At 45.3% G+C, this 57,671-nt stretch carries 33 protein-coding genes (1 of these 33 running past the window's edge); 7 read left to right on the top strand and 26 right to left on the bottom strand.

Features of this window, described 5'->3' with window-relative positions; translation table 11 throughout:
• The first annotated feature begins 349 nt into the window (after positions 1-349).
• The gene (locus JEQ21_RS00845; RefSeq protein ID WP_196967305.1) at positions 350-757 is read left to right on the top strand and encodes a (deoxy)nucleoside triphosphate pyrophosphohydrolase; all 408 of its coding nucleotides are present in this window, start codon (positions 350-352) and stop codon (positions 755-757) included.
• Between the two features lie 12 nt (positions 758-769).
• Here the strand turns inward: JEQ21_RS00845 and JEQ21_RS00850 are convergent, their stop codons facing one another.
• From JEQ21_RS00850 to JEQ21_RS00910, 13 genes are all read right to left on the bottom strand, one after another.
• The gene (locus JEQ21_RS00850) at positions 770-3,634 is read right to left on the bottom strand and encodes a DUF3427 domain-containing protein (RefSeq protein ID WP_199363575.1); all 2,865 of its coding nucleotides are present in this window, start codon (positions 3,632-3,634) and stop codon (positions 770-772) included.
• 161 nt (positions 3,635-3,795) lie between these two features.
• Positions 3,796-4,503, bottom strand: coding sequence for a hypothetical protein (locus JEQ21_RS00855; RefSeq protein WP_199363576.1), 708 nt, complete (start codon positions 4,501-4,503; stop codon positions 3,796-3,798).
• 1,104 nt (positions 4,504-5,607) lie between these two features.
• The gene (gene jag / locus JEQ21_RS00860; protein ID WP_199363577.1) at positions 5,608-6,723 is read right to left on the bottom strand and encodes an RNA-binding cell elongation regulator Jag/EloR; all 1,116 of its coding nucleotides are present in this window, start codon (positions 6,721-6,723) and stop codon (positions 5,608-5,610) included.
• Between the two features lie 20 nt (positions 6,724-6,743).
• Positions 6,744-7,568, bottom strand: a complete 825-nt coding sequence (locus JEQ21_RS00865) for a YidC/Oxa1 family membrane protein insertase (RefSeq protein ID WP_325176115.1) — start codon at positions 7,566-7,568, stop codon at positions 6,744-6,746.
• On the bottom strand, positions 7,546-7,911 hold the full coding sequence (gene rnpA / locus JEQ21_RS00870; protein ID WP_196092403.1) for a ribonuclease P protein component: 366 nt from the start codon (positions 7,909-7,911) through the stop codon (positions 7,546-7,548). Before rnpA ends, JEQ21_RS00865 begins: the two co-directional genes overlap by 23 nt.
• A gap of 130 nt (positions 7,912-8,041) precedes the next feature.
• Positions 8,042-14,962, bottom strand: a complete 6,921-nt coding sequence (locus JEQ21_RS00875; RefSeq protein WP_199363578.1) for a Rib/alpha-like domain-containing protein — start codon at positions 14,960-14,962, stop codon at positions 8,042-8,044.
• 599 nt (positions 14,963-15,561) lie between these two features.
• Positions 15,562-27,276 carry a mucin-binding protein gene (locus JEQ21_RS00880; protein ID WP_199363579.1) on the bottom strand — a complete coding sequence of 3,905 codons (11,715 nt, stop codon included), beginning with the start codon at positions 27,274-27,276 and terminating at the stop codon, positions 15,562-15,564.
• A gap of 504 nt (positions 27,277-27,780) precedes the next feature.
• Positions 27,781-29,244: a glutamate--tRNA ligase gene (gene gltX / locus JEQ21_RS00885; RefSeq protein ID WP_199363580.1), complete on the bottom strand. Its 1,464-nt coding sequence runs from the start codon at positions 29,242-29,244 to the stop codon at positions 27,781-27,783.
• 44 nt (positions 29,245-29,288) lie between these two features.
• Positions 29,289-29,561, bottom strand: coding sequence for a hypothetical protein (locus JEQ21_RS00890; RefSeq protein ID WP_196091255.1), 273 nt, complete (start codon positions 29,559-29,561; stop codon positions 29,289-29,291).
• A 115-nt stretch (positions 29,562-29,676) separates the two neighbouring features.
• Positions 29,677-30,168 (bottom strand): 2-C-methyl-D-erythritol 2,4-cyclodiphosphate synthase, encoded by a 492-nt coding sequence (gene ispF, locus JEQ21_RS00895; protein WP_199363581.1) that lies wholly within the window; start codon positions 30,166-30,168, stop codon positions 29,677-29,679.
• Positions 30,165-30,821 carry a 2-C-methyl-D-erythritol 4-phosphate cytidylyltransferase gene (gene ispD, locus JEQ21_RS00900; protein ID WP_199363582.1) on the bottom strand — a complete coding sequence of 219 codons (657 nt, stop codon included), beginning with the start codon at positions 30,819-30,821 and terminating at the stop codon, positions 30,165-30,167. Before ispD ends, ispF begins: the two co-directional genes overlap by 4 nt.
• Complete coding sequence (gene radA / locus JEQ21_RS00905; RefSeq protein WP_196091258.1) at positions 30,818-32,179, bottom strand: DNA repair protein RadA; 1,362 nt, start codon at positions 32,177-32,179, stop codon at positions 30,818-30,820. Before radA ends, ispD begins: the two co-directional genes overlap by 4 nt.
• A gap of 8 nt (positions 32,180-32,187) precedes the next feature.
• A complete protein-coding gene (locus tag JEQ21_RS00910) occupies positions 32,188-32,631 on the bottom strand; it encodes a dUTP diphosphatase (protein WP_199363583.1) in 444 nt (147 codons plus the stop codon).
• A 183-nt stretch (positions 32,632-32,814) separates the two neighbouring features.
• Here JEQ21_RS00910 and JEQ21_RS00915 point away from each other — a divergent pair, with 183 nt between their 5' ends.
• Positions 32,815-33,717, top strand: a complete 903-nt coding sequence (locus tag JEQ21_RS00915; RefSeq protein WP_199363584.1) for a permease — start codon at positions 32,815-32,817, stop codon at positions 33,715-33,717.
• The gene (locus tag JEQ21_RS00920) at positions 33,714-34,517 is read left to right on the top strand and encodes a TIGR03943 family putative permease subunit (protein WP_199363585.1); all 804 of its coding nucleotides are present in this window, start codon (positions 33,714-33,716) and stop codon (positions 34,515-34,517) included. The genes JEQ21_RS00915 and JEQ21_RS00920 overlap by 4 nt, the downstream gene beginning before the upstream one ends.
• 247 nt (positions 34,518-34,764) lie before the next feature.
• Here the strand turns inward: JEQ21_RS00920 and JEQ21_RS00925 are convergent, their stop codons facing one another.
• From JEQ21_RS00925 to JEQ21_RS00940, 4 genes are all read right to left on the bottom strand, one after another.
• Positions 34,765-36,858 (bottom strand): peptide cleavage/export ABC transporter, encoded by a 2,094-nt coding sequence (locus tag JEQ21_RS00925; protein WP_199363586.1) that lies wholly within the window; start codon positions 36,856-36,858, stop codon positions 34,765-34,767.
• Positions 36,859-37,211: 353 nt separating this feature from the next.
• On the bottom strand, positions 37,212-37,514 hold the full coding sequence (locus tag JEQ21_RS00930) for a hypothetical protein (protein ID WP_199363587.1): 303 nt from the start codon (positions 37,512-37,514) through the stop codon (positions 37,212-37,214).
• Between the two features lie 630 nt (positions 37,515-38,144).
• Positions 38,145-39,941: an ABC transporter ATP-binding protein gene (locus tag JEQ21_RS00935; protein WP_199363588.1), complete on the bottom strand. Its 1,797-nt coding sequence runs from the start codon at positions 39,939-39,941 to the stop codon at positions 38,145-38,147.
• A gap of 1 nt (position 39,942) precedes the next feature.
• Entirely contained in the window at positions 39,943-41,649 is a 1,707-nt protein-coding gene (locus JEQ21_RS00940; RefSeq protein WP_199363589.1) for an ABC transporter ATP-binding protein, read from the bottom strand.
• A gap of 179 nt (positions 41,650-41,828) precedes the next feature.
• Here JEQ21_RS00940 and JEQ21_RS00945 point away from each other — a divergent pair, with 179 nt between their 5' ends.
• Both JEQ21_RS00945 and galU read left to right on the top strand, forming a co-directional pair.
• Entirely contained in the window at positions 41,829-42,845 is a 1,017-nt protein-coding gene (locus tag JEQ21_RS00945) for an NAD(P)H-dependent glycerol-3-phosphate dehydrogenase (protein WP_199363590.1), read from the top strand.
• 2 nt (positions 42,846-42,847) lie between these two features.
• Positions 42,848-43,756, top strand: a complete 909-nt coding sequence (gene galU / locus JEQ21_RS00950) for a UTP--glucose-1-phosphate uridylyltransferase GalU (RefSeq protein ID WP_196091266.1) — start codon at positions 42,848-42,850, stop codon at positions 43,754-43,756.
• Between the two features lie 233 nt (positions 43,757-43,989).
• Here the strand turns inward: galU and JEQ21_RS00955 are convergent, their stop codons facing one another.
• From JEQ21_RS00955 to JEQ21_RS00995, 9 genes are all read right to left on the bottom strand, one after another.
• Positions 43,990-44,649 (bottom strand): rhomboid family intramembrane serine protease, encoded by a 660-nt coding sequence (locus JEQ21_RS00955; protein WP_199363591.1) that lies wholly within the window; start codon positions 44,647-44,649, stop codon positions 43,990-43,992.
• Positions 44,630-45,178 carry a 5-formyltetrahydrofolate cyclo-ligase gene (locus tag JEQ21_RS00960; RefSeq protein WP_196091267.1) on the bottom strand — a complete coding sequence of 183 codons (549 nt, stop codon included), beginning with the start codon at positions 45,176-45,178 and terminating at the stop codon, positions 44,630-44,632. Before JEQ21_RS00960 ends, JEQ21_RS00955 begins: the two co-directional genes overlap by 20 nt.
• Positions 45,179-45,229: 51 nt before the next feature.
• Positions 45,230-45,934 carry an MIP/aquaporin family protein gene (locus JEQ21_RS00965; RefSeq protein WP_196091268.1) on the bottom strand — a complete coding sequence of 235 codons (705 nt, stop codon included), beginning with the start codon at positions 45,932-45,934 and terminating at the stop codon, positions 45,230-45,232.
• 14 nt (positions 45,935-45,948) lie between these two features.
• Complete coding sequence (gene glpO, locus JEQ21_RS00970; protein WP_199363592.1) at positions 45,949-47,772, bottom strand: type 1 glycerol-3-phosphate oxidase; 1,824 nt, start codon at positions 47,770-47,772, stop codon at positions 45,949-45,951.
• A 333-nt stretch (positions 47,773-48,105) separates the two neighbouring features.
• Entirely contained in the window at positions 48,106-49,617 is a 1,512-nt protein-coding gene (gene glpK, locus JEQ21_RS00975; protein ID WP_196091283.1) for a glycerol kinase GlpK, read from the bottom strand.
• Between the two features lie 107 nt (positions 49,618-49,724).
• Entirely contained in the window at positions 49,725-51,158 is a 1,434-nt protein-coding gene (locus JEQ21_RS00980) for a helix-turn-helix domain-containing protein (RefSeq protein WP_199363593.1), read from the bottom strand.
• A gap of 4 nt (positions 51,159-51,162) precedes the next feature.
• Positions 51,163-52,068: a DMT family transporter gene (locus JEQ21_RS00985; protein ID WP_199363594.1), complete on the bottom strand. Its 906-nt coding sequence runs from the start codon at positions 52,066-52,068 to the stop codon at positions 51,163-51,165.
• 710 nt (positions 52,069-52,778) lie between these two features.
• Positions 52,779-54,128, bottom strand: coding sequence for a glucose-6-phosphate isomerase (locus JEQ21_RS00990; RefSeq protein ID WP_196091272.1), 1,350 nt, complete (start codon positions 54,126-54,128; stop codon positions 52,779-52,781).
• A gap of 76 nt (positions 54,129-54,204) precedes the next feature.
• Positions 54,205-55,080 carry an RluA family pseudouridine synthase gene (locus JEQ21_RS00995; RefSeq protein ID WP_199363595.1) on the bottom strand — a complete coding sequence of 292 codons (876 nt, stop codon included), beginning with the start codon at positions 55,078-55,080 and terminating at the stop codon, positions 54,205-54,207.
• Between the two features lie 102 nt (positions 55,081-55,182).
• Here JEQ21_RS00995 and pbp2a point away from each other — a divergent pair, with 102 nt between their 5' ends.
• Complete coding sequence (gene pbp2a / locus JEQ21_RS01000) at positions 55,183-57,423, top strand: penicillin-binding protein PBP2A (RefSeq protein WP_199363596.1); 2,241 nt, start codon at positions 55,183-55,185, stop codon at positions 57,421-57,423.
• A 107-nt stretch (positions 57,424-57,530) separates the two neighbouring features.
• Positions 57,531-57,671, top strand: the 5' portion of a protein-coding gene (gene rpmG, locus JEQ21_RS01005; RefSeq protein WP_196091275.1) for a 50S ribosomal protein L33. Its footprint extends 12 nt past the window's final position; only the first 141 of its 153 coding nucleotides appear in the window; the start codon lies at positions 57,531-57,533; the stop codon falls past the right edge of the window.

The following is a 57,671-nucleotide window of genomic DNA, read 5'->3' on the forward strand; positions in this document are numbered from 1 at the left end:
TGTAATTTTATTTTCACGCTCAAGGCGTATTCGAGTTATCTCATGACTCTTATTCATCCAGTTTTAGTTACAGGCTCGGCAAAGCCCTAATAAACTTACGGATTTGTATTGCTCATCTTTATTATATACCTGAACTAATTTTCCGTCATGAGTTAGCAGGCGAAGCCTGCTTGGAGTTTTAGTTTGCTTTTAGTACAAGGCAGCGAGTCGCAGGCAGTACTAAAGTACGGCAAGACGAGCTAACACAGTAATAAAAGATAAACTAAAAGAGTATATTCAAAAAATAATCCCCCAATATAACCCGACTTCCATCAGTAAATGTGGTAAGATTTTAGCAGGAGGAGAATGTATGTCAGAGAAAATCATTGATGTAGTTGCTGCCGCCATTGTCAAAGACGGCAAAATATTCTGTGCTCAGCGCCCCGAGGGAAAAAGTCTCGCCGGATACTGGGAATTTCCTGGTGGGAAGATTGAATTAGGAGAAAATCCTGAGCAAGCTCTTATCCGTGAAATCAAAGAAGAATTTGCCTCCGAAATCCAAGTGGTGAGCTTCATTAACGAAGCAAGCTATGATTATGAATTCGGAACAGTTCGCATGAAAACATATCTATCCAGATTGCTATCAGGTAATTTAGATCTATTAGAGCATCAACAATCAGTATGGCTAACGCCTGAGCAACTCTCAACCCTTGATTGGGCTCCTGTTGATATTCCAGCTGCAGAGCTACTTGCAATAAAAGAAGTGGATCACCTTTAGGATCCACTTCTTTTATTTTTCTGTAATATACCGATACAAAGAGGGTTCAACCGAATTTACTAATTCGAAGATCATAGAAACAAGTTTTCCATTTTCCCTTTGAACTTCCTTAGCTGAACCTGGTATGACCCGAACCGGACCCAAATAATAAAATTCTCCTTTTTCCGAATCGTCCTTTTTAACAAACATTTCCAAACGTAAGTCATTTTCATCAGAGTTTAGAATCTTACTTACATCACGTGACTTAAAGCTCCGATTGTTTTTTGAATACCACCTCATTGTACTCTCACTTAGAAATTCATCTTCATATTTTATAGTATCACTTATATCGTCATCTTTATGATAGGTAACAAAGATTGGACACGAATTCGAATAATCATCGATCACATAACCACCAATATTTTGTGGTGTATTGTCTTTTTCAAAATTCAAGAACTTGAGAGCATCCCTGCGTGTATAACGTTGACCAATCGTTAACAGGTCAGGATAGCTAGTGCTCTTCTCAAGCCCAACTTGCAAAACATCTATAAATTCTCGTTTAAAACTCCAATCATTTAAAAATTCGCGAACCTCCGGTGATAAGGAATAATCTGACTCACTCGCCTGAAGAAGTGGGGCAGCACCAAACCTCTTCCGCTCTGACTGTTTAAGAAAGACAAGACTTAAAATTCGTTCCATAGATCCAATGACTGCTGGATCAGTCGAAACACCTTTTAAGGATAATAGTTGTACAAATTCATCTCTAGATATAAAACCTCGTTCAACCAACACTTCAAGTAAGTACAGCTCGTGGGGCCGTTTTCCATCGAGAATCTCAAATGTCAGAAACTCTAAAATACGAGCCTTATCATCTGAAAAATGAAGTGCTTCTGTTGAAAACTTGGAAATAACTTGGTAATAAGCACGAAAACTATTGTTTTCAAAAAAGATCAGCGGATCCACCTGATTATTTTTAAGAAAATCAATCATCCTCGGAATTCTTCCCAATCGATTTTCTAAATCTTTAAAAGACTTCCTTAACATAGCCATTGAAGAAAGATTGGTATTTGTAATTGCTTCAAAAATCTGTTTCTGCGCTATCGCTTCAAAGTTCACGGTTGTCAGCCCTTTAATTGCAGCAGCATCTCTAACTTCGCGGCAATAGTTCTCCTTATTCATTGATTGATCTCCAAATAGGGCAATTGGAATCAAATAATTATTCTTATAGTTACCAATGAAATCAATTATGGTGACAAATTCCTTCTCGGAATGCTTTCGGAGTCCTCGTCCCAACTGTTGAACAAACACAATACTCGATTGAGTATTTCGCAACATAACAACTTGGTTGACACTTGGAATATCAATTCCCTCATTGAAAATATCAACTGTAAATAGATAGAAAAGTCTACCCTCCTCTAGATCTTTAACAGCTTGGTAGCGAGTCGCCTGTGAATCATCACCATCCAAGGACTGTGATGGCCACCCATGTTCTGTAAAAAGTCTAGCTAGCTCTTTCGCCTCGTCTTTACGTGAACAAAATACTAGCCCTTTTACTTGCTCACCCGAGTAACCGTAATAGTTAATTTTCTCAATCAAATGCCTGAGCCTAGCTGACGAAATCAAACGATTGAAATCGGCTGTATCATCTAACAACTCACCATCCACCTGAATATCCGTAACCCCATAATAAATAAAGGGGCATAGTAGATCATTATCTAGCGCTTCTTGAAGTCGAATTTCATAGGCCACTTGATAATCATATAACTCATAAATATTTTGACCATCCGTCCGTTCCAGGGTAGCTGTCATTCCAAGAAAAAAATCAGGATCAAAATGCTCCAAAATTTTCTTATAGGAGCTCGCACCAGCTTTATGAACCTCATCAATCAATATATAATCAAAATAATCCGCCGCAAAACGATTCAAATGCTCATTCCGTGACAATGTTTGAACCGTCGCAAACAAATAAGGAATCTTACTAACATCCAATTCTGGTTTATAAATTACCGCTTGCCCATCTTCAAATCCAATGACTTCCTGAAAACTCTCAATTGCTTTTTCTAAAATTTGCTCTCGGTGTACTAGAAATAAAAAACGATCCGGCTTATAGTTCCTAACATCGAAAGCTGCAAGGTAGGTTTTCCCGGTCCCCGTAGCACTAATCACCAAAGATTTTTTCTCACCCAATAATCGCTTCTGTTCCAAAGCCGTCAACGCAGAAACTTGCATCTTATTGGGTTCCAATCTTGTGACATAGCTTGATTTCGCGGATTCCTCTACCTCAATAAAGATTCTTGTTTTGCGCTTCTGACTATATCGCTCTATTACCTCATTAGTCAGCAAGGTTGATTGATCCCAGATTCTAAAAAATTCAGTTTTACTAGCTAAAATTAAGTCTCCGTATTCCGTAGAGGTTAGTTTAATGTTCCATTCATAATTTTTCTTCAAAGCATTTCCGGTTAAATTGGAGCTTCCAGTTATTAGAACTTGCCTCATTCCTTGATCAATTAAATAGACTTTTGAATGCAGCTGTAGAGTTTCTGGTGCCAGACGAACTTCTACATTTTTTAACTTCAACAATTCCTTCATTGCTAAAGGATCATTAAAGTCTAGATATGGAGAGATTAAAATTTTACCTCGAACACCTCTATCATTCAAATCCGATAACTGACTCTTAATCAAAGCAATCCCAGATTGAGTAACAAAAGCCACTGAAAAATAAAAACTGGTCGCCTTTGTCAGTTCCTCCTGCAAATCAAGCAAAACATAGCGTTTTGTTTCATCCTGATTGATCAAAAGTTTAGGTGCATGGGACTGATTTTGCGCAAATTGATTATGAATAAAACTAAATTTCAGGGATTCTAACAAATCTTTCTCAAACTGAGTGGTACTAGTCATACATTCTACCTTTCATCAATACCTTACATTATTATCCTATGCCTCTATTCTTACGTCAATAGTAAACAGAAAAAGAACCTCAAAATGAGATCCTTCCCTAAAATTATTCATCAAATCTTTCGAATACGGAAAACCGGACGTACGGTTTCGATTATATCCGCCTACCACACATACTCATCTAGCAACCCATAATCATCTACTAAACTGTCCAAAAATTCTTGGAACTCACTGAAATCATAGGACATTCTTTTTTCTTTTAGTTTCCCTTCATCCACCATCTTTCCAACTTCCAGCAAAAATCTCATACAATTGTCTATGTGATTTTTATAGGTTGAAATAATTCCGATCAGTTCCTTAATCTCCATTCGGGATTTTCGATTCCTTTGGCTTTCCTCATAAACTTCATAAATTCCAGATAGGATAGCAATAAATTCTTCATCCATTCGGAAGAAATTATCAAAAAATTTTTCATCTAACCATTGATCCAAGTCCCAAGATAAATCTGCCACCAACTCGTATCCATATAAAATTTCAGAAAATTCATCTGCCAAATGAACATTCAAGCGCAGAAAACGGTTTGCCAAATCCTGCCTATCACCATCCAAATCTAAGCGTGTAAAGGAAACGTCCAATAAATGTCTGTGTACATCATCCATCAAGCGTAATCGAGCACTTTCTTTGAAGTCCTCAGATGGATCCTCTTTGATCGCCTTTTCTAATTGTTCAAGAATATCGATAAGGTCCCAAAGCTGCTCCTTTTTTTCTTCACGTATCTCTTCAGTATCATCGACCTCATAACGAGGAAGATTTTTTAATGTTGTGGCTTCTAATTCTTTCAATTTAATTCTATAAAAGACATTAGCTTTCATGTTCATTAGCTCCTTCCAAAAAAAGGGAAAGGACTTTTCTCCTTTTCCCTTTTTACTTGCATTCTATCTTCAAAGTGCTATTATAGTGTTATAAGAGGTGGTCTAACGACCACCCTGTAGAACCGTTTAAGACGGTGACTCATGTTGACTAAAAAGCATTAGCCATCATCTCGTCAAAGTAAGACGGCTAATGCTTTTTGTGTTTTCTGCTGAATAAGTCGAGATAGAGACGTATCAGATTGATCACAAATGTACCAATCTTCAGTGTCCACTCGATTATCTCTACGAGAGACAAAAAACTTCTCCTTTCTTTTAGGATAGAAATGGTCGCCTGCGTTATTTCGCATAGGCCTCACCTTCCTTCGTAAAATCGAGGAGTCACCGTCTTAACTTTTCTACCCTTCCATCTTAACAAATTCATTTAGAAAAAGGAAAGATTTACCTGTTTCAAAAACAAATATTTTTATATATGTTTTTTTGCTCTAAAACATATTGAACTCTGCATCACCCTTCCAAGAATCCGAGCTCCCTCAAGAAAAAAAGGGAGGTTGGTTTGAGGAGAAAACGTTGCAGCTTACAACATGAAATTAAGGCTTGTAGTAAATGATTTACACCCAATAAAAATTGTTCTGTCCCACTCTCCCTTTTTACTTGCACTCTATCTTCAAAGTGCTATGATAGTGTTATAGTCTTTTAGTTTACTTTTAGTACAAGGCAGCGAGTCGTAGACAGTACTAAAGTACGGCAAGACGAGCTAACACAGTAATAAAAGATAAACTAAAAGACTATATAAGGGGTGGTCATTCGACCACCTAGTAGCGCCGTTAAAGACGGTGACTCAGTTAGTTAATAAAAAAACGTTAACCAATCAACCTGTCAAAGTTTTTCGGTTAACGTTTTTTGTTGTGTTTACCTCGTTTATGGATAGGGACGGCTCCTTTCTTTTAGGGTAAGAAATGTTAGCCTGCGTAATCCGTATCCGCATTGGCACCACACCCTTTCTTAACAGGAAGCATTAGCCATCACTGGTCAAAGTAAGACGGCTAATGCTTTTTGTTTTTCTGATTTTCAAAAAACCTCTCCAAGGACGGAGAGGTTTTCTTGTCAGATTAATTCGGCTTCATCTTCTTCAATATCCACTACGACGTAACGATTTGGTTCGTCGCCTTCTGAGTAGGAGGTAACCCCATCGATTTTAGAGATGATGCGATGAATGATTTTACGTTCACTGTTGGACATAGGATCGGTTTCCATAGCTCTGCCTTCTTCTAGGACCCGGAGGGCTAGTTTCTGAGCATAGCTTTGGAGAACTTCTGCTCTGTGTTCCACATAGTCATTGACGTTGATGGAGATAAAGAGTGTACGTCCGTAAAGGTTATAGAGGTAGTTTTGGGCTAGGAGCTGCAAGGACTTCAGAACCTTACCATGGTACCCAATCACGCGCCCTGGTTCGTTGGTATCAATTTGGAAATAAATGGTCCGACGACTGATGGAGGCAGAAACTGTTGCTTCAACATCCATTTCTCGGAGAACAGATTCTAGATAAGTTTGTGCTTGATCCATCTGTTCTTCTTCTAAGCTATCGCGCTCTCGGCGGACAAAAGTGACCGGTTCAGGCTCTGGTTCGGGGTCAACTGTGACGAAAGTCACTTCACCAACTTCTTCCTCAGCTAGAGACTCTTCGATTGTTTCTGGTTGTCCTACAATTTCCGGCTCCGCTTCCAATTCTGGCTCGGTGTCGACAACTTCAGCCGGTTCAGACGCCACTTCTACACTTTCAACCTGGATAAGAGGCTCAGAGATCTCAGTTGCTTGAGATTCCAACTGGTCATCTACTGCGGCTTTCTCTTCTTCCCCCAAAGTCTCTTTCGGGAGGTCGCGTGGGAAGAGGATGCTCAATTTACCGGTTTCTTCAAGTTTGGAGATAGCTTCTGCCATGTCTTCTGAGGATTGGAAGTTGGCTTCTGGGCCAACCTCTTCCTCAATCTCTTCCGCTTCGGCTAGGAGCGAACTTGGAAGAGGAGTTGTATCCTCGAAATCATAGTCTTCTTTGAAATCCAAGGCTTCCATTTCGACCTGAGCTGGTTTTTTACCGATTCCTAAAAAGCCTGATTTTTCGCGAGCAAGTACTTTGATGCGAACTTTCATACGAGGGAGGCCGAGGTCGTCTAGACCTTGTTGAATGGCTTCCTCAACGGTAGCTCCTGTATAACGTGCCATAAGTAGACTCCTTTATCGCTTTACTTTTTCTTTCTCTTTTTCTTCGCCTTACGTTCGGCCTTGCGTTGCGCAGCGACCTTTTGCTTGGCAACTTCTTCCTCACGTTGCCGTGCCGCTACTATTTTAAATGGATTGTTTAAGAATAGCGTCTGCCCAACCTGATAAGCATTGGAGACGGTCCAATAGAGAGCCACCCCACTTGCTACCGAGAGCGAGAGGAAGAAAATCATCACTGGCATGATGTAAGTCATACTGGTTGTCAATCCATTTTTTTCTTTTAAAGCATAAGTAGATAGCCAAGAGGACCCGAAGGTGAGTGCTGCGGCCAAAAATGGGAGAATCAAGTAAGGGTCGGGTTGGCTAAGATCCAACCACAAGAAGTGGGCTCCTTGCAGGATATCCACTCGTGTGAGGGATTGATAGAAGGCCAGCAAAATCGGCAACTGCACAAAGAGGGGGATGAAGGCTGCAAAAGGACGAACACCATGCTCCGCATAAAGAGCCTGCGTCTTACGGGCTAGTTCTTCCTGACCTTCACGGCCACGTCCGCGATACTCCTCTTGCAGTGCCCGAAGGGCAGGCTGTATCTCTTGCATCTTCTGAGAAGACTTGGTTTGGTATTGGAAAACCGGCAAGAGTACCGTCCGCAAAATCAAGGTCATGAGAATAATCCCTAGACCAACATTGCCTCCAAAAGAAAGCCCATTAATAGCCTCCGCAAATAAATAAACAATCTGTTCCCAAAGACCGGTCGATTGACTGGTAACTTGAGAAGTCCCACAGGCTGTCAAGAGCAACATGGTTACTCCCATCATCAGCACACTAAGAATTTTCTTTTTCTTCACAATCTTCTTCCTTTTGATAGATCTCAGCTAGCTTGAGTACATGAAGCAAATTCTGCTCCATCTCAGCGTAGGATAAATCTTCAACCCCCTTACGGGCAATCAACAGAATATCCACATTTGCTAATTGATCTTGGTGTTTCTGAAGGAGATGGCGCAAATGCCGCTTGATACGATTACGAGTCACTGCATTTCCCAAACGCTTACTTACGGAAAGCCCCACTCGAAAATGTTTCAAGTCACTATCCATCTGGTAAACCACAAACTTCCGATTAGCTTTATTCCGCTTCTGAGCTAACAGAGCCTTAAAGTCTTGATTTCTTTTGATACGATAGCTCTTCTTCACAATCTTCTTCCTTCATCAAAATTAGTATTATTATACCACAATTTCCAATAAATCCAATAGCAGCAAGGGATAGAGAGCAAAAAAGCAGGTAAATCCTATCGGATTTCACCTACTTTTCAACTATTTTGACTTACTCTTCCTCTTTTTTCTTTTGGAAAAGGAAACCAAAACCAACTAGAGAAAGCAACCAAACTAGGAAGCGCATCAATGGATGGCGAACTTCTCCAGTATTTGGAAGCTCTTCTTCCACCGGCATCTGAGCCGCAGACAAATCCGTCTGCTGTCCTGTCACGGACTCCAACTGAGCTCCATGACTTGGCATCACCAGAGGCGTCACTATTGCCTCCTCACGCTCACTAGGTACCCCTGGTTCCTCCGGAACCACCGGTGTGACCGGTTTTTCTGGTCCTACCGGTGCCACTGGTTTCTCTGGATCAACTGGGATTACCGGCTTGTCTGGTTCTACCGGTGTCACTGGTTTCTCTGGATCAACTGGGATTACCGGCTTGTCTGGTTCTACCGGTGTCACTGGTTTCTCTGGATCAACTGGGATTACCGGCTTGTCTGGCTCTACCGGTGTCACTGGTTTCTCTGGATCAACTGGTTTGGCGGTCTCCTTGACAGTTACCGTCACTGGCACCCGATCCTCTGAGCCGTCATTGTAACGAACCGTTACATAACCCGTGAGACTGCCTGACTTAGCATCCGCTGGAACAACTACAGTCACCCAACCATTGGAGCCCACAGTCATACCTGTGCCCTCAATTCTGTAGCTGGCAGAAGTTGGGAGGTTTACACCTGGAATAGTTACCTGGGTGCCTGCTGCCACTTCAACAGCTACATAGCTTGGGTTATAACGGTCTGCTTCTGGAATCACCGGTTTTTCCGGTTCTACAGGGGTTACCGGCTTATCTGGATCTACCGGTTTCGCTACAACCTCTACTGTCACAACTACCCGGTCTTCTGAACCATCCTTGTAGCGTACAATCACTTGACCTGTCAAGCTGCCGCTAGCTGCATCCGCTGGAACAACTACAGTCACACGACCTTGGTCATCTACGGTCATGCCTAGACCATCAACACTATAGGTGGCCTGACTTGGAAGACCTTGGCCTTCCAAGACTACTTGATTTCCTGCTTGAACGGTCGCAGTAGCATAACTTGGATTGTAGCGATCGGATTCCGGTATCTCTGGTTTTTCCGGTTCTACTGGTTTGGCGATCACGATTACCCTGACTTCCACCAGGTCTTCTGAGCCATCGGTATAGTGGACAGTCACTTGTCCTTCAAGGGTGCCATCTACAGCATCTGCTGGGACAGAAACCCTTACACGACCTTGAGCATCCACCGTCATACCAGATCCACTAATGCTGTAACGAGCAGAACTTGGCAAGTTATTTCCTTCAATTAGGATTTCTTCCCCGGCCTGTACTTCCATCAAGTCATAACTTGGGTCAAACTTCTCAGCTTCTGAACGTGATAATTCTTTAACACGGACAGTAATTGGAATCAGGTCTTCTGAACCATCAGCATAGCGAATAGTCAATTGACCTGTGATAAGGCTACCTACAGCCGCATCGGATGGGATTGGTACACTAACCAAACCATATGGATCCACGCGCATACCGGAACCAACAATACGGTAACGGGCTTGTTCTGGTAGTCCCTGTCCTTCCAGTTCAACCAAACTTCCTTGCTCACCTTCAAGACTTGGATAGCTTGGATTGTACTTGTCAGCATCCGGTGTTACAACAGGCTTAGCTGTCACATGCACCACAACGGACACACGGTCTTGAGAACCATCCCTATAGGTGATGGTAACTTGTCCAGTCCGATCACCCGCAGGGGTATCAGCTGGAATATCAACCGTTACTTGTCCTTGAGCATCGACACGCATGCCTTCTCCCTCAATTTGATAAGTCGCCTCTCGTGGCAAGCCTTGGGATCCAAGAATCACTTGATTTCCAGCCTCCACAGTAATTGGACTATAATTTGGATTGTAGCGTTCAGCAAGTGGCCGGGCCGTTACTTGGACGGTCACCGCTGTCTGATCTTGGGAACCATCTGAGTAGGTGACAGTGACGACTCCACGAAGGGTCCCGGAACCACTGGTCTCATCAACTTTAATCGTTACTCGACCTTGATCATCCACGGTCATACCGGTTCCAACAATTGTATAGGCGGCCTGTTCTGGAAGATCTTGACCCTCTACCATAACTTGCTGACCAGCTTGGAGGGCACTTTCCGGATAACTTGGATTGTAACGATCCGCTTCACGACTGATTTCTGGTCGAGCTGTTACAGTAATTTGAACAGGAACCTGATCTTGGGAACCGTCTAGGTAGGTCACAGTAACTAGACCAGCCAAGCCCCCAATTGGAGCATCCACAGGTAGGCTTACCGTTACCCGACCTCGATCATCCACCGCCATATAATCCCCATAAACCTGGTAGCTTGCCTCTACCGGGAAGCCTTGGCTACCTAAGGTCATTGTTCCGCCTTGTTGGAGAGTCGCTGTGGTATAGCTTGGTGCGTAAAACTCTGCGAGTGGTCGCGCCGTCACTTGAACAGTGACGCGTACAACATCACTGGATCCATCGCTATAACGAACAGTTACATTACCTGTCAATGTACCAGTAGCACTGTCTTCTGAAACAGCGACAGTGACGCGCCCTTGATTATCCACAGTCATTCCGGTTCCAACAATTGTATAGGTGGCCTGATCTGGGAGACCTTGACCTTCTAGGACAACGTGACTGCCGGCTTGAACGTGCGCGGTCTCATAGCTTGGATTGTAGCGATCAGCTTCCCACTCTACAACTGGTCGGGCTGTTACTTGAACAAAAACTGGAACCAGATCTTCTGAGCCATCGGCATAAGTAATGGTTACCTGACCAGTCCGTGTACCCGTTGGAGCATCGTCTGGTATCGTTACCGTCACACGACCAAAATCATCAATGGTCATCCCTTCACCACTCACGCGATAAGTCGCACGTTCAGGTAGACCTTCCACTCCTAGACGCCCCATAGTTCCGGCTTGAAGACTTATTGGGGTATAAACAGGATTATAAACCTCTGCTAGAGGTCGAGCTATTACTTGGATCGTAAGTGGAACAACGTCTTCAGATCCATCTCCATAACGGACAGTGACACGACCTTGCAGGCTGCCCGTTTGGGCATCTGCCGGAACCACGACAGTTACTCGGCCCTGACTATCCACTGTCATACCGGATCCCGTCACGCTGTAACTTGCTGAAGATGGAAGCCCTTGGCCTTCTAAGACGACTTGGTTACCAGCTTCCACCGTCGCAGGAGTGTAACTTGGGTTGTAGCGTTCAGCTGCTGGTTTAGCTGTCACTTGAACAGTAACCGGAACTAAATCCTCTGAACCATCGCTGTAACGGACAGTCACTTGACCCGTCAAACTACCTGTTGCCGCATCTGCCGGAACCACGACAGTTACTCGGCCCTGACTATCCACTGTCATGCCGGATCCCGTCACGCTATAACTTGCTGAAGATGGAAGTCCTTGGCCTTCTAGGACGACTTGGTTACCGGCTTCCACCGTCGCAGGAGTGTAACTTGGGTTGTAGCGTTCAGCTTCTGGTTTAGCTGTCACTTGAACAGTAACCGGAACTAAATCCTCGGAACCATCGCTATAACGGACAGTGACCTGGCCGTGAACGGGGCCGCTAACTGCGTCAAGCGGAACAGCCACAGTTACTCGACCCTGTGAATCAATGGTCATACCCGACCCCGTCACGCTATAGCTTGCTGAAGATGGTAGACCTTGGCCTTCCAAGACGACTTGGTTACCGGCTTCCACCGTCGCAGGAGTGTAACTTGGGTTGTAGCGTTCAGCTGCTGGTTTAGCTGTCACTTGAACAGTAACCGGAACTAAATCCTCGGAACCATCGCTATAACGGACGGTGACCTGGCCGTGAACGGGGCCGCTAACTGCGTCAAGCGGAACAGCCACAGTTACTCGACCCTGTGAATCAATGGTCATACCCGACCCCGTTACGCTGTAGCTTGCTGAAGATGGTAGTCCTTGGCCTTCCAAGACGACTTGGTTACCAGCTTCCACCGTCGCAGGAGTGTAACTTGGATTGTAGCGTTCAGCTGCTGGTTTAGCTGTCACCTGAACCATTACCGGAACTAAATCCTCGGAGCCATCGCTGTAACGGACAGTGACCTGGCCTGTCAAGCTACCTGTTGCCGCGTCTGCTGGCACAATAACAGTCACACGTCCCTGACTATCCACTGTCATGCCGGATCCCGTCACGCTATAGCTTGCTGAAGATGGAAGTCCTTGGCCTTCTAGGACAACTTGGTTGCCAGCTTCCACCGTCGCAGGAGTATAACTTGGGTTGTAGCGTTCAGCGGCTGGTTTAGCTGTCACTTGAACAGTAACCGGAACTAAATCCTCTGAACCATCGCTGTAACGGACGGTCACTTGACCCGTCAAACTACCTGTTGCCGCATCTGCTGGAACCACGACAGTTACTCGGCCCTGACTATCCACTGTCATACCGGATCCGGTTACGCTATAGCGTGCTGAAGATGGAAGTCCTTGACCTTCTAGGACGACTTGATCGCCCGCTTGAACATGCGCGGTCTCATAGCTTGGATTGTAGCGTTCAGCTGCTGGTTTAGCTGTCACCTGAACCATTACTGGAACTAAATCCTCTGAACCATCGCTGTAACGGACAGTGACCTGGCCGTGAACGGGGCCGCTAACTGCGTCAAGCGGAACAGCCACAGTTACTCGCCCCTGTGAATCAATGGTCATACCCGACCCCGTCACGCTATAGCTTGCTGAAGATGGAAGTCCTTGGCCTTCCAAGACGACTTGGTTACCGGCTTCCACCGTCGCAGGAGTGTAACTTGGGTTGTAGCGTTCAGCTTCTTCATTGGTGGCTGGGATGCGATTGACCGTTAGGACCAGGCGTTCTGTTGAACCATCCGGGTAGCGTACCTGAACGGTATAAGCGGTCCGCCCAGGTTTCTCGGTAGCGGGTGTAGTGACGGTCGCATTCCCTTGACCATCAAATTCAATTTGGGATCTATTATCAGAAATTACACTGAACTGTGTTCCCCTCGGAACTTGACCTGTCTGAGGCACCACTTCTGATTTTCCAATCTGGATATCGAGGACTGGGTAGTGACCTTCATAAAGGTCCGCTTGAGTCATTTGTCCACTTAACTTGTTCTCCACTTGCAAGACTGAACGATCCATGTAAGAGTTGGAATAAGTATTTCGCATGATGCCAGCTGACTGACTAGAACCCACCATGACTCCACGCTCTTTCCAAGTTTCCGCCAAGGCAGAAGCTCCACTTGCGTCCGCAATAGCCGCAATTTGGGCTGCAAATTCAGCTCGACTGAGTGGATTCTTAAGAGTGTATTCGATGGTATAAGCAGCTGGTTCATAATAACCACTCAAGGTGACGCTTGGGGTTTTGACTTCCTCAATAATCGGCCGGAAGATCGGAGCCAGATTCTGACGTCTACGTTCGGCTTCTTCTTGGCTGCTGACGCCTTCCAAACTGATAGCTGGAGTATTTTTTGTGTGGACAAGGCCTGTACCATCCACCACCAAAGGAATCGCTTTACTGATACCGACGCCTCCAGCATTTGAAGCATACAAGCTCACTTGGTTGGTATCGACTAGGCTCATCAATTCCGCCGGTAATTTTTGAACGATGTAAGGAATGGTACCCGCTGGCTCGGTTAGCACACTGCGGCCCTTAACCAGTTCATACCGGGTTATAAATTTGAAGCCTTTTACTTGTCCATCTTCAGTGACAAGGGGAAGAATTTCGGAAACTTCTTGGTTACTTGGTGAGTCAGCTGTCTTCCGTTTTTTTGTATCGGAAAAAATACTATCTACCGTCGTCTCTGCTTGGGCAGCATCACGGTTAGGCATATCGGCCGCAAACCAAGCGCCATTCAAGGTGTCAACGACCAAACGGTTGATGTTGAAGACGCGATCGTAGTTATCTCCACTTACAAAAGCAGATCCGAAAGTCACAGCTTGACTGCCCACGAGCTCCGTCACGGTTTTACCGTCTTTAAGGGTAATCGTTAGCGGAAAATTAGTTGCATCCGATGTATTATTGGGATCATCTGGGAAGCTGACAAAGCGCTTGAGCACCGGGATGGACCAAAGTTGGTTGTCCTGGCTCGAAGTCAATTCCAGACTCACATCGTAAATGGAATCCGTCTTAACCTTAATGCTCTCAATATTGTTGTAAAAATTTGGATTCTCAAACCAAAGCAAGTAGTTCCCGGATTGGCCTTCCTGATTGTATTCTTGCGAGAACCCCACTCCCTTGAACTTGTTCCAGTTCGACTGGCGCAAGATGATCTGATTGCCCTTGTTTTCAAAGCGGTCAAAATAGGTTCCGCCATAAATTTCCACAATGAACTTTGGATCAACCACATTCGGAGTAAATCCGTTCACGCCTAAATCAATAGGGGCTTGTGGTTTAGCAGGAGTTACCTCTGTAGCGGAAAGGCCTGCTTCTGATACCACTTGGTTAGGGTTAGCCTCTACTGCCACAGGTTTTTCAGATGACACTGAATTTGTGCTCTCTGTTTCTGGCTGGTCTGAAGCAGTGGTCCTTGCGACTGTCTCTCCCAAAGAGTTCGGTTCTTCCTGTATTGCACGTGCTTGAACCGGCTCCACTTTCAAGGGTTCCGCGACCGTAGACGATCCTGACTGGACCAAAGTTGCTTGACGGGAATCTTCCGTCTGAGAGGATAGTGTTTCACCTGAAGGGGCAGGGGACGGCAGTTCCGCTCCTCCAAGGGTCGCATCCGCCGGATAAACCACTGGAGATTCTGTTCCTAAAGCCTCGGCCGGCTCATTCTGAGCCTCTACACTCAAACCTTCCTTAACCTCTGGAACATCTGCTGCTGCCTGTTCAGCTGCCTGAACTGGACCTCCGCCAAAAATCACGCTTCCAAGAAAAACGGAGGCTGCTCCGATGGAATATTTTCGAATGGAAAATCGTTGAACAGTTTTTGTAAACGGTTCAGTTTTCATACATAGAACTCCTTCCTTCTTTTAAAATCCCCGAAGTTTTTTCAAAAGAATCTCTCATACATGGAAAATCAATCAGTCATAACTCATTGAACGCAAATTGGAAAACATGTCGTGCCTTGATCCCATTTCTTCGGTTTTTAGGTCGCAATTTTATCCAACTTGTTCTTAGGACATCCTTCAATTTTCACAATGTATCATATTATATTTTAGTTCAAAATCCGCAAAAAGTCCATTGCTTTCTCTACCTTTTTCCTTGGGAAATTTATACTGAACTAATTTCAAAATCAGAATACTCACGGAATTTCAAAAAATGACGAGGATAGCCGATGATGGTAGTTCAACAGGTCTGGGAGACCTGTTGAATATTATCGCTAAAGCGTGCAAGGCACGCAATCAAAGGGGTTCGGCGAGGAGGATTAACACATTCAGTTTTGAAATGGAATGAGCATCAGATTTTGAAATCCAATGAGAATTACAATTCTTGAACCGCAAAAAACCCCTCCAAAAGGAGGGGTAGGGAAACCAAATTTCATTCATACAAGGGTGATCTCCCTCTTACTCATACATGTTGATACTCTTATCTAGTATGTACCTACCGACTATTCTTCGTCTTTGCGACGACGTCCGACAATTCCAAATCCTGCAAGAAGACCTAGAATTCCGAGAGCTGTTGCGCCAGCTGCATCTTCAGTACCAGTTTCAGGAAGTGCTTCCGCTGGTGCTTCAGGTTGAACTGGAGTTACAGGTTCTGGTTTAGGTTCCGGTTTCGGTTCTGGCTTAGGCTCTGGTTTAGGCTCAGGTTTTGGTTCTGGCTTAGGTTCTGGCTTAGGCTCAGGTTTTGGAACCTCAACATAAGGGATTGGAGTTGGTTTAGTTGGATCTTTTGGTACAGGAGGAATATAACCCTTAGTTGGATCGTTTGGATCAACTGGTTTCAATGGTTCTCTTGTATCTGGATCAACTGGTACCAAACCAGGAACGTGTGGAATAGCTGGTTGACTTGGATCCGTTGGTGGAACAAGTTTACCTGGATCTGTTGGATCGTTGGTATATGGTACTTCAGTCCATGGTTTGTCCGGAGTTACACCTGGAGGGAACTCTGGGACATAGTTAGAGATTGGAGCGTAAATAACTTGATCTAGGATATCTGCTGAATCAGCTGTAATTCCTGTGTGTGCTCCCGCCTCAACTTGTGATGGATCTACAAGGATGAAGCCTTTATAAACTGGAGTCTTGTAGCTTTCGAATGAAGTGCCGTCTTGTGCTACCCAATCACCAAGTGTCGTTTCACCAGTTACCAGATTGATGGTTCCCTCACGACGGAAGCGGAGAGTGTCACGATGCATTGGTACTTCAGATGCTGGAATCTCTTTCAAGCTTCCATCTTCTGCACGTACATAGTAACGAACCTCACGGTTAACTTCCTCAGTCAATTTAAGGATGTCTTCCTTATCTGGATCTGGGTAATTTGGTGTATTTGGATCTGTTGGATCAACTGGCTTGTTAGGATTTACAGGTTTTTCAGGTGTTACAGGGATGATCTTCGCTTTGAGGTCTACGTAGTAAACATCAACGCCATCTTGACCATCGAAGTGTGTGCCTGAAACGAAGCCATCTCTCACAAGTTCGTAACCAAGTTTCACATACTTCACAATTGTGTCAGCAGTAGAGTAGTTAATAACTTGTGATGAAGTACCTTCCATAACAGCTGAGCTCTCAAGTTCACGGACAACTGTTGTGCCATCTTGTTTCACTTCGCGGTAGATAATTTGTGCTTTATCGATACGTGCGTAAGGAATTACAGTTGGTTTAGTTGGATCCTCTGGAACAGGAGGGATATAACCCTTAGTTGGGTCATTTGGATCAACTGGCTGCAATGGAATTTGCGGTTCAAATCCTGGTACATAAGGAATGTTTGGTTGAGCTGGATCTGTTGGAGGAACAATCTTACCTGGATCTGTTGGATCGTTGGTGTATGGCACCTCTGTCCATGGTTTCTCTGGTAGATCCGCAGGGAAATCTGGGATATAGTTAGCAAGTTTCACATACACAACTTCATCGTGGATGTCAGCTGATGTAGCGGTGATTCCTGTGTGAGCACCCTTCATTGCATCTGCAGCATTAGCAAGGATATGACCTTTATAAACTGGAGATGCATAATCTTGGAAGGATGTGCCGTCTAGAGCAACCCACTCACCAAGAGTGTTTTCGCCTGTTACAAGGTTAACAGTTCCTTCACGACGGAAGCGGAGAGTGTCTTCCTTAGTTGCAATTTCCATTTCTGGAATCTTCGTAAGGTTTCCATTCGCATCGCGAACATAGTATTTAACGTCACGATTTACTTCCTCAGTCAACTTCACAATATCAGGGTTTTCAATTGGAGGGTAGACTGGTGAATCTGGATCTGTTGGATCTGTTGGTTTGTTTGGCTCTTGTGGTTTTTCAGGTGTTACAGGAATGATCAATTCTTTCAAGTCAACGTAGTAAACTGCGCTATCTTGAGTGAAGCGAGTACCTGATACAAAACCATCTTTCACAAGTGCATAACCAAGGCGTTTGTATTTCGTAATAGTGTCTGCTGTTGAGTAATTGATGAGATCATCGATTGCTCCTTCGAGAACTGCTGATGTCTCAAGCTCACGAACAACAGTTGTTCCATCTTGGCCTACGACACGGTAAACAACTTGTGCAGAAGACATGTTGCGTACATATGGAATCTTCGTATCATCTGTAGGAGTTGTTGGAACTGGAGGGATGTAACCCTTGCTTGGATCTTGTGGATCCACTGGTTTCAATGGTTCATTGGTTCCTGGATCTACTGGTGTCAAACCTGGTACATATGGAATGGCAGGTTGTTGTGGATCAGTAGGAGGAACAATGCTTCCAGGATTCGTTGGATCTGTTACATACGGTACTTCTGTCCAAGGGTTAGTTGGAGTTACGCCTGGAGGAAACTCTGGAACATAGTTACCAACTGGAACGTAGATAACTTGATCATGGATATCTGCTGATGTTGCAGTGATTCCATTATGAGCTCCGGCTTGAAGTTGAGCCGCATTTTCCAAGATGTATCCTGGAACAGATGGGGATGTGTAAGAACCAAATGCTGAACCATCTACAGCCACCCAGTTTTGGAGGGTAGTTGCACCTGTTGCCAAGTTGATGGTACCTTCACGACGGAAGCGAAGTGTATCTGACTTCATGGCTGCCTGTTCAGGCGTCATTTCAGTCAAGCTACCATCTTTACCACGGATGTAGTAACGAACGGTACGAACAACTTCTTCTTCCAATTTGAAGATATCTGTGCTTGGCTCTACGCTAGGATCCGTTGGTTTTTCTGGATCTGGGTAGTTTGGTGTTGTTGGATCAGTTGGATCTGGATTCTTAGGCAATTCTGGTGTCTCTGGATCAACCGGTTTATTTGGTGTAACTGGTTTTTCTGGAGTTACCGGGATAACAATGGCCTTCACATCAACGTAGAAGGTATCAATACCATCTTGACCGTCGAATTTAGTACCTGGAACAAAGCCATCTTTCACAAGAGTGTAGCCTTTGAGGTAAAGCTCTTTCAAAGTAGCTGCTGTTGAGTACTGAATTTCTTGACCTTCTTCACCATTGATAATATCTGACTTAGCCAATTCCGCATTAACAACATTACCCGCTTCATCTACAAGACGGTAAATGATTTGAGCTTTGTCTTCCACAGCATTCTTGATGTATGGAATCTTCGTATCTGTTGTTGGTGTTGTCGGAACCGGAGGGACATAACCCTTGTTTGGATCTTGTGGATCCACTGGTTTCAATGGTTCATTGGTTCCTGGATCAACTGGGATCAAGCCTGGCACATATGGAATTGCCGGTTGACTTGGGTCTGTTGGTGGAACAATGTCTGTTGGTTTATTTGGATCAGTGACATACGGAACTTCAGTCCATGGATTAGTTGGAGTTACGCCTGGAGGGAATTCTGGAACATATTTACCAACTGGTACGTAGATAACTTGATCATGAATATCCTCAGAATCAGCAGAGATACCATTATGGGCACCAGCCTGAAGTTGAGAAGCGTTTTCCAAGATGTAACCAGGGATTGAAGGTGATGTGTAAGCTCCAAATGCTGAACCATCTACAGCTACCCAGTTTTGGAGAGTCGTTGCTCCAGTTGCCAAGTTGATCGTTCCTTGACGACGGAAACGAAGTGTATCTGACTTCATCTCAACAAGATTTGCTGGCAATTCAGTCAATTGTCCGTCTGTACCACGTACATAGTAACGAACGGTACGTACCACTTCTTCCTCAAGTTTGAAGATGTCTGTGCTTGGCTCTACATTAGGATCCTTCGGTTTTTCTGGATCCGGGTAGTTTGGTGTTGTTGGATCTGTTGGATCTGGATTCTTAGGAAGTTCCGGAACTTTGTCTGGATCAACTGGTTTATCAGGTGTTACCGGCGTTTCTGGAGTTACCGGGATCACAATGGCTTTGACATCTACATAGTAAGTGTCTACTCCATCTTGTCCATCATACTTCGTACCAGCTGCAAATCCATCTTTCACAAGAGTATAGCCTTGAAGGTAAAGCTCTTTCAGAGTTGCTGCTGTTGAGTACTTGATTTCCTCTCCTTCTTTACCAACGATAAGTCCTGAATCACGGAGTGATGGGTTGATAATCTCACCAGCTTCGTTCACTTCACGATAGATAATGCGTGCTTGATCTTCTTTCACTTCAGAATCTGGTTTCTTCACATAAGGAATCTCCGTATCTGTAGTTGGAGAAGTTGGAACTGGCGGAACATAACCTTTACCAGGATTCTCAGGATCAACTGGTTTCAACGGCTCATTTGTTTCCGGATCAACTGGTGTCAAACCTGGAACATAAGGAATTGCAGGTTGTTGTGGATCAGTTGGAGGAACAATTGTAGCTGGGTTGGTAGGATCTGTTGTATATGGTACTTCTGACCATGGATCTGTTGGTGTTGAACCTTCTGGGAACTTAGGCACATAGTTACCAACTGGTACGTAGATAACTTGGTCGTGGATATCCTCAGAATCTGCACCGATACCGTTATGAGCTCCAGCTTGGATTTGCGCTGCATTTTCCAAGATGTAGCCTGCTACAGATGGCGATGTGTAAGAACCAAAGGCAGATCCGTCAAGAGCTACCCAGTTTTGTAGGGTGGTTTCACCAGTTGCTAGGTTGATGGTTCCTTCACGACGGAAGCGGAGAGTATCAGACTTCATAGCTGCCTGTTCAGGCGTCATTTCAGTCAATTGACCATCTTTACCACGGATGTAGTAACGAACTGTCCGCAAGACTTCATCTTCCAAACGCAAGATATCTGTTTTATCAGGGGTTGGATAGTTTGGAGTCGTTGGATCCGTTGGATCTGGGTTCTTAGGTAGATCAGGTGTATCTGGATCAACCGGTTTGTTTGGATCAACTGGTTTTTCTGGAGTAACTGGGATAATAATCGCGGTCACATCAACGTAGTAGGTGTCAATATCATCTTGACCGTTGAAGGTCAAACCTTCACGGTATTTCGCCCCTGCAACAGTAGAGTTGGTTGAAAGGGTGTAACCTTTGAGGTACAAGTCTTTCAAGGTCTCCGTTGTAGAGTAAGTAATGCGGGCACCTTCTTTACCGTTAATGATTCCAGATGTTGCAATCTGTTCATTTACGATGGTGGTTCCATCAGCAGATACGACACGGTAGATTACCTGTGCACGATCGTCTTTGGCATCTGGATCAACTGGTTTATCTTGTTCAATATATGGGATTGTGGTTTCCACACCTGGATCAGTTGGTGCAGGTGGGATGTAACCCTTACTTGGATCAGTTGGATCCACTGGTTGCAATGGAGATCCATCCGTTGGGTTTGTTGGAACAAAGCCTTCAACGAAAGGAATCCGTTGAGTTTCATCCGTAGGCGGAACAATCTTGCTTGGATCAGTTGGATCGTTCACGTAAGGAACTTCTGTCCAAGGATTAGTTGGGGTAGAACCATCAGGGAATTTCGGAACATATCGAGAAATTGGTTTGTAGACAACGATATCGAGATAATCTTCATCTGTTGCACCAACATTCGTATGAGCTCCAGCTTCTTTCTGATCAGCATTGACAAGGACATATCCTGTTACGACAGGGGAAGTCTTATTCTCAAAGCTGTTTCCAGGAGTAGCAGTCCAATCGCCAAGGGTTGTTGCACCTGTTACCAAGTTGATGGTTCCCTCACGACGGAAGTTGAGTGTATCCACAACTTCAGCAGCTACCGCATTCCCATCTTGGTCCACGTATCGGATAGTCCGCTTCACTTCCTCTGTCAACTTCAGAGCTTCTTCTTTGTCTGGAGTTGGGTAAACAGGAGGATTTGGATCTTCAGGATCTGGGTAACCAGGTGTCTTAGGATCAACTGGTTTTTCAGGTTCAATAGGATTTTCCGGAGTAATTGGAATGATGATTGGAGTCAAGTCAACAAAGTAGTTTGTCACTGTACCTGGCTCACCACTGAAGGTTGCTCCAGTTGGGTAACCGTTGTTTACAAGTTGGTAACCTTGCGCATGGTATTTAGCCACGATGGTTGACACTTGATCTTGGGTATAAGGAACAGCCTCACCCTGGTTACCAGTCAATTGACCGGAAGCTTCCAATTGTTTAACGACGGTTGCTCCGTCAGCTGTCACCTCACGGTAAACGATTTGAACAGCGATCTTCTCTGGATCTGGGTTCTTCGCATAGTAGACTTTATCAACAATATTCTCGCTTGCATTGGTAATACCAGTGTGAGCTCCGAATTGAGATTGTGATGTATCTACCAAGTGGTAGCCTGGAATTGCTGGAGATGTCCGGTTGGTAAACTCAGCAGTTGCTGGTTGCCAGCCTTCTTCGTTCCAAACAACTTCACCAGTTACAAGGTTGACAACACCTTCACGACGGAAGCTTACTGTATCAGAAACTTCTCCGCTAAGGACAGCTTCTGTACCTTGCTCGAGATATTGGATGGTACGGGTAACATCTTTCAACATCTTGCTTGGATCTTTCGAATCTGGGTCCGTTGGATCTGGATAATTTGGTGAATCCGGATCGTTCGGATCAACTGGGTTATTTGGATCAACTGGTTTTTCAGGTGTAACCGGAGTCAATTTGGCTTTCAAGGTTACATAGTAAGTATCTGTACCCTTGGTTCCGTCGAAGGTTGCCCCACGTGGGAATCCGTCATTGACAAGTTCATAGCCGAGTTTCTTGTACTTGGCGATAGTTTCAGCGGTTGCATAACCTGTTCCATTTGGACCGATGATTTCGCCCTTCTTACCTTTGAACTCATCTGAACGTTCCAATTCACGAATAACAGTGCGTCCATCTTGCTCTACGTATTGGTAGATAATGACAGCAGCATCAATCCGTGCATATGGAATCTCAGTTACTTGAGTTGGATCGGTTGGTGAAGGAGGAATGTAGCCTTTAGTTGGATCATTTGGATCAACTGGTTGAAGTGGAATTGTAGGCTCAAATTCAGGGATGTAAGGAATCACCTGAGTTGGGTCTGTTGGTGGTACCAACTTGGTTGGATCGGTTGGATCTTCCTTATACGGTACCTCACTCCATGGGTTATTTGGTTTATCCTCATCTGGAACATCTGGGAAGGATGGAACGTACTTGGCAATTGGAACATAAACAACGCGATCTGTAATATCTGGATCAGTAGCGTTAATGCCTGTGTGTTCCCCTTCTTCTTTCTGATTAGCATCTTTCAAGATGTAGCCTGGGATAACTGGAGAAGCAACATTGCTAAAGCTGTTTCCATCCTTAGCAACCCATTCATTAAGGGTTGTTTCACCTGTAGCCAAGTTAATAGTACCGGTACGTTCGAAGGTCAAAGTATCAACAACATCAGTCGAAAGTACTTTTCCAGATTCATCAACATATTGAATCGTCCGTTTGACTTCTTCTGTCAAGGTCTGAATAGCTGGATCTGTTGGATCTGGATAATTTGGCGTAGTTGGATCTGTTGGATCTGGATTCTTAGGAAGTTCCGGAACTTTATCTGGATCCACTGGTTGATCAGGAGTTACCGGAGTTGTTGGTGTTACAGGGATAATAATTGCTGTGACATCGACATAGTAAGTATCCACATCATCTTGTCCGTTGAAGGTTAAACCAGCGCGGTAATGACGATCTACATCCACGCTTGAATTGGTTGAAAGTGTATACCCTTTGAGGTAGAGTGCTTTCAAGTCTTCCGTTGTAGAGTACGTAATTGCCTCACCCGCATTACCTGGAATTTCAGCAGATTCTGCAATGTTAGGATTTACAACTGCATTTCCTGCTGCGTTCACAACACGGTAGATGATCTTAGCCTTGTCTGCAAGAGACTTGTAAGGAATCTTAGTTTCCACACCTGGATCTGTTGGTGCAGGTGGAATGTAACCCTTCTTAGGATCTGTTGGATCTACAGGTTGCAATGGTTGTCCATCTGCAGGATTTGTTGGCACAAAGTTTTCCACATAAGGGATAATTTGTGTTTCATCCGTTGGTGGAACAATCTTGCTTGGATCTGTCGGATCATTTACATACGGAACCTCTGTCCATGGGTTCGTTGGTGTAGAACCATCTGGGAATTCAGGAACGTAACGAGAGATTGGTTTATAGACAACATTATCAACGATATCATTATCTGTCGCATTAATTCCATCATGTGCCCCTTCTTCTTTCTGATTAGGGTCTACAAGAATGTAACCTTTAACCACAGGAGAAGGCTTATCAGCAAAACTAGTTCCATTTTCAGGCGTCCAATCACCTAAAGTAGTCTCACCAGTCACCAAGTTAATGGTTCCTTCACGGCGGAACTTAAGCGTATCCTCTACATCAGAAGCAAGAGGATTACCAGACTGATCTACATACTTAATGGTACGTTTGACTTCTTCTGTTAATTTCTTAACTTCTTCATTATCCGGTGTTGGATAATTTGGTGTATTTGGATCCGTTGGATCTACTGGATTATTTGGATCCACTGGATTCTCAGGTGTGATCGGAATAATCCGAGGTTTCAAGTCGACATTAAAGACTTGTTGCCCGTTTTCTCCATCAAACGTTGGTAGAGCTGCGCCATTACGCTCGAATTGCTTAGTTGTTTCGTTATAAGTATAGCCTGTATATCCATCAACCACCAATTCATAACCTTGCTTCTTGTAGGCATTCAATTGCGCAAGAACTTGATCTGCTGTGTAAGGAATTGTCTCACCAGCACTTCCAGCAAGGTTTTCTGACTCAGACAGTACAATCGGGTTAGCAGCATTGGCTACGTTCCGATAAACAACCTTGGCGGTGTCCGTCATTTCAAAGACAACTTTAGTTACCCAGTTTTCTGGAACCCCTGTGTTGGTCATATTTGACCAGAAGGTATCGCTAACCACATCACGACCGCTTGCATCTTTGGTCAGAATCTTCTCTTCAAATCCATCTTTAGTCAAGACCGCATGAACGCTTTCCCCTTGACCACGTTGATTCACAAGAGATTGCAAGTTAGGTACATTAGATTCTGTAATGGTTGCAACATAGCCTGCCAAACTCTTATTGACTGTTGAATAAGGATCTTTCGTTTGACTATCTGTTGTCGTTTTCCAGCCGGAATCGGAAGTAGCTGAGTAAGGAATCTTATTGTACTCCTGAAGGAAAACGTCTCCCCCAGTAATGGTGGTATTTGCAAAACGTTGCTTCAAGACTTCCGTATCCAAACGGAGGTTCATATTCCGTTCCCAATCAGAAGTCTCTGTTACAGAGTTCGCCTCGTTGGCAAAAACTTCAGAAATTGGCACAACAGAACCGTCAGCCTTCTTCACATAATACTCAATCGTGTTTGTGTGTTTCGCAAGCGGATTGATCTTCGTACCGTTTGCAACCCAAACGCTGTGTGAGTTTTGCGTGGTTAAGTCAATATCATAGGAACGATCTTGGCTACTTTCTGGTTCAACAGGTCGTATACCGCCTCTTGAATTCGCCAATGGAATAGATGGACTGGAACCTGTAATGTCAGTTGGTCCACCAAAACCTTGGATATCAACATCCCCTTGTTTGACATCAATCCAGACACCATTTTGCTTCTGTGCATCTGTTTGAAGTGGAGCTTTGTGAGTTCCTTCATTCCGAGCGTAAACGGTATAGGTCTCTGCATTCACAGCTGAATCCAAGACAAATTCCATCTTGGTCCCTGGGACATTTCCATAAATCAGGTTAGGTGTACCAGCTGTCGGAGGATTAAATCCTTGAGGGGTTGAGTTCGGTAGTTTCCCGTTTGGATCTTCAATTTGATTTCCAAGAGGTGTCGTATAGCGCTGCAAGCTGAAGTAAAGCGGCGTATCAACACGGAAAACAACATTTTTAGTTGCTCCAAGAGGAACCGAAATCAACTCAGCATAGTGGTTTCTATTATCATCCCGGATATCTACCACTGTACCCTGCTTCACATTGAAGAGTGGTTGTGTTGCAGAACCCTCACGTGAATCGAGGGAAATCAGGTCATCGTAATCATTTCCGATATTTCGACTTCCGTTTCGGTTTTTCGCTACGACGATAAACTTCGCATAGTCATCAACAGTGATGGTACCAGCATTATTAACACCGATGTAGTTATAACCATCATAGGAACCAGACGGCGCTCCATTTCCATTATAGGGAGCCTTGCCATCGGATGTAAAGCTATTATACGAATGCTTTCCAAAAACAATGTGGGAGTCATCCCCAAGATCCATAGCTACACCACGACCAGTATTGTTGAAAACAACATTCGATTGTTGGCCAGTTGTAAAAGTAGCATTGTGACCTGTAATAATGGAATCACGACCTGTAAAGGTTGCCTTACCTTCTTTACCAATAGAGATGGTTGCAGAAGAGTTGGCTAATTTACTTGTATTTCCAGCACCGTAACCACCATAGCGATCCGCATCCGTCTCATTTCCACCTGGACGTTTAACACCGATCGAAATCGCTTGACCAATGGACGAGTTAATGTTTAAGGTTGAGGCTTCACCCGTCTTCACAGTACCGGTCAATGGCATGTAGATAGCAGCATCATGGTAGCGAGATTTAGCTGAAGTATCGTTTGACTGATTCATGTTGATGGTCAAACTACCCTTATCCTTCACTTCAACAGTTGCGCTGTTTGGAAGACTAATCGCGTCACCTGAAGCGGTACGATTTACTGTAAATGTAGCATCTTCATCAACAACCACTGCACGAACATCGTGGATATTGGCTGGACGGCGATTGTTCCGACCATTTTGATCGGTGTAGTTTGCTCTTTCTCCCTGCCATGCAGTATTCATTTGAACATACTGAGTTCCACCAGCTAAAGAAGTATAGCTGTCTGACAGGCTAGACGTTGTATTTCCCTTGATGACCACAGTCGTTTGTGGACCAGCACCAAAGAGAACACCTTCACTCTTTACATCTTCAAAGGTCACCGTTGATGAACGGTTTTGACTAAGATCAATTGGACCATTTGAGTTGGCAGAATAAACATTCAAGTTACTAAAGAGGATATCTCCGACAGCACTTGAAGTTGGTTTAATAGAGTATGAACGGAAATCAATCGCACTATTGGCACCATCACCATAGATATTTATAGCACGATTCGCAATTGCTAGGGACAAAGTCCGGTCAACAGCTTTTGTCTTCGCATTTGTCGCTTCAGATGAACCATTACCATTGGTGATACCATTCACAGTGTTCGGAGCAAAAATTTGTCCTTGTACCTTGATATCTGTAACGCTAGCGTTGGATAGAGCAGCCACAAATTGGTCCCAATTTGTAACAGTTGTTGCTGTTGTTGGAGCAGTTGCAGCTCGGAAGGCACTGTTCATCATTGCCTGTGGACGAGCTACGTCAGTCTCCTTGCTTCCTGTTGCTGATTCTGCTTTTTTTTCTTCATCAGACTTCGTTTCAGCAGCAGTAGCCGTATTTTCAGCTACTGTAGTTGCCTCTTCTGAAGATGACGAAGAACTTGACGTAGAAGCTTCAGCTGAAGCAGTAGACATTTCGGAACTTGCAGACCTTACTACTGTTGCGTCACTTGTTACTACAGCAGGTTCTGCATTGTAAGTAGACGTGTCTGAAGCAGCTTCCAAAGAGACATCCGAAGATGAACCAGTCGAAGCCGAGCTGTTGCTTTCATCAGACTCAGAGGTGGCCGTTTCCTCTGCTTGTACATTCTGCCCAGTAAAGAGCATTGTTCCAAGCAAGACAGACGCAGCACCAAAAGAATATTTCCGAATGGAAAACCTCTGGACTGATCGATCAAACATGTGTTTCTTCATGTCGTCTTTCATTCTCCTTTTTTATTATTAACCTAGCACACGAAACCAAGATTACGAATACTATAGGCTGTATTATGATAACATTTCATAGCATTATTGTAAAGGAATTCGAGGCGCTATTTTTGTGATTTATATTACAAAAATACCCTATATAACAAGGTTTACCCTTCACAATCTCTTTAACCGGATAATTGGTTATATTAGTTAAAGGGTGTTTAATAAAAAAAAAAAAAAAAACCACCAATATTTTGGTTTAGTTGTTTGGTCTGATTTTTTAGACAAACTGTCCAAAAAAAAGAGACTGGAATCATTCATCCAATCTCTATCAATAACTAGAAAAAAACTAGTGTAGTCTTTTAGTTTACTTTTAGTACAAGGCAGCGAGTCGTAGACAGCTCAAAATCTCTAGGGGAGATTTTGAGCTTGCTGAAACACTTTCGAAGAAAGTTTCAAATAAGTACATAAGTACAGCAAGACGAGCTAACAAAGTAACAAAAGATAAGCTAAAAGGGGATATCACAACCTATTCAAGGCAGCTTCTATATGCTTCGAGGACTTATCTTTCCCCAAAAGGAAAATGGTATTTGGCAAATCTGGGCCATGCATCTCACCAGACACCGCCACACGAATTGGCATAAAGAGATTTTTCCCTTTAACACCTGTTTCTTTTTGAACTTCCTTGATCAACGGAGCAATCTGGTCTACTTGGAAATCTTCCTCAGACAAATCCGCTAGTTTCTGACGGAAGGTTGACAAAACAAGAGGAACAGTCTCACCTGCTAATACCTCAGCTGCTTCCTCCGTAAGCGTTGGGAAGTCACCAAAGAAGAGATCTGTCAGAGGCACAATGTCCTCTGCCGCAGTCAATTGCGGTTGGTAAAGGGAAACCATCTCCGCAGCCTTATCCGTCCAACGACCAGCTTCCTCTAAGAATGGTTTGGTCAAAGCTAAAACAGTTTCCAAGTTAGCCTTCTTGAAGTATTCATTACTCATCCAGTCCAGCTTCTTCTGATCAAAGGCTGCAGGGGACTTGCTGAGACGGGCTTCATCAAACAAGTTCACTAATTCTGCCTGACTAAAGATTTCTTCCTCCCCACCTGGGTTCCAGCCAAGAAGAGCGATAAAGTTAAAGACGGCTTCTGGCAAATACCCTTTTTTGCGATACTCTTCAATAAATTGAAGAGTATTGGTGTCCCGTTTAGAAAGTTTCTTGCCAGTTTCACTGTTGATGATCAAGGTCATGTGGCCAAAACTTGGCGCTTCCCAACCTAGGGCTTCGTAGACCATCAATTGTTTTGGCGTGTTCGCAATGTGGTCATCGCCACGGATAACGTGTGAAATCTCCATCAAGTGGTCATCAACAACCACCGCAAAGTTATAAGTTGGGTAGCCGTCGCGTTTCTGGATAACCCAGTCACCACCAATGTTTCCCCCTTCAAACTCAATCTCACCCTTAACCATGTCTACCCACTTGTAGATATGGTCTTCTTTTACGGCTAAACGAACGGTTGGCTGGATACCAGCTGCTCTCCGCTCAGCAATATAAGTCGCTTTCTCGTCTTCAGTCATCCCTAAGAATTCATTGATATAACGAGGTGTTTCACCAGCTGCTTCTTGGCGTTCTCGTTCTGCGGCCAATTCTTCCTCTGTTACATAAGACTTATATGCCAAACCAGCTTCTAACAATTGATCGATGTAGGTTTGGTAAATTTCCAACCGTTCTGACTGGCGGTAAGGACCAAAGTCACCCGGATTTACCGGACTTTCATCCCAATCCATACCCAACCAGGCTAAGTTTTCCAACTGTGAACGCTCCCCGTCTTCCACATGGCGCTTGCGGTCGGTATCCTCAATTCGGATCACAAAATCACCGCCATGGTGGCGAGCAAATAAGTAGTTAAAGAGCGCTGTCCGCGCATTTCCAATATGCAAAAGTCCTGTTGGACTTGGTGCATAACGCACCCGAATCTTGTTTGTCACAATCCTATCCTCATTTAATCTTTTTTTGAAATTATACCACAAGTCTAGGGATTCAAAAACTGGTCTGGGTCAATCTCCCACTCTCCAAAAATCCCCGGTTCCAAGACCCAATTCCGTCGAGCCTGCAAGTGCTCAACCGGCTCTTGAGCCAAAAGCAGGTTGGTCGCCTTATCTTCTATAGCTAGGAAGCGCAGCTGCCGATTGGCCGCATAGCCTCCTAAATCTGCAGCGATTTCGTAAACATAGACCTGCTCAGGATCCACACTGTCAATAAAATCCAATAATTGATCTTCTATATAGTTGCGATCACTCACCATCCCCTACTCCTCGTAATATAAGTTTAGCGGGTTATTAAAACCCAGTTTGGACAATAATTGTATCATTGCTTGACTATTGCAATGTTTCCCAGAACAATAGAGTTATGGAAAAGACTCATGGTTGTTTCTTACCTTCCTTTACCAAAAGAAGCACTGCCTGAGCAGCCATCCCTTCTTCACGTCCCACAAATCCTAGTTTCTCCGTTGTGGTTGCCTTGAGATTCACAGCTTGCTCCTCCATGTGGAGCAGGTCTGCAATCCTTTTTTTCATAGCTGGCAAATGCGGTGCCATTTTGGGTCGCTCAGCCAAAATGGTCGCATCGATATTGCCAACGCGATAGCCTTCTTTTTTCATTTCTTCATATACGGAAGCCAAAATTTTAGTAGAAGCAATACCTTCCAATTCGGGATTGGTGTCGGGAAAGGCATGACCGATATCTCCACGTCCGAGCGCTCCGATAAGGGCGTCGGTAATGGCATGAAGGAGAACATCCGCATCGGAATGCCCCTTGAGCCCACGCTCAAAGGGCAAGTGAACGCCCCCCACAATCAAGGAACGGCCTTCTACCAGCTCATGCACATCATAGCCTTGGCCAATTCGGATCATTTGAAACTTTCCTTTCTAAGGACTTGCCCTAAAATGAGGTCTTCTGGCGTTGTCATCTTCACATTCCAGTAAGAACCCGGAACCAGCCCCACCTTGACAGAGCTAAAAGTCTCCACGAGACTCGCATCATCCGTCCCCAAATAACCTGCCTGCAGAGCCTTCTTATGCACTTCCGCTAATAAAGCAGCTTCAAAAAATTGCGGCGTCTGAGCCGCCATCAAGCGCTCCCGTGGCACCGTTTGCTGAACACATCCAGCTTGCACTTCTTTAATGGTATCCTTAACAGGCACTGCCAGAATAGAATTAGGCTGACCCTTGAGGTCCTGGAGCTGGTCCGAACTGATGAAAGGGCGGGCTCCGTCATGAACCATAACCCAATCTGCGTCCACATGGGCCAAACCCAACCGCACTGAATCCTGACGTTCCGGTCCGCCCGTAACAAAAAGGACCTGTGGAGATAGATAATCCTCAAAGGCTGGTCTGTCCTCAGGACGGCCAACTAGCAAAATACGCTGGCAATCCGGATCCGCCTGAAAGACCTGCATGCTGTAAACAAAGATGGCTTGCCCGTCTAACTCTAAAAGAATTTTATTCCGGTCAGCCCCCATCCGGCGGCCTGAACCAGCCACCAGTAAAATGACATCATACTTCATCCAAACACCTTCTGCAAGACTTCTGAAATGCGGGTCACACCAATTACTTCAATTCCTTGGGGAAGTTTAACGCCCTGAAGGGAATTCTGAGGAACATAGACTTTTTTAAACCCTAATTTAGCAGCTTCTTGAATCCGCTGTTCCACGCGGTTAACCCGGCGGATTTCTCCTGTCAAGCCAATTTCTCCGATAAAGGCTTCATCTGGCTGTGTCGGTAAATCCTTGTAAGAGGAGGCAATCGCTACCGCAACCGCCAAGTCAATAGCCGGCTCATCTAGCTTAACCCCACCAGCTGACTTGAGATAGGCATCCTGGTTCTGCAAGAGTAAACCGGCCCGTTTCTCTAAAACGGCCATGATGAGACTGGCCCGATTAAAATCAAGACCCGTTGTGGTTCGCTTCGCATTCCCAAACATTGTTGGCGTCACCAAGGCCTGAACCTCCGCCAAAATGGGCCGAGTTCCTTCCATGGTTACCACAATAGAGGAACCAGTAGCCCCGTCCAAGCGTTCTTCTAAGAAAACCTGACTGGGATTTTGCACTTCCACCAAGCCTTCCGACTGCATCTCAAAAATCCCAATTTCATTGGTTGATCCAAAACGGTTTTTAACAGCCCGCAAAATTCGGAAAGTATGTTGGCGCTCCCCTTCAAAATAAAGAACCGTATCCACCATATGTTCCAAGGTTCGGGGACCTGCAAGCGTTCCCTCCTTGGTCATATGTCCAACAATGAAGGTTGCAATTTTATTGGTTTTGGCCAACTGCATCAGCTGATTGGTCACTTCCCGTACTTGACTGACAGAACCTTGGACGCTGGAGATATCTGGCGATAGGATTGTCTGAATCGAATCGATAATCAGATAGTCCGGTTTCAAACGCTCAACCTCTGTCCGAATACTATCCATATTGGTTTCAGCATAGAGATAGAAGTCTGAATCAGGATCCCCCAAACGCTCAGCCCGTAACTTGATTTGTTCAGCAGATTCTTCTCCACTAACGTAGAGAACGGTCCCCAGTTGTGCCAATTGGGTCGAAACTTGCAGGAGCAAGGTGGATTTCCCTATCCCCGGATCTCCCCCGATCAAGACTAGACTACCCGGAACCACCCCGCCACCAAGGACGCGGTTGAATTCTTCTAAGCCTGTCTTTGTCCGGGATACGTCGATGGAGGTCACCTGATTGAGTTTCATCGGTCTAGCCTTTTCACCCGTCAGACTCACGCGCGCATGCTTGACCTCAGCCTGTTCAATTTCTTCCACAAAAGAGGACCAAGCCCCACAATTTGGACAGCGGCCCATGTATTTTGGGGAGTGGTAATCACAGTTTTGACAAATAAAGGTTGATTTTTTCTTAGCCATGGGAACTCCTAACGACCCGTGGAACCAAAGCCGCCTTGGCGTTGGCCACTAGCCTGATCCCCATCCGCCAAGAGGAAGGGCACAAATACAGCTTGAACAATCCGTTCTCCTACTTCCAGAGAAACCAGCTGATCGGTAATATTCTGCATCTGGGCAAAGATGTGCCCCTCATTGGCTTCATTGCCATAGTAATCTCCGTCAATCACCCCGACGGAGTTAATCAAGACCAACCCCTTCTTGCGCGGGTTCGATGAACGATCATAAAGATAGAGCACTTCATTGGCTTGCATATAAGCCTTGACCCCCGTTGGAACCAGCTTGATTTCGCCCGGTTCAAGTACCATAGCCTCCGCAACTTTAAGGTCATAGCCAGCAGCCTGAGCCGTCTCTCGCTTTGGTAACAACTGACGATCACTGTAGTGACTGACTAATTCAAAACCACGTAAACGCATGACTTCCTCCTATTTCTCATTCCTTTTATTATACACTAAAGGAGAGAGTCCTTGGGTTTGAAAACTTACCCCGCATTCACTTGGCTTGACCAGAAGCTGAACGGAAGGCAGCGCCAATCACTCTCACCAAAGCCAGTCAATGCTGCCTTTTGGTATAATGGTTAGCAAGAGAAAGGAGCTCTTATGTTTTCAGACCTACCTGCCAGTTTTCTGCAGATGTCGGCGATTTTTTTATCCATTGTCATCGAAGCCTTACCTTTCGTGCTCCTTGGCAGCATTATTTCGGGCTTCATTGAAGTCTACTTGACACCCGAAAAAGTCGTTCGTTTTCTACCTCAAAACAAATTTTTGAATATCCTGATTGGGTCCTTTGCAGGCCTGATTTTTCCCTCTTGTGAATGTGGAATTGTCCCTATTATTCACCGCTTTCTCAAAAAGAAGGTGCCGACCTATACGGCCCTTCCCTTTTTGGTAACAGCCCCTGTGATAAATCCCATTGTCCTGTTTGCGACCTTTTCCGCCTTTGGGAACTCCTGGCTTTTTGCACTGACCCGCGCTTTAGGTTCGCTCATCTTAGCTCAAGTCCTAGGGATTCTCCTTGGCTTCGTCTGGACAGAGGACATCCTAACCAACCATCAGGAGAACTTGCCCTTGCACGGCCACAAGCACACAGACCAAGGACAGGGACACTTTTTTCAAGCCTGGGTTCATGCCCTTGATGAATTTTTCGATTCTGGCCGCTACTTGATCCTCGGTGCCCTTTTTGCCAGTAGTGTTCAGGTTTACGTACCTACGCGCATCCTGACCAGCATCTCCAGCAGTCCCTTCGTTGCCATACTCATCCTAATGGTGCTAAGTTTCCTTCTCTCCCTTTGCAGCGAAGCCGATGCCTTCATCGGATCCTCACTCTTGGGAACCTTCGGAATGGCACCCGTTATGGCTTTTCTAGTCATCGGTCCCGTCCTTGACATCAAAAACCTGCTCATGATGACCCGCGTTTTCAAAAAAACTTTCATTCGCAATTTCATCCTGGTCACCGTGCTTGTCGTATTCCTCTTTGCAGCTAGTTTGGAGGTGCTCCTATGATTCGTTTTCTCATTTTAGCCGGTTACTTCGAGCTCAGCCTCTACCTGACCTGGAGCGGCAAACTCGACCACTACATCAACCTGCACTATTCCTACTTAGCCTATCTCTCCATGGCCCTGACTTTCCTCTTGGCCCTCATTCAATTACGCCTCCTTTTGAAGGAAGAAAAAGAAAAGGGCTCATCCAGTCAACGATTGGCCTATCTAGTCCTAGCTATCCCTCTTCTAGTAGGCTTTCTCTTCCCCACCGTCAGCCTCGATTCCACGACTGTTTCGGCTAAGGGCTACCAATTTCCCCTAGCAGCAGGGACATCGGCAGAAATCCAGGCAGACGAAGGAACAACAAGTCAGTACCTGAAACCCGACACCAGTTCCTACTTCACCAAAAAAGCCTATGAGAATGAAATGCAGGCTGTAGCCGCCAAGTATCTCAAAGAAGATACCATCCAGGTGACTACACAGAACTATATGGAATTTATGGAAGCTCTCTACGATTATCCTGACCAGTTCCTGGGCAAGGAAGTCCAGATGAGCGGCTTTGTCTACAACGACCCCAAACAAACCCAGCAACAATTCCTCTTCCGTTTCGGGATTATCCACTGTATTGCAGACTCCGGTGTCTACGGACTCCTAACCACCGGCCAAGACCAATCCTACCCTGACAATACCTGGGTCTCCGCCAAGGGTAAAATTGCCATTCATTTCCATAAGGACCTCAACCAAAGCCTACCTACCTTGGAGCTGACAGACTGGACTCGCATTGATGAACCCACAAACCCCTATGTTTACCGAGAATTTTAACTTCGTCACCCTCAATATTAAAGCTTTAGACAAAAGTCTCAACTTTTCTACATCATTTAATAAAATTACTTTGATGCAGTGGTTGATTGGTGTTTTCCTTCGCTTTTATTGAGAGAACATTTCATGTTCTCTCATCCAGAAACTCAAAGAGTCAATTCCTGACTCTTTGACCTCCGAAAACAACCTAATCAACTGTACGGGGGTCGGACAACGAACTCTTCTCAATTGAGAGAGTTCTGTCCAACTCCTATTCGGCTGTGGTTTTAATTTGCCCATTTTCCAAGCGTACAATCCGCTCCAGCCTCTGAGCCAGATCCAAACGGTGTGTGATAACAACCAGTGTTTTATCCAAGTCCAAGAGACGGTCAAATACCCGCTCTTCCGTCTCTGGATCCAAGTGGCTGGTCGCCTCATCCAAAATGAGGAATTCAGCCCCTGTCAAAAGGGTCCGAGCTAGGGCTAAACGCTGAATCTGCCCAGTAGACAAAGCCGTCCCGTCCGTCCCGACTTGCGTATCCAATCCCATAGGCAAGGCTGCCACAAACTCCGCAGCTTCAACTAATCGTAAAACCTCCCACAAGTCAATCTCAGCTGTTCCGATCGCAGCCGCCCAGAGTAGATTCTCCCGTAAATTTCCTTGGAATAAGCCCGCATTTTGAGCCAGATACTGGACTTGCCTCCGCAGGTCACGAGGATTCATACGAGAAAAATCTTGTCCGGCCAGCATGACCTGCCCTTCCAAAGGTTGGTAGAATCCAACCAGCAATTTGGCGAGACTGGTTTTGCCAGAGCCGGATATCCCCAGAATACCTAGTTTCTGCCCACGAGGAATCTCCAAATTCACAGCTTTAAGGAGCGGACTTCCGTAATCATAGGCAAAGCTAACATTCCGCACTGATAAACCACTTTGATCGCCAACCAAAGATTCTTGTCCGCTCCCTTTTCCCTGTGGCACTTGATAGACCTCCTGTAGACGCTGATAGGCCACTTGAGCCTTTTGGACCTGTACTTGAACCTGGAGTAGGTTTTCCAAAGGCCCTGTAAAATAAGCCAAGAGACTGGTGAATGTCAGGAGTTGGCCCAGGCTCAGATGCCCCTTGAGAATCAGGTGAGAGCCCCACCAAAAGATTGCCACCGTTGTCCCTAGTTGCAAGGCGCTTTTGAGGGCAGCCTGAATCTGTTCGGCACAACTGTAGGCGCAGATCTTGTCCCAAAAGTTTTCCAAGTAGTCCTTATTCTGAACCAGGGCTCCCTCTTCAATCCCCAAAGCCTTGAGGGTCTCCATGTCTTTGATATGATCCATCAAACTAGAGGCTAGTTGGGAGCCCGCCTCCAATTGTTCCTGATGATAGCCCTTAAATTTTTTCTGAAAGGCAAAAAATAATAGGGTGTAGAGAGGGACCAAAAGCAAGGCCAGTAGAAAGAGCTGCGGCGATTGCGAAGCAAGGGCAAGGCTTAGACTAACCAAGGTTAGACCATCTAAGAGCAGAGTAAGGCCCAACGAGGCTAAAGCTTCAATGATTTGGTTGGCGTCTGTGAAGCGAGAGAGAATTTCGCCGCTACGGCGCGTGGTGAAAAAGCTCATCGGCAAACTGAAAACATGAGCTAGATAATCCTCCAGCAACTTTAGCGAAAGCTGGCGACTCAAGAGGACCAAGGGATATTGTTTGCAAAATTGCAGAAAGGCTTGAAGGACTGCTGCAAAAAGCAAACACGCACTTAGGCGACTAATCCAGTCCATACGGCCTTGTGGCAAGAAGGTGTCCACAATCCACTGCAAACCATAAGAAGACAAAATAGTGACAAGGGTCAGGCAGAAACTCATGATAACAATGACTGTAAAAAGGCCCCGCTCCTGAAAAAGCAGACGAAAAAGTGACCAGAAGGATGCTTCCTTCCGCTTCTGAGCCCGATAGTCCGGACCTGGCTCGAAGAACAGAGCAACACCTGTCCATTCCTTTAAAAATACAGCATGACTCCGTTCCACCAAGCCCACCTGCGGATCTGGGTCGGCTAGGTAAACACTGGTATCTGTCACCCGATAAACCACATAGTAATGCAAAAACTTCTCGTCCTTCACCACATGAACCAAAGCCGGCTTCTCCGCCACCCCACTTGCAAGATTCTCCAAATCCAATTTTAAAGGCTGACAGATCAATCCCAATTCTTCCCCAGCTTTGACCAGACCATAGGCTGTCGTCCCATTTAAACCCGTTTTGCTTAAGGTCCGCAAATAGGCCAGGGAATAATCTGAACCATAGTAGCTCAAAAGCATGGCCAAACAAGCCACCCCACAATCCTTCCAGTCCACCTGCATCCGATAGTCTTTTTTCGAAAACATAAGATCCCTCCTACTTATTGATTCGGAAGAGAAATGAAAAAGAGGATAGGTAATAAAATCCTAACCTCTTAATTTTAGTCACCGGAAATTGCTCAGCAATAGATGACCTTCAACTTATGAAATGGCCAATCACACTAGCAGGTGTATCTAAAAACCCTTTTGATACGTTCAATTGGATACAGCAACACAAGGATAGCTTAATTTATCTCGAACAGTCTGAAACAAATCTATAATTTTGTCTGGTGTATCTTGGGAAAATGTATAGTGTATTACTCCATGGTTCATTTCACCCGCAACAATTCAAGGACGAATTTGGCGGTGAAAAATCACCGTTTCTCTATTGGGAATAGCCATCACTTCCATGAACAGACCTCCTCTACTTTTTGAAATAACGCTGGATCAACATTTTTAGCTCCTAAGACAGCAACATCAGCCACTAACTCGTTCACGTTACCCATTCGAAATGCATCTTCAGCATTTGGACTAATCTTTAATAAATAATTAAAATCACAATTCATTTGCCCCTTAACATAGGAATAGAGCGAAGTATTGAGGGCAAACATAGCTTCTTCAATAGTATTGTAGCTCTTTTTATAAGCTTTGTAAAATCGTTTTGCGGAATCCCAGTGTCTTTTATGGGTCAATTCATGAACCAATGTATCTCTCACATTTCTAGCCGCAAAGTACCCATCGGCCAAAATATTTGAAAACAATTGATCAGAATTAAGAACATCGCTGACAAACAGTATATCTTTCTTGTAATTATAACCCGCAAAGAATATTTTTCATTTGACAACTATTCCCAATCCTGTATAATAAAGATACAGAGATGACGTTCATAGCAACGCCAAAGCCCTTGATTTGTGTCAGAAATCAAGGGCTTTTTTACGTTCTTAAAAGATTAACGGACGTTTTTTAGGCTGGCCATACTGGTTGTCCTTCCTATTCAGCCATTTGCAGATAAAATAGAGCAGAATGCCAGATATTATATCTGCTACGATAGCAAGTAAGACATCAGAGATGACATCTATGAGCAACACCTCCTTTCCAGCAAAGAATTGCTCAAGGTTAAGCATTGCACTTACAAATAGAACATAAAATGAAAACCATTCCATTTCAAAACCTAGAGCTCTTGAACATTTTTTATGGATAACTCTCCCTATTCCAAACGCTTTCGCTATTCTCAGACTCTTACTGGTTCGATTTTAAAATCACGTAAACTAGAAGTCTTTAAAAAAAGACCTAGGTTTTTACACCTAGATCTGACTTTACATCTATCTTAATCCTTATTCAAAAACGAATTGATTTTTATAGAGTCCCGCATAGAAGCCATCTTGGGCCAACAAGGCTTGATGGTTTCCGCGTTCGATGACTTGGCCATCTTTAAGGACGATGATTTCATCCGCATTCAAAATAGTCTTGAGGCGGTGAGCAATGACAAAGCTGGTTCGACCAGCCACAATAGCTTCCATAGCACTTTGAATCTTAGCCTCCGTCACGGTATCCACGTTGGAGGTCGCTTCATCCAGAATTAAGACTTGTGGGTCTGTCATCAGGGTTCGAGCGATGGAGATTAGCTGCTTCTGTCCAGTTGAGAAGACATTTTGCTCGTCGTCAACCAGGGTATCATAGCCATCCGGCAGGCTCATGATAAAGTCATGGATGTGGGTTGCTTTGGCAGCAGCTTCTACCATTTCTTGAGGAGCATCTGGAACTCCAAACCGGATGTTATCGCGAATGGTTCCACTAAAGAGAACCGATTCCTGAAGAACAATCCCGACATTTTGCCGGAGGCTATCCAGGTCATACTCCCGAATATCGCGGCCATCAAACTGGATGGAACCTGCGTCTACATCGTAGAAACGGTTGATCAAGTTCATGATGGTGGTCTTACCTGAACCAGTCGGTCCAACAACGGCCACCATTTTGCCTTTAGGAGCAGAAATGCTGACGTCTTTCAAAACCTTTTGACCCGGTAGGTAACCGAAATCGATCCCTTGAATAGCCACTCCTTCTTTCAGCTCTGTAAAATGAGGGGCATGGACTGGACGAACTTCTTCGGCTTCGTCGAACATTTCCTGAATCCGTCCAGCCCCTGTGAAGGCCAACTGCAATTCTGCCCAACTCGAAGCCACTTGCATAATCGGTTGGTAATATTGTTGGGAATATTGGACGAAGGTTACGACCAAACCAAGAGCCGCAGCCGTCGTCATGGATGTGTCATTTAAGAGTAGGTTAGATCCGACAAAGATGACAATGGCCGTATTAATCAAACTCATCCCGTTCATAACAGGAAAGAGCATCCCTGCAAAGAGCCGCCCTCTGAAGGTAGCCTCTCGCACCCGATCATTCAAGACCACAAAACCCTCAATCGCCTCCTCTTGCACCCCTTGCACAATAATTGCCTTTTGCCCTGAAATTTTCTCATCCATATAAGCATTCAGCTTACTTACCTCAGCCTGTTGCAAGTTGGTGTACTTGCGCGCCATTCTTACAATAAAAACTAAAAGAAGAAGGGCGATTGGAGTAGAAGCTACGGTTACCCAGGCCAATTGCGTGTTCTGAACAAACATCATCCAGACCAAGCCAATATACAAGGCGATGTTTGAAACCACCTGCGTCAAGCTTTGATTAAAGGAGTTTTGAATATTGTCCAAATCGGAAGTAAAGCGAGACAAGATGTCCCCATCCTTGTGCTGGTCAAAAAAGGCCACCGTCAAACGCTCCAATTTCCCAAAGAGACCTTTTCGCATCCGGTTGGTTGAATGGGCCACAATACGAGTAAAGAGCAAGGTATAAATCAACATGGAAACAGTGGTAAACACATAAGTCAAAAAGAGTTTCCACATAACCGAACCGAAGGCTTCCATGCTTGGTGCAACCATTTTAGCTCCAGTTGCTTCACTAATTGCCTGGGCCTCAAAATACCCTTGTACCCAGTTTCCTAATTCCGCCAAAGCATCCCCAAGAAAGACAGGTGCCTGCACTTGGAGATAGGTGGAGGCAATAATGGCTAAGAAAATCAAGAGAAAGGATAATTTATAGCGTTTAAAGTAAAACCAGAAAAAACGTGCGGTTTTCATGTTAGGCCTCCTTTCCTTTTTGTGTTTCGTAAATTTCACGGTAGACATCATTCGTAGCAACCAGCTCCGCGTGAGTTCCTTCCCCAATCAAGCGCCCTTCATCCAGAACCAGGATTTTGTCCGCCTTGACAACGGAAGAAATTTTCTGGGCAATGATGACAGTAGTTGTCCCTTTTAGGTCCTTATTCAAAGCTTCCTGAACCAGCTTCTCGGATTTTGCATCCAAAGCAGAAGTCGAATCATCCAAAATCAAAACTTTTGGCTTACCGATTACTCCACGCGCAATGCTCATCCGCTGCTTCTGACCACCTGAAAAGTTATTCCCACGCTCTTCTACCTGGCTATCATAATTGGCATCCATGCGATCGATGAACTCCTTAGCCTGAGCAATACTGGCAGCTCGCTCCATGGCAGTAGCGTCCGCGTCAGCATCCCCTTGACGAAGATTGTCAGCAATAGTTCCACTAAAGAGGATGGCTTTCTGCAAGACGATGGAGACCGTCTTACGGACTGTTTCCTGACTCAAATCGCGCAAGTCGCGACCACCAATGGTGATTTTCCCTTCTTGTGGATCAAAAAGGCGCGGAATGAGTTGGGCTAAGGTAGATTTCCCAGCTCCAGTGGCTCCAACAACCCCAATCATCTGACCTGGCTCCACACTGAAGCTAATATCCTTGAGGATTGGATCCGTATCATGCGGGTAAGTGAAGGTCACGTGATCAAAGACCAAACTCCCCTCTAGATCCTCAAACTCAGTTTCCTTAAAGGTCATAGCTGGTTCCGTACCTAGAACTTCCTGAATCCGTCCAAGGGCAATAAAAGCCCGGCTGGCCTGCATTCCCATAAAGCTCACCATGATGATCGAGAACATAATCTGCATCATGTAGGTCATAAAGGAGGCGATATTCCCAATCGCTTCTGGCTCGGTATCAACAATCTGAGACACCATATAGATGGAGAGGAAGGTCGCCATATAAGCAATAAAGGTCACCGCTGGCATCATGATCGAGAAACCGTAGCCGATAAAGAGGTTCAAATTCAAGAGATCATTGGACACCTCTTTAAACTTAGCATACTGAGCCTTTTCCTGAACGAAGGACTTGACCACCCGAACTCCGCGGAGGTTCTCCTTGGCAATGGCATTAATCTTATCCATTAGGGTTTGGAAGAGACCAAACCGTGGTCCCATCTGACTCATGATTACACCCATAACAGTCGCAATACCTAGAACCATCAAAACCAATACCCACCAGAGACTTGGTAGCGTCCGGACAGCCATAATAAATGCTCCGAAAAAGAGAATCGGCAAGCGCAGCAAGACCTGGAAAAGCATCATCATCAAATTCTGAATCTGCGTCACATCATTGGTCATGCGCACAACCAGATTTCCAGCATTGAATTCCTCAATATTGGCATAGGAGAATGTTTGGATTTTACGGAAGGTCGCCTCCCTCAAATCCGCCGATACTCCTTGGGCAATCTTGGCCGCTAAAATGGTATTGATGACCCCCGCTAGCAAACCTGCTCCGGCAATCACCAAGAGCCAAACACCGATGGATGAAATCTTATCCTGGTTATTCTCTAAGACCGCAGCTAAGACATCACTCAAATAACTTGGTTGCATAAGGGAACTAGCCACGATGACAATGACCATGAGTACAGATCCCAATACATACCATTTATAAGGCTTTAGTGCCTGTTTTAGCATGTTTTCCTCCTTCATTCCATAAAAAAGCTCCTGGTCCATAATCATGGACAGGACACTCTCTTCTCATTAATGTATCCTAGAATCTTACCATAAATTCCTAAGCCCTGCAAGCCTCTGATTGTTTTTAAATCCCATTAGATTATGATAAAATGAAAAGGAAAACAACGAAGGAAGGAACTATGGAAAAACAAATCATTACCATCCTAGGACCCGGGTCTTGGGGAACTGCTCTAGCCCAGGTCTTAGATGACAATGGCCATGAGGTCCGATTATGGGGCAACGCCCCTGAACAAGTTGAGGAAATTAATACCCAACACCAAAATACCCGCTATTTCCAAGATATCACGCTATCCCCAAGTATCAGAGCTTATAGCGACTTGGACCAAGCCTTAGCAGATACTCAGGCTGTCCTTTTTGTCGTCCCAACCAAGGTTACACGCCTAGTTGCCCAACAAGTCGCAGCCAGTCTGGACCATTCAGTCACAGTCCTGCACGCCTCCAAAGGATTGGAGCCTGGCAGCCATAAGCGTTTGTCTACAATATTGGAAGAGGAAATCCCTGCCAATCTCCGCTCGGAAATCGTCGTTGTTTCTGGACCGAGTCACGCGGAAGAAGCCGTTGTTCGAGACATCACGCTGATTACGGCTGCTTCAAAAGATTTAGACGCTGCACGCTACGCCCAAGCACTTTTCAGTAATTCCTACTTCCGCCTCTATACCAACACCGATGTTATCGGCGTTGAAACCGCAGGCGCCCTCAAGAACATTATCGCAGTCGGTGCAGGTGTCCTAGCTGGCCTGGGCTACGGTGATAACGCTAAAGCTGCGATCATCACGCGCGGACTAGCCGAAATCACCCGTTTAGGAGTCCAGATGGGGGCAGACCCACTAACCTACAGTGGCTTGTCCGGTGTTGGGGACCTCATCGTTACAGGTACCTCCAAACACTCCCGCAACTGGCGAGCGGGTTATGCTCTTGGACAAGGACAAGATTTGGAATCCATCGAAGCTTCCATGGGCATGGTCATCGAAGGTCTATCCACAACCAAGGTTGCCTATGAGTTAGCTCAAGAACTTGGGGTTTACATGCCTATCACCCAAGGAATTTACAAAGTTATTTATGAAAATCGTCCCATCAAAGAGGCCATCACTGAAATGATGACTAATGAATTTAAAGAAGAAAACGAATGGAGTTAAACATGAATAAAAAAGTCAGAAAAGCCGTTATCCCTGCAGCTGGACTCGGTACTCGCTTCTTACCAGCGACCAAGGCCCTTGCCAAAGAAATGTTGCCCATTGTTGATAAACCAACCATCCAATTTATCGTTGAAGAAGCCCTTCAATCCGGTATTGAAGAAATCTTGGTTGTCACCGGTAAGGCCAAACGCTCCATTGAAGACCACTTCGATTCAAACTTTGAATTGGAATATAACCTAAAAGAAAAAGGAAAAGATGAGCTCCTCAAGCTTGTCGACGAGACAACTGGTATCCGCCTACACTTCATCCGTCAAAGCCATCCGCGTGGACTCGGAGATGCGGTTTTGCAAGCCAAGGCCTTCGTAGGGAACGAGCCTTTTGTGGTTATGTTGGGAGACGACCTCATGGAAGACAAGGTACCTCTCACACGCCAATTGATGGATGACTATGACAAAACGCACGCATCTACTATTGCTGTTATGCAAGTCCCACACGAGGAGGTCTCCGCATACGGAGTGATCGCCCCTCAAGGAAAAGGTACAAACGGACTTTACTCCGTGGAAACCTTTGTGGAAAAACCAGCTCCTCAAGATGCTCCTAGTGACTTGGCGATCATCGGGCGCTACCTCTTGACCCCAGAAATTTTCAATATCTTGGAAACCCAAGCGCCAGGTGCAGGGAATGAAATCCAACTAACGGACGCTATCGATACCCTCAATAAAACCCAACGTGTTTTTGCCCGTGAATTCAAAGGGAAACGTTACGACGTCGGCGATAAATATGGCTACATGAAAACTTCTATCGAGTATGCCCTCCGTCACCCACAAGTCAAAGATGACCTTAAACAATACATCATTGACCTTGGAAAAGTGTTAGAAAAAGCAGACCGCCCTCATAAAAAATTAAAATAAAGCCACAGAACAAAATCAAAAACCACAGCTAGGTTCCAACAAGTCATCTTGTGAGAGCCAGCTGTGGTTTTTGTCGGTTAAACTCTTTGAAAATTTAAGCGTTGTCCAGCCTCTTTAAATGTTATACTCTTTTAGTTTATCTTTTATTACTGTGTTAGCTCGCCTTGCCGTACTTCAGTACTGTCTACGACTCGCTGCCTTGTACTAAAAGCAAACTAAAAGACTATAAATCTCTACAAAACTGTAGCCAAGGTGATTAAAAACAAGCCAACGTAGACACCTAGGCCTAGCAGTTGGCCTCTACGACCATGAACGAGCCCATAGGGATGTAGGGGGAGCGATAGGGCCAAACAAGCTCCTCCCACAAGACCTCCCAAGTGTCCTGCAAGACTGACGCCGGGTGCCAAACTAAAGACCAGGTTCATGACTAAGAGAGGGAGATAGGATTGGCCTAAATGTTGAAGATAGGGATTTGGAAGCCAACGAAGGACTACCAAAATGGTAAAGAGACCATAGATAGAGGTTGAAGCCCCCGCTACAATCACCTCTGGACTAAAGACGAGACAGAACAGATTCCCCATCAGCCCTGCCAAAAGGTACATGAAGAAAAAGCGGACGGATCCATAAAGTCTTTCGATTTGCTGACCAAGGAAATAGATGGTTAAGGTGTTGGAGAAAAAGTGCATAAAACCAATATGCACAAAAATCGCTGAAAGAAGACGATAGGATTGGCCTAAATCCCAGTGGATCAAAGGGGGATAAAGAGCCCCAAACTGAATCAACAAGCGAGCATCCTCTACCGCACCACCAGACACGATATACATGAGCAGAAAGACGAGGCAGTTAAGGGCTACAAAAACACAGGTAACAGGACTATATTTCAATTGAGACATCATCGATAAGAAGCTCCTTTACAGCTTGATCATGGTTTTCAGGGGTGAAGTCGGCTAATTGTTGGCCGTAGACCGTAGACACGGTCCAACCAGGGAAATCGGCCAAGATACGGTCATAAAAACCTCCCCCGTAACCGATTCGATAGCCATCTTTCCGAAAGACAAGACCGGGTACATGAAGTACATCAATATCCATTAGCTTAAGGTCTGGATCAGGAAGGTTCGTCGGCTCTAAAATTCCATAGACACCTGCTCTCAAGGAACTAGCCTCATAATCCACAAAGACCATGTGACCTGGGCCTAAAACCTTGGGAACTAGCAGACGTTTGCCATCCAAGTGCGCTTGTTTCAACAGGGCTTGCGTATCGACCTCATGGCTGAGGGACAGGTAGGTGGCCACCACTTCCGCCTGCTGATAGGCCGGTGAAGCTAGCAACTTGCCCATTAACCGCTGATCGGCAAGCCTTTTTCTTTCTGGAGACAGTTGTTTCAGAGCCTCTAGCCCCTTTTTTCGTAAGATTTTTTTCATATTCCTATCATAACACAAAATAGCGGTTGGCTAAGCCAACCGCCGTGGTTCTTAATAAAGTCCGTAAACAAGGACGGCTAAAATCGCACCTAGGAAAGGCCCAACCACTGGAATCCAAGCATAGGACCAATCGCCGTCACCCTTGTGGGAGATTGGGAGGATGGAGTGAACCAAACGTGGGCCCAAATCTCGAGCTGGATTAATGGCGTAACCGGTTGTTCCTCCAAGGGACAGACCAACACCAATAATGAGGGCTGCAACAGACAAGGTTGACACGCCAGCTGCGATGTTCGCTGTTCCCATGGCCAAGAGTGTCAAGACAAGAACAAAGGTCCCCAAGATTTCAGAAATCAAGTTGGAAACATTGTCTCGAAGAGCTGGACCAGTCGCAAAGGTTCCCAAGATAGCTGCTGGATCCTCTGCTGCATCGTAATGGGGCTTATACATGAGCCAAACCAGAATTTGACCAAACATAGCACCAAGGAACTGGGCAAGGACATAAGTTCCAAAGGATGCCCATGGTAGTGAGCCATTGAGAGCCATGGCTAGAGAAACAGCTGGATTGAGGTGGGCTGGGGACAGACTACTCACCGCAAAAGCCGCAATCGCAACTGCCAGACCCCAACCGGCTGTAATAACAATCCAACCCGCATCATGGTTCTTGGTTTTAGGAAGCACAACCCCTGCTACCACCCCATTCCCTAAAAGAATGAGCAGGGCCGTTCCTAGAAATTCTCCTAAAAATTCGTTCGACATATTGTGTATTCTCCTTATGCCTTCAATGAGGCTAAATCATTTTCTGCAAGGCTGACTGCCAACTCTTCTTGGTAAGCAGCCTTTTCTTCTGGGCTCCATTCATAGTAACGAGCCATTTCTTCAACGACAGCATCCTTGATACCGTCCACTTGCTCTCGCTTGAAGAGCATGTAATTGGTGCGGCGAAGCAAGAAGTCTACGGGACTCAAGGTCAACTCATTTTGCATCGCATAGTGGAGGGATAGTGTATCCGCCAAACTCAAACCTGGAGCAGCTTGAACCGATTGGGCCAAGGCATAAACTTTCGGTGCATTTGAACCATACAAGTTGGCCAAATACTTAGCCTCATCCTTGTCCAAACCACGCGCCACACCCAATTGCACAAAGACTTCCAATTCCGCTTCGACATTATGTGGATTGAGTTCCCCACCAGAGACCGGATAGGTCTTAGAATGCACCAAGGTGAAGGACCGTTGGAATTCCTCCGCCAGAATTTGCAGGATTAACTCCATCGCTCCCTCTGCCATTTTGCGGTAGTCCGTAATCTTACCACCCGCCAAGGTTAGGAGACCATTTGGATCGCGCTCCAAACTGGAACCGCGCGATACAGCAGACGGATCCAAACTTTTCTCAGATGTAGAGGATTCCATTTTGCTAAGAACATGCTCCACGTCTTCCCTTGTTTTTTCTTTGGCAAGATAAGCTTGAACGGCTCCAATCAACTGTTCAAAGCTATCGTCGCTAAGGGAACCATTATCGCCACCATTGTAATCAGAAGCATTATTGCCCGCAATCAATGGCCGCAGACCAGCCCAACCGCTTTCAATATCCGCAACGGTCAAGTGAGCCTCTGGGAAACGATGGTTAACAATCTGCAAGAGGTAATCCACATCCTCTTTTTCCACACGAGGATGAGCCAAATCCCCTTGGTAGTCGGTATCCGTTGTTCCAAAATAAGTTTTATTTTCACGCGGAAGAACAAAAATCATCCGACCATCTGCCAAACCGGAGTCAAAATAAACCGGCTGACTAACCTTGAGACGACTAGAATCCACCACCAAGTGAACCCCCTTGGTTGGACGCATCAAACTAAAGGCTTGCTCAGGATTGCTGAGGTTACGAACTTGGTCAGACCAAGGTCCGGTTGTGTTAATCACCAGACGAGCCCGAATTTCTAAGGTTTCATCTGTCAATAAATCACGCGCCTGAACTCCGACAATCTGATCTCCTTCAAAGAGGAAGCCTTCTGCTTTGACATGATTGGCTAGATAAGCCCCATCTTGATTGGCCCGTTTTAGATTTTCAATCACCAAGCGGGCATCATTATTACGGAAATCGAGGTAGACACCGCCACCTACCAATCCTTCTTTCCGCAGGTCAGGTTCCCGCTCCAACACTTGTTCCCGACTGAGAACTTGGTTGGCAACGGAAGAACCATTGACCCCAGCCAAAAGGTCATACAAATCCATAGCCACTTTCAAACGGAAAAGATTGAAGGTAGCTCCTGGTTCATCATAAACTGGAAGCAACATTGGATCCGGCTTAGGAATATGTGGGGCAATGCGTTGCACTACCGCCCGCTCGCTCACCGTATCTGACACAACCTCCACATCAAATTGTTTGAGGTAGCGGAGACCTCCGTGAACCAATTTAGTAGAGCGACTGGAGGTCCCCTCCGCAAAGTCTTGCATCTCAATCAAACCAGTGTCCAAACCAGATGCGGCCGCTTGTAAAGCTAACCCAGCTCCAGTTATTCCTCCACCAATGATCAACAAATCCAGTGTTTGCTCTTGCATTTTTTCCAATGCCCGTGTTCGGGTACGTTTTGAAAATTCCATGGTCAATACCTATTCCTATCTAGAGATTGAGACAAAAGTCTCAAACTTCCTAATTTAGTTAGTAAAATCACTTTGACGCAGTGGTTGATTGGTTTTTTCGTTCTCTTTTATTGAGAGAACATTTCATGTTCTCTCATCCAAAAGCTCAAAGAGTCAATTCCTGACTCTTTGACTTCCGAAAACAACCTAATCAACTGTGCGGAGGTGGGACTACGAACGATTTTTACAATTAAAATCGTTCTGTCCCACTCTCAAGTCCAAGTTCGTTGATTACTAAATTTGAAGCCTGAATAAAAGGTCCACTGAACCTTTTATTCAGGGAGCTTCTGACACTTAAGCCTCACTATCGTCCGCAAAGACGCGCGTCGCTTTGACAGCTTTTTTCCAACCCTTGTAGAGTTGTTCCTTACGCGCTTCGTTCATAGATGGCTCGAAGAGCTGTCCTGTTTCGTTTAAGGTTTTTAACTCGTCCAAGTCTTGCCAATAACCGACAGCCAATCCAGCCAAGAAGGCTGCTCCCAAGGCTGTTGTTTCAAGGTTCTTGGCACGTGCAATATCAATGCCCAAGATATCCGCTTGGAATTGCATCAAGAAATTATTCATGGCTGCCCCGCCATCAACCTTGAGGAGGTGAATAGCCGTTTCTGCATCCACTTGCATGGTGTCGATGATATCTCGAACCTGGTAAGCAATGGACTGAAGGGTCGCCTTAATAAAGTCTTCCTTGCTAGTGCCACGTGTCAAGCCAAAGACGGATCCACGGGCATTTTGATCCCAATAAGGAGCTCCCAAACCGGTAAAGGCAGGTACCACATAGACTTCATCGTTACTTTGAGAAGCAAGGGCTAGGCTCTCTGATTCTGGAGAGGCTTCAATCATCCGCAAACCATCCCGTAACCATTGAATCGCTGAACCGGCAATAAAGATCGAACCTTCAAGGGCATAGTACACCTTACCATTAATACCATAGGCAATAGTCGTCAAGAGATTGTTTTGAGACAACTGCATCTTCTCACCGGTATTCATGATGATGAAGGAACCAGTTCCATAGGTATTTTTCACCATTCCTGGTTCAAAGGCTAATTGACCAAAGAGGGCTGCTTGTTGGTCCCCAGCCATACCAGAAATCGGCACTTCTCCTCCATAGAAATGGAAAGGAGCTGTTTTGCCATAAATCTCAGAGTTGGAGCGAACCTCCGGCAACATAGCCTTTGGAATATTCAAGATTTCAAGGATCTCATCATCCCACTCCAAGGTCTCGATATTGTAAAGCATGGTCCGAGCCGCATTGGAATAGTCTGTCACATGAGAAGCCCCGTCAGTCAATTTCCAAACCAACCAGGTGTCAATCGTTCCAAAGAGCAACTCACCTTTTTCAGCTCGTTCTTGAGCTCCTGGAACCTGGTCCAAAATCCAACGCACCTTGGTTGCTGAGAAGTACGCGTCAATCACCAAACCCGTTTTCTTATGGAAGAGCTCTGTATAGCCATCCTGCTTCAACTGTTCTGCCAAAGGCGCTGTTTGACGAGATTGCCATACAATCGCATTGTAGATTGGTAGCCCTGTTTTCTTATCCCAGACCACCGTGGTTTCCCGCTGATTGGTAATCCCGATTGCCGCCACCTGACTTGGTTTAACACCACTCTCAATAAAGGCACCCGCAATGACAGACTGAACAGAGGTCCAGATTTCATTGGCATTGTGCTCTACCCAGCCAGCCTCTGGGAAAATCTGCGTAAACTCCTTCTGACTGCTGGCAACCTTCTCTCCCTTTTTATTGAAAAGAATCGCCCGCGAACTCGTCGTCCCCTGGTCAATGGCCATAATATATGTTTCAGTCATGATCGACCTCCTAAGGTTTTAGTATGACTTTAGTATATCAAACGCTTTCATTCGCATCCTATCAACTTTTTTGCTTTTATAAAAAAAACTGATAGGATTTTGTGATGTTTTCACAAAATCCTATCAGTTTGAAGAAGTTCACGAATGACTTCCAGGTCATAGCCTAACAAATCTCCTTGGAGGACATAGAGGGGCTGGGTAGGATAAGTCCGCCAAGCGGCATCCGTAACAACCAGACTATACTCCATCCCTGCTTGATAGGTTTCCACTTCAATTAAACGGTTGTGTTGCAGGTACTGTTTGAGGGTCCGAACCATCCGCGCCAAGACCAAAGGTGACCGGTAAGAATCCACCGCCAGTCGCTTAATGGGTTGTTTCAAGTCTCCCAGATAATCCAAAATCTGAACAAAATCCCATTCAAAAGCTAAGAGGCGACTATCCCCATCGTCCACTAAACGCAAAGCCAGAGAACGAGACACATCTACTGTAATCCAGGATTGAGGATAGAGTCGGGTATAAGAGCGTAAAGCTCCCTCTACTTCCCAAGGGACAAGTCCTCCTTCAAAGAAATAGACCTGACTAGCCAAGCGGCCCAAGTCATCTAAAACAGGGCCTGGTCCTTGAGGAGACACCCCTAATTCTTTCAGAGCCTGGAGTAATTCTGTCACCTTATCCTGAATCGGACCCCCAAAAGCCAAGAATTTCTCCATCTCCCGACTAGACAAGAGACCCTGTCCCAATAGAAAGGCAAACAAAAGGCTCAGCTCAGACGAATCCCAATCCAAGCTTGCCAAACGGCTTGTTAACTGCTGAAAGGTTGGGTGTTCCTGATACAACCGCAACTCTGCTGACAATTTCTGCTGAAAGCGCTGGCGTAGCTGAGACAAAGACCACCAAATCGCCAAGTCCAGTCCCGGATCCTTCTGAATCACCGACTCAACCACAGCTTGAAACTGCTGATAGTCTGCCTGTTGCTGGATTCTAGCAAAATCCTCTGCTTGGGTCATTCCTCGCAGGAGTTCAAAGGCCAAGTACCGCACCTGCACTTCACTCCCTCGCAAACGGCCATTTTGAATGGCCAATCCAAATTCCTCCAATAACTGGTTGAGGCCTAGCAGCTGGCGGTTCAAGGTTGCTTCACTGATTTGAAAACGAGCGGCTAGCGTCTGAATACTGAAAACCTGCTGGGACCAAACAGCTTCCAAGATTCGAAAACGCAGAGAGCGCCGTAACAAAATCCCTGTCACAGCCGGCAAACGAAAATCTCGCCCCGCCTGTAAGCGCAAAAGGTCCCCTTCTAGGCTCAGATGAGCTCCTAGACTTTCTCGGTCTAGGAGCTCATTTAATTCCTCTAAATATTTCAAAAAAGTTTTTCGGGATAAACCCGTTCGAGCCTGAAGCTCTCCCAGAGACAAAGGTCCACCCTCCTGTAGGAGGGTGGTGATTATCCGATAGGAAGCCGCTGCTACCTTGTCCATTAACTGTGCACAATCCATTTTATACTCCCAAGTGAGACTGCGCGTCGCCGCCTCTTCTCTTTTCACAAAATCAAACCTTCTCCTCTTCGATGGAAAGCAAAACCATGGAGGGAAGAATCAACATAGAGGCCACAAAGAGAGACCAATGGGGCTCCAAGCCTAAAAATGCCAAGCTCAGTAAGATGGAGGCCAAAGGCTCACTGGCTCCGACGACCGAAATAACCAAAGGCGAAACCAGCTTCAGAGCCTGCAAGAGAATCCAGAAAGACAAGGCAGTCCCAAAGAGAGCAATGATCGCCGAAATAGAAAGGCTGATTGCGTCCACCTGGAAGGTCACCTGCCAAACAGGATAGAGAAAGTTGGAAAAGGCGCCTGCTACCAAGAGACCCCACCCCAAGGTATAAAGGGAGCCAAAGCGATTCATAAAATAGGTTGGCAAGGTTGTATTAAAAAGAATTCCCACAGCACTCAAGAGTCCCGCTACCAAAGCCTTGGGACTAATAGAGAGTTGACTCAGATCCCCCTCACTCACTAGCAAGGCCACTCCAATCATGGTCAACACCACATAGAGAATGGATTTTCCAGAAACTGGATGCTTTTTCCACAGGGCTGTGTATAGCAAAATAAAGACGGGTGCTGTAAACTGTAAAATTGTAGCTGTAGCCGCATTCGAATGTTGAATACAGAGGTAAAAGAAGTACTGAACTGAAAAGAGCCCCAAAATCGTATAGGCAAAAAAACGAGGCAACTTTTTCGGGTCTTGCCAAATACTCCAGAGACCTGCTGGATCTTGGACATAAGCCAAAATCAATAAGACGAGTCCGCCAATCAAAAGACGCATGGAGGTAATCCAACCCGTTTCCACTGTGTAATGGGAAAAAAAGTATTGACCAATAATTCCACACAACCCCCAGACAATACCCGATAAAATTCCATAAAGTGTTCCTTGGATAATCCTTTGCTTTTGATTTTTCATCCTTTCACCTCCTCATCTTTACTATACCATAAGTCTATCTTTCCGTTAAGATGGAGAAAGAAAAAAAGAACCCAGCTGGGCTCTTAATCTGGAAATAATAGAAAGGATTATCAAACCGTCTGGGGAGAGACTGTTTGAACCCGAGCCTAGAAATAAGAAGCGAGGACATTCTAACGTCATCAACAAATACCAATTTCTCCATGGCTCAAGAATGTTGTGAAAGACATTCACAAGATTAGTATAGCAAAATGAAACAGCCACAGCCAAACTGTCCCGCTTCCGCAACACCCTTCATGGGGCCAATTGTTTGGAAATCTATTTATGGGAAAACTCCAATTTTGCATCAAATCAGGTCGTAGAAACCCTTGAAAAATTAACAGTAAACTTTTCAAGAGTTTCTTTTTTAGAGATGCCTTAAAAAAGAAACCATCTCAAGATTTCACTCTTTCCCGATTAAGCTTTCCAAAAGAAAAGCTGGAAAATTTTTTAATACTCATTAAATTTCAAAATCTGACGTTGTCAAGCCTCTTCGGTGAACTTCAGTTCAACCATCATCGGCTTTCCTAGTCATTTTTTTGAAATTTTTCGAGTATTCCGATTTTGAAGTTTGTCCAGTATAACTTTTTCAAATCTTTTTCTATTGTGTTGCATATAAGAAACAAGTGTACATTTAAGAGAAAAAGGCTGGAAATTCCAACCTTTTCGTTTTATTATAGGCGAGCATTGAGCTCTGCAGATAATTCTTCAAATCCAGGTTTCCCAAGAAGGGCAAACATGTTTTTCTTGTAAGCTTCAACACCTGGTTGGTCAAATGGATTGATACCATTGAGGTAGCCAGAAATCGCAATCGCCAATTCGAAGAAGTAGATGACATAACCTAGAGTGAATGCATCTTGTTCTGGTAGAGTTACGAACATATTTGGAACATCCCCATCTGTGTGAGCCAAAAGAACGCCATCCGTCGCTTTCTTATTCACAAAGTCAACATCTTTCCCTTGGATGTAACCAAGACCATCTAGATCCTCTTCAAATTCAGGAATAATCACGTTCTTACGTGGTTTGTCAACACGAACGACGGTTTCAAACATAATACGCGCCCCTTCTTGGATAAATTGACCAAGAGAGTGCAGGTCAGTAGAGAAGTTCGCAGATGTTGGGTAAATTCCTTTTTGGTCTTTTCCTTCTGACTCCCCAGCTAATTGTTTCCACCACTCGCTGAAGTATTGAAGAGATGGCTCATAGTTCACCAAGATTTCTGTCGCATATCCTTTGCGGTAAAGAATATTCCGAACTGCCGCATATTGGTAAGCTTGGTTTTCTTTCAAATCTGCTGAAGCATAATCTTTACGAGCAGCATTGGCTCCATCCATAAGCGCTTGAATGTCCGCTCCAGACGCAGCAATTGGAAGAAGTCCTACAGCTGTCAATACTGAGAAACGACCCCCAACATCATCTGGTACGACAAATGTTTGCCAGTTGTTCGCATCTGCTTCTACTTTCACCGCTCCTTTTTCACGGTCAGTTGTTGCGTAAATCCGACGGTTCGCTTCTTCTTGCCCATATTTCTTAATCAAGAGTTCTTTAAAGACACGGAAAGCAATCGCTGGTTCTGTTGTGGTTCCAGATTTAGAAATCACATTCACAGAGAAATCCTTGTCTTCCACGTACTCAACCAAATCCGCCAAATAAGTAGAAGAAATGGAGTTTCCAGCATAGAGAATTTGTGGAGCTTTACGCTCTTCCTTGCTTTGCAAGTTCACAAAGTGATTGTTCAAGAAATCAATCGCTGCCTTGGCACCAAGGTAAGAACCACCAATTCCGATAACAACCAATACTTCGCTATCTGATTTGATTTTCTCAGCTGCTTCAAGGATACGTGCAAATTCTTCCTTGTCGTAGTTTTCAGGAAGGTCTAACCAGCCTGTAAAGTCGCTTCCAGCCCCTGTTCCCTTACGTAGTAATTCGTCAGCTGCTGAAACTTGTGCTTGCATGTAGTCCACTTCATGTGGAGCTACAAATTTACCTAGCACTTTTGAATAATCGAATTGAATATGTGCCATATTCCTGCTTCCTCCAATTTTTTATCTCCCTTATCTTACTCTTTTATTAAAAAAAAAGCAAGAAAGGTCACAAAAATTAACGGTTTAATGCAAACGTTATACCTGCTTCAAAACTGGGCGATGTAGCTTGCAGAACCAGAGACTCCTGTGTCAAAGGATGAACGAAGCTTAAGCGATGCGCGTGAAGCAGGAGTCGCCCTTCTGGATGAGGGTGATACAAAGGATCTCCCACAAGCGGGTGTCCATGGTGAGACAAGTGCACCCGAATCTGGTGTGTTCGTCCTGTTGCCAGCTGACAAGCCACCAAGGTCCGATCTCCATTTGACTTCAAAACCCGTATCGTCGTCTGGGCCCGCTGCCCCTTTTTAGAATCAACTCGCCGCTTGCGTCGGTCATGTCGATCCCGTCCAATCATATCTCGGTATACCTGCTCCTTCCGAGCAAATGTCCCTTCGACCAAGGCCCAATATTCCCGTTTGATTTTCCGATTCTCCAAAAGCCGATTCAATAACGGCAGGATCACAGGGTTCTTGGCAAAAAGTAACAGGCCGCTGGTCTCCTGGTCTAGCCTGTGAACCACATAGCAGGTTTGGCCCGTATGGGCAACCACATGATTGAGACAGGCAATTTCACCAGGCTGATTGGCGTGCGTCTTCATTCCTTCAGGCTTTTGAACGACAATCAGATGCTCATCCTCATAGAGAACCTTAATCTGATCCGCCTGCCCCGGCTGAACCTGGCGATCCTCGTACCAGTTCTCCTTAAAATCCAAGTCCAAGACTTGTCCCTTCTCCACTGGTATTTGCCAGTGGACGGCCTGGCCATCTAAGGTCAATGCCTTTTCCATCCTTAGAAAATGGCGGATTTTCCGGGGTATCAGTAGTTTCTCTTCTAGCACCTGTTTAATGGTGAGCCCTGTCCAGGCAGCAGGGATTGTGATGTTAATTTTCATACTCTTCATTGTAACAGAAAGAAAGCTTAAGAAAAACTGAAAACAAGCCTAGAACCAAGGCATTTTCTTGTTCCCTTGTAGAGAAATTGATACAATAGCCCTATGAATAGACTAAAAAACGCCTTTGAGCAGTTCTTACAGCTCTTTAAGGCATCCGAAAACGAAGAAGAACTGTTAGAAAACCAAGACGAGCTTTCTTCAGAAGCCTCGTCTCCAGAGCAAGACTCCAGTGAGAGTAGTCGCTCCGCAAATAAGAAAAAACGCGGCTTCTGGCCTGGTTTTCGCCGCTTCTGGCGCCGTTACCATCTGACCAAAATTCTCTTAATCCTGGTTCTGTCTTTTAGCTTGGTTATCGGTGGTTGGCTCTTCTACTTGGCTAAGTCTTCCAATGTCGAGGACTTACAAAATGCCCTTAAGGCCACAACCATTATCTACGACCGCAATGACGACGAGGCTGGGAGCCTGACCGGACGGAAGGGAACCTATGTTGAGTTAACAGCTATCAATCCCAATTTGCAGAACGCCGTGATAGCGACGGAGGATCGCTCCTTCTACGAAAACAGTGGGATCAACTACGGGCGCTTCGCTTTAGCCATCGTAACGGCAGGTCGCAGCGGTGGTGGCTCTACCATTACCCAACAGTTGGCCAAAAATGCCTATTTGTCGCAAGACCAGACTATCCAACGGAAGGCGAAAGAGTTCTTCTTAGCTTTAGAATTAACAAAAACCTATTCTAAAGAAGAAATCTTAACCATGTACCTCAACAACACCTACTACGGAAATGGGATTTGGGGAATCGAGGATGCCAGTCAGAAATACTTTGGCGTCACGGCTAGCGAGCTAACCCTAGATCAGGCGGCAACCCTGGCGGGTATGCTCAAGGGACCAGAGCTCTATAATCCGCTCTCTTCCTTGGAGAATGCGACCAACCGGCGAGACACGGTGCTGATGAACATGGTGAACGCTGGCTACATCAGCCAGGAAGAAGCTGACCAAGCGGCGGCTGTCGATATGGCTTCTCAGTTAAGGGACACCTACCAGGGCAAGGCCAATGACTATCGTTACCCCTCCTACTTTGACGCCGTTATTGCGGAAGCCGAGAAAATCTACGGCCTTTCAGAAGAGGACATTGTCAACAACGGCTACCGCATTTACACCGAGTTAGATCAGAACTACCAGGCCAATATGCAGCTGATTTTCGACAACGAAAGCCTCTTCCCGCAGGCAGCCGACGGCAGCTACGCTCAATCTGGAAGTGTAGCCCTAGATCCACAAACCGGTGGCGTTCGAGGCTTGGTTGGCCGTATCAATTCCGATGAAAACCCTGAATTCCGGAGCTTTAACTACGCCACTCAATCCAAGCGTAGCCCCGGATCGACCATCAAACCCATTGTCTCTTACACACCAGCCCTCGCTGCTGGTTGGTCCATCAACACCCAGCTAAACAACAGCAAAAAAACTTACGGGGACTACAGTATCGATAACTATGCCGGTATGACCACCGCCCCTACAGTTCCCATGTACGAAGCCTTAGCCGACTCTCTCAATATCCCAGCCGTCGCAACCTTGGACGAACTGGGTGTTGACAAAGGCGTCGAAAGCGCCAAGAAATTCGGCCTCAAATTAGCCAGCGATACCCCTACTCTCGGTATGGCCTTGGGAAGCGGTTTTGAAACCAATCCCTTACAAATGGCTCAGGCCTATGGGGCCTTCGCAAATGATGGGGTCATGCGTGATGCCCATTTGATCACCAAGATTGAAAACGCTAGTGGTCAAATCATTAAGACCCATAAGTCCACTTCTACACGGGTTATGTCCAGTTCCGATGCTAGCAAGATGACCCAAATGATGCAGGGAACCTTTACCAACGGAACCGGTATCTACGCTGCACCATATGGCTACACCATGGCCGGAAAAACCGGAACCATGGAGACCGACTTCAACCCTGACGTCTCCAGCGACCAGTGGGTCATCGGTTACACCCCAGACGTGGTTATCAGCCAGTGGGTCGGTTTCCCTGAAACGGATCAGGAACATTACCTAACTGGAACGTCATCAACCGAAGCCGCTACCATTTTCCAAAGCGTAGCCGCCAGCGTTCTCCCTTACACCGAAGGTAGCACCTTCTCAGCGGAGAACGCCTACGCCGCAAATGGCATCGCTCCTGTCAATATCTATGGACAAGAAGAAACGACTAACAACGGCACCCTCAATGACTTCCTCAACGATGTGCAAAGTCAAGCTCAAACCATGGTTGATCAAGCCAAGGAAGCCCTTAACAGCGCACAACTACCAGAAAAAGCTAAAAACCTCTGGGATAGCTTCACTGGGCTTTTCCAATAAAGATGAGAAAATCGGGTTTCACAGGCCTCGGCCCTGACCCGATTTTTCCCTCTATAAAACTTGGCAAGAGTTTCAAATCTTGCTATAATAGGACTATTGGAGGCATCATGGCACTAAAAAAAGCAAGTTTAGCCTGCACGGTTTGTGGCTCACGGAATTATTCCATCAAGCTTAGCAGCAACCCCAAACCAACACGGCTCGAAGTTAATAAATTCTGCAAGCATTGCAGCAAATACACCATTCATAAA

The sequence above is a fragment of the Streptococcus sp. 121 genome (assembly GCF_016458205.1).
Lineage (GTDB): Bacteria > Bacillota > Bacilli > Lactobacillales > Streptococcaceae > Streptococcus.

Excerpts from the sequence above, each read along its gene's own strand:
- JEQ21_RS00845 (WP_196967305.1), top strand. The coding sequence starts at position 350 with ATGTCAGAGAAAATCATTGATGTAGTTGCTGCCGCCATTGTCAAAGAC.
- JEQ21_RS00850 (WP_199363575.1), bottom strand. The coding sequence starts at position 3,634 with ATGACTAGTACCACTCAGTTTGAGAAAGATTTGTTAGAATCCCTGAAA.
- JEQ21_RS00855 (WP_199363576.1), bottom strand. The coding sequence starts at position 4,503 with ATGAAAGCTAATGTCTTTTATAGAATTAAATTGAAAGAATTAGAAGCC.
- jag (WP_199363577.1), bottom strand. The coding sequence starts at position 6,723 with ATGGCACGTTATACAGGAGCTACCGTTGAGGAAGCCATTCAACAAGGT.
- JEQ21_RS00875 (WP_199363578.1), bottom strand. The coding sequence starts at position 14,962 with ATGAAAACTGAACCGTTTACAAAAACTGTTCAACGATTTTCCATTCGA.
- JEQ21_RS00880 (WP_199363579.1), bottom strand. The coding sequence starts at position 27,276 with ATGAAAGACGACATGAAGAAACACATGTTTGATCGATCAGTCCAGAGG.
- JEQ21_RS00890 (WP_196091255.1), bottom strand. The coding sequence starts at position 29,561 with ATGGTGAGTGATCGCAACTATATAGAAGATCAATTATTGGATTTTATT.
- ispF (WP_199363581.1), bottom strand. The coding sequence starts at position 30,168 with ATGATCCGAATTGGCCAAGGCTATGATGTGCATGAGCTGGTAGAAGGC.
- ispD (WP_199363582.1), bottom strand. The coding sequence starts at position 30,821 with ATGAAGTATGATGTCATTTTACTGGTGGCTGGTTCAGGCCGCCGGATG.
- radA (WP_196091258.1), bottom strand. The coding sequence starts at position 32,179 with ATGGCTAAGAAAAAATCAACCTTTATTTGTCAAAACTGTGATTACCAC.
- JEQ21_RS00910 (WP_199363583.1), bottom strand. The coding sequence starts at position 32,631 with ATGCGTTTACGTGGTTTTGAATTAGTCAGTCACTACAGTGATCGTCAG.
- JEQ21_RS00915 (WP_199363584.1), top strand. The coding sequence starts at position 32,815 with ATGTTTTCAGACCTACCTGCCAGTTTTCTGCAGATGTCGGCGATTTTT.
- JEQ21_RS00920 (WP_199363585.1), top strand. The coding sequence starts at position 33,714 with ATGATTCGTTTTCTCATTTTAGCCGGTTACTTCGAGCTCAGCCTCTAC.
- JEQ21_RS00925 (WP_199363586.1), bottom strand. The coding sequence starts at position 36,858 with ATGTTTTCGAAAAAAGACTATCGGATGCAGGTGGACTGGAAGGATTGT.
- JEQ21_RS00935 (WP_199363588.1), bottom strand. The coding sequence starts at position 39,941 with ATGAAAACCGCACGTTTTTTCTGGTTTTACTTTAAACGCTATAAATTA.
- JEQ21_RS00940 (WP_199363589.1), bottom strand. The coding sequence starts at position 41,649 with ATGCTAAAACAGGCACTAAAGCCTTATAAATGGTATGTATTGGGATCT.
- JEQ21_RS00945 (WP_199363590.1), top strand. The coding sequence starts at position 41,829 with ATGGAAAAACAAATCATTACCATCCTAGGACCCGGGTCTTGGGGAACT.
- galU (WP_196091266.1), top strand. The coding sequence starts at position 42,848 with ATGAATAAAAAAGTCAGAAAAGCCGTTATCCCTGCAGCTGGACTCGGT.
- JEQ21_RS00955 (WP_199363591.1), bottom strand. The coding sequence starts at position 44,649 with ATGTCTCAATTGAAATATAGTCCTGTTACCTGTGTTTTTGTAGCCCTT.
- JEQ21_RS00960 (WP_196091267.1), bottom strand. The coding sequence starts at position 45,178 with ATGAAAAAAATCTTACGAAAAAAGGGGCTAGAGGCTCTGAAACAACTG.
- JEQ21_RS00965 (WP_196091268.1), bottom strand. The coding sequence starts at position 45,934 with ATGTCGAACGAATTTTTAGGAGAATTTCTAGGAACGGCCCTGCTCATT.
- glpO (WP_199363592.1), bottom strand. The coding sequence starts at position 47,772 with ATGGAATTTTCAAAACGTACCCGAACACGGGCATTGGAAAAAATGCAA.
- JEQ21_RS00985 (WP_199363594.1), bottom strand. The coding sequence starts at position 52,068 with ATGAAAAATCAAAAGCAAAGGATTATCCAAGGAACACTTTATGGAATT.
- JEQ21_RS00990 (WP_196091272.1), bottom strand. The coding sequence starts at position 54,128 with ATGGCACATATTCAATTCGATTATTCAAAAGTGCTAGGTAAATTTGTA.
- JEQ21_RS00995 (WP_199363595.1), bottom strand. The coding sequence starts at position 55,080 with ATGAAAATTAACATCACAATCCCTGCTGCCTGGACAGGGCTCACCATT.
- pbp2a (WP_199363596.1), top strand. The coding sequence starts at position 55,183 with ATGAATAGACTAAAAAACGCCTTTGAGCAGTTCTTACAGCTCTTTAAG.